Annotated in this window: 63 protein-coding genes; 4 read left to right on the top strand and 59 right to left on the bottom strand. The window is 39.8% G+C overall.

From position 1 onward, the window contains the following. Positions 1-306 precede the first annotated feature (306 nt). Positions 307-4,023, top strand: coding sequence for a DEAD/DEAH box helicase (locus tag E7303_RS09285; protein ID WP_292144967.1), 3,717 nt, complete (start codon positions 307-309; stop codon positions 4,021-4,023). Between the two features lie 218 nt (positions 4,024-4,241). Beyond that, entirely contained in the window at positions 4,242-5,180 is a 939-nt protein-coding gene (locus E7303_RS09280) for a hypothetical protein (protein ID WP_292144966.1), read from the top strand. 142 nt (positions 5,181-5,322) lie between these two features. Here E7303_RS09280 and E7303_RS09275 read toward each other — a convergent pair whose 3' ends face one another. The 18 genes from E7303_RS09275 to E7303_RS09195 form a co-directional block, all read right to left on the bottom strand. Next, positions 5,323-6,048 (bottom strand): hypothetical protein, encoded by a 726-nt coding sequence (locus tag E7303_RS09275; RefSeq protein WP_292144965.1) that lies wholly within the window; start codon positions 6,046-6,048, stop codon positions 5,323-5,325. Next, entirely contained in the window at positions 6,041-6,175 is a 135-nt protein-coding gene (locus E7303_RS18165) for a zinc-ribbon domain-containing protein (RefSeq protein ID WP_442861649.1), read from the bottom strand. Before E7303_RS18165 ends, E7303_RS09275 begins: the two co-directional genes overlap by 8 nt. 20 nt (positions 6,176-6,195) lie before the next feature. Next, positions 6,196-6,513: a hypothetical protein gene (locus tag E7303_RS09270; protein WP_292144964.1), complete on the bottom strand. Its 318-nt coding sequence runs from the start codon at positions 6,511-6,513 to the stop codon at positions 6,196-6,198. A gap of 18 nt (positions 6,514-6,531) precedes the next feature. Then, positions 6,532-8,259, bottom strand: coding sequence for a hypothetical protein (locus E7303_RS09265; RefSeq protein WP_292144963.1), 1,728 nt, complete (start codon positions 8,257-8,259; stop codon positions 6,532-6,534). Between the two features lie 135 nt (positions 8,260-8,394). Next, entirely contained in the window at positions 8,395-8,688 is a 294-nt protein-coding gene (locus E7303_RS09260; RefSeq protein WP_292144962.1) for a hypothetical protein, read from the bottom strand. A gap of 5 nt (positions 8,689-8,693) precedes the next feature. Then, complete coding sequence (locus tag E7303_RS09255) at positions 8,694-8,969, bottom strand: helix-turn-helix domain-containing protein (RefSeq protein ID WP_330601650.1); 276 nt, start codon at positions 8,967-8,969, stop codon at positions 8,694-8,696. A gap of 80 nt (positions 8,970-9,049) precedes the next feature. Then, positions 9,050-10,117, bottom strand: a complete 1,068-nt coding sequence (locus E7303_RS09250) for a DUF6017 domain-containing protein (RefSeq protein WP_292144961.1) — start codon at positions 10,115-10,117, stop codon at positions 9,050-9,052. Positions 10,118-10,139: 22 nt separating this feature from the next. After that, the gene (locus E7303_RS09245; protein ID WP_292144960.1) at positions 10,140-11,063 is read right to left on the bottom strand and encodes a ParB/RepB/Spo0J family partition protein; all 924 of its coding nucleotides are present in this window, start codon (positions 11,061-11,063) and stop codon (positions 10,140-10,142) included. 13 nt (positions 11,064-11,076) lie between these two features. Further along, positions 11,077-11,859, bottom strand: coding sequence for a ParA family protein (locus E7303_RS09240; RefSeq protein ID WP_292144959.1), 783 nt, complete (start codon positions 11,857-11,859; stop codon positions 11,077-11,079). After that, the gene (locus tag E7303_RS09235; RefSeq protein WP_292144958.1) at positions 11,852-12,160 is read right to left on the bottom strand and encodes an excisionase; all 309 of its coding nucleotides are present in this window, start codon (positions 12,158-12,160) and stop codon (positions 11,852-11,854) included. Before E7303_RS09235 ends, E7303_RS09240 begins: the two co-directional genes overlap by 8 nt. Then, positions 12,157-12,429 (bottom strand): DUF6462 family protein, encoded by a 273-nt coding sequence (locus tag E7303_RS09230; RefSeq protein WP_292144957.1) that lies wholly within the window; start codon positions 12,427-12,429, stop codon positions 12,157-12,159. Before E7303_RS09230 ends, E7303_RS09235 begins: the two co-directional genes overlap by 4 nt. A gap of 573 nt (positions 12,430-13,002) precedes the next feature. Continuing rightward, positions 13,003-14,244: a site-specific integrase gene (locus E7303_RS09225; protein ID WP_292144956.1), complete on the bottom strand. Its 1,242-nt coding sequence runs from the start codon at positions 14,242-14,244 to the stop codon at positions 13,003-13,005. Positions 14,245-14,257: 13 nt separating this feature from the next. Continuing rightward, positions 14,258-14,470 carry a DUF6462 family protein gene (locus E7303_RS09220; RefSeq protein ID WP_026495897.1) on the bottom strand — a complete coding sequence of 71 codons (213 nt, stop codon included), beginning with the start codon at positions 14,468-14,470 and terminating at the stop codon, positions 14,258-14,260. Between the two features lie 146 nt (positions 14,471-14,616). Then, a complete protein-coding gene (locus E7303_RS09215; RefSeq protein ID WP_022763306.1) occupies positions 14,617-14,829 on the bottom strand; it encodes a hypothetical protein in 213 nt (70 codons plus the stop codon). A gap of 4 nt (positions 14,830-14,833) precedes the next feature. Next, positions 14,834-15,421, bottom strand: a complete 588-nt coding sequence (locus tag E7303_RS09210) for a hypothetical protein (protein ID WP_026495896.1) — start codon at positions 15,419-15,421, stop codon at positions 14,834-14,836. A gap of 127 nt (positions 15,422-15,548) precedes the next feature. Continuing rightward, the gene (locus tag E7303_RS09205) at positions 15,549-15,773 is read right to left on the bottom strand and encodes a helix-turn-helix domain-containing protein (RefSeq protein WP_292144951.1); all 225 of its coding nucleotides are present in this window, start codon (positions 15,771-15,773) and stop codon (positions 15,549-15,551) included. 310 nt (positions 15,774-16,083) lie between these two features. Then, positions 16,084-16,722 (bottom strand): hypothetical protein, encoded by a 639-nt coding sequence (locus E7303_RS09200; RefSeq protein WP_292144950.1) that lies wholly within the window; start codon positions 16,720-16,722, stop codon positions 16,084-16,086. Between the two features lie 186 nt (positions 16,723-16,908). Then, positions 16,909-17,391, bottom strand: coding sequence for a hypothetical protein (locus tag E7303_RS09195; RefSeq protein WP_292144949.1), 483 nt, complete (start codon positions 17,389-17,391; stop codon positions 16,909-16,911). Between the two features lie 568 nt (positions 17,392-17,959). On the opposite strand from E7303_RS09195, the gene E7303_RS09190 reads away from it, so the two are divergent. Beyond that, complete coding sequence (locus E7303_RS09190; protein WP_292144948.1) at positions 17,960-18,436, top strand: hypothetical protein; 477 nt, start codon at positions 17,960-17,962, stop codon at positions 18,434-18,436. Between the two features lie 42 nt (positions 18,437-18,478). Here E7303_RS09190 and E7303_RS09185 read toward each other — a convergent pair whose 3' ends face one another. The 18 genes from E7303_RS09185 to E7303_RS09100 all read right to left on the bottom strand — a co-directional run bounded on the left by E7303_RS09185 (position 18,479) and on the right by E7303_RS09100 (position 36,115). Continuing rightward, positions 18,479-18,637 carry a hypothetical protein gene (locus tag E7303_RS09185; RefSeq protein ID WP_292144945.1) on the bottom strand — a complete coding sequence of 53 codons (159 nt, stop codon included), beginning with the start codon at positions 18,635-18,637 and terminating at the stop codon, positions 18,479-18,481. A 79-nt stretch (positions 18,638-18,716) separates the two neighbouring features. Further along, a complete protein-coding gene (locus E7303_RS09180) occupies positions 18,717-18,926 on the bottom strand; it encodes a hypothetical protein (RefSeq protein ID WP_292144944.1) in 210 nt (69 codons plus the stop codon). Next, positions 18,911-19,321 carry a hypothetical protein gene (locus E7303_RS09175; protein ID WP_292144943.1) on the bottom strand — a complete coding sequence of 137 codons (411 nt, stop codon included), beginning with the start codon at positions 19,319-19,321 and terminating at the stop codon, positions 18,911-18,913. Before E7303_RS09175 ends, E7303_RS09180 begins: the two co-directional genes overlap by 16 nt. Before the next feature lie 28 nt (positions 19,322-19,349). Then, positions 19,350-19,793, bottom strand: a complete 444-nt coding sequence (locus E7303_RS09170) for a flavodoxin domain-containing protein (protein ID WP_292144942.1) — start codon at positions 19,791-19,793, stop codon at positions 19,350-19,352. 11 nt (positions 19,794-19,804) lie between these two features. Beyond that, complete coding sequence (locus E7303_RS09165) at positions 19,805-19,996, bottom strand: hypothetical protein (RefSeq protein WP_292144941.1); 192 nt, start codon at positions 19,994-19,996, stop codon at positions 19,805-19,807. Positions 19,997-20,011: 15 nt separating this feature from the next. Beyond that, entirely contained in the window at positions 20,012-21,010 is a 999-nt protein-coding gene (locus E7303_RS09160; RefSeq protein WP_292144939.1) for an HNH endonuclease, read from the bottom strand. Between the two features lie 11 nt (positions 21,011-21,021). Further along, positions 21,022-22,173 (bottom strand): cysteine desulfurase family protein, encoded by a 1,152-nt coding sequence (locus E7303_RS09155; RefSeq protein ID WP_292144938.1) that lies wholly within the window; start codon positions 22,171-22,173, stop codon positions 21,022-21,024. A gap of 2 nt (positions 22,174-22,175) precedes the next feature. Next, positions 22,176-22,556: a DNA sulfur modification protein DndE gene (gene dndE, locus E7303_RS09150; RefSeq protein ID WP_292144936.1), complete on the bottom strand. Its 381-nt coding sequence runs from the start codon at positions 22,554-22,556 to the stop codon at positions 22,176-22,178. Positions 22,557-22,560: 4 nt separating this feature from the next. Beyond that, on the bottom strand, positions 22,561-24,495 hold the full coding sequence (dndD, locus tag E7303_RS09145) for a DNA sulfur modification protein DndD (RefSeq protein WP_292144935.1): 1,935 nt from the start codon (positions 24,493-24,495) through the stop codon (positions 22,561-22,563). After that, on the bottom strand, positions 24,495-26,027 hold the full coding sequence (dndC, locus tag E7303_RS09140; RefSeq protein WP_292144934.1) for a DNA phosphorothioation system sulfurtransferase DndC: 1,533 nt from the start codon (positions 26,025-26,027) through the stop codon (positions 24,495-24,497). Before dndC ends, dndD begins: the two co-directional genes overlap by 1 nt. 14 nt (positions 26,028-26,041) lie before the next feature. Beyond that, positions 26,042-27,100, bottom strand: a complete 1,059-nt coding sequence (gene dndB / locus E7303_RS09135; RefSeq protein WP_292144933.1) for a DNA sulfur modification protein DndB — start codon at positions 27,098-27,100, stop codon at positions 26,042-26,044. Between the two features lie 81 nt (positions 27,101-27,181). Next, positions 27,182-27,703, bottom strand: a complete 522-nt coding sequence (locus tag E7303_RS09130; protein ID WP_292144931.1) for a hypothetical protein — start codon at positions 27,701-27,703, stop codon at positions 27,182-27,184. Further along, positions 27,694-29,658: an AAA family ATPase gene (locus E7303_RS09125; protein ID WP_292144930.1), complete on the bottom strand. Its 1,965-nt coding sequence runs from the start codon at positions 29,656-29,658 to the stop codon at positions 27,694-27,696. The genes E7303_RS09130 and E7303_RS09125 overlap by 10 nt, the downstream gene beginning before the upstream one ends. Then, a complete protein-coding gene (locus E7303_RS09120; protein WP_292144929.1) occupies positions 29,648-29,809 on the bottom strand; it encodes a hypothetical protein in 162 nt (53 codons plus the stop codon). Before E7303_RS09120 ends, E7303_RS09125 begins: the two co-directional genes overlap by 11 nt. Beyond that, the gene (locus E7303_RS09115; protein WP_292144928.1) at positions 29,802-31,832 is read right to left on the bottom strand and encodes a DEAD/DEAH box helicase family protein; all 2,031 of its coding nucleotides are present in this window, start codon (positions 31,830-31,832) and stop codon (positions 29,802-29,804) included. The genes E7303_RS09120 and E7303_RS09115 overlap by 8 nt, the downstream gene beginning before the upstream one ends. Further along, positions 31,822-35,076 carry a DNA-directed RNA polymerase subunit alpha C-terminal domain-containing protein gene (locus E7303_RS09110; RefSeq protein ID WP_292144927.1) on the bottom strand — a complete coding sequence of 1,085 codons (3,255 nt, stop codon included), beginning with the start codon at positions 35,074-35,076 and terminating at the stop codon, positions 31,822-31,824. The genes E7303_RS09115 and E7303_RS09110 overlap by 11 nt, the downstream gene beginning before the upstream one ends. A gap of 111 nt (positions 35,077-35,187) precedes the next feature. Further along, the gene (locus tag E7303_RS09105) at positions 35,188-35,373 is read right to left on the bottom strand and encodes a hypothetical protein (protein WP_292144926.1); all 186 of its coding nucleotides are present in this window, start codon (positions 35,371-35,373) and stop codon (positions 35,188-35,190) included. 91 nt (positions 35,374-35,464) lie between these two features. After that, on the bottom strand, positions 35,465-36,115 hold the full coding sequence (locus E7303_RS09100; RefSeq protein ID WP_292144924.1) for a hypothetical protein: 651 nt from the start codon (positions 36,113-36,115) through the stop codon (positions 35,465-35,467). A gap of 494 nt (positions 36,116-36,609) precedes the next feature. Between E7303_RS09100 and E7303_RS09095 the strand changes: the two genes are divergently transcribed. Beyond that, on the top strand, positions 36,610-37,140 hold the full coding sequence (locus E7303_RS09095; protein WP_292144923.1) for a helix-turn-helix domain-containing protein: 531 nt from the start codon (positions 36,610-36,612) through the stop codon (positions 37,138-37,140). A gap of 21 nt (positions 37,141-37,161) precedes the next feature. Here the strand turns inward: E7303_RS09095 and E7303_RS09090 are convergent, their stop codons facing one another. The 23 genes from E7303_RS09090 to E7303_RS08980 all read right to left on the bottom strand — a co-directional run bounded on the left by E7303_RS09090 (position 37,162) and on the right by E7303_RS08980 (position 57,475). After that, positions 37,162-37,779, bottom strand: a complete 618-nt coding sequence (locus tag E7303_RS09090) for an MT-A70 family methyltransferase (RefSeq protein WP_292144922.1) — start codon at positions 37,777-37,779, stop codon at positions 37,162-37,164. A gap of 254 nt (positions 37,780-38,033) precedes the next feature. Further along, entirely contained in the window at positions 38,034-39,446 is a 1,413-nt protein-coding gene (locus E7303_RS09085) for a relaxase/mobilization nuclease domain-containing protein (RefSeq protein WP_292144920.1), read from the bottom strand. A gap of 75 nt (positions 39,447-39,521) precedes the next feature. Beyond that, positions 39,522-40,004 (bottom strand): NUDIX hydrolase, encoded by a 483-nt coding sequence (locus E7303_RS09080; RefSeq protein WP_292144919.1) that lies wholly within the window; start codon positions 40,002-40,004, stop codon positions 39,522-39,524. 2 nt (positions 40,005-40,006) lie between these two features. Beyond that, complete coding sequence (locus tag E7303_RS09075; RefSeq protein ID WP_292144918.1) at positions 40,007-40,660, bottom strand: hypothetical protein; 654 nt, start codon at positions 40,658-40,660, stop codon at positions 40,007-40,009. Between the two features lie 161 nt (positions 40,661-40,821). Further along, positions 40,822-41,157 (bottom strand): plasmid mobilization protein, encoded by a 336-nt coding sequence (locus tag E7303_RS09070; RefSeq protein ID WP_292144917.1) that lies wholly within the window; start codon positions 41,155-41,157, stop codon positions 40,822-40,824. 1 nt (position 41,158) lies between these two features. Next, positions 41,159-41,920, bottom strand: coding sequence for a helix-turn-helix domain-containing protein (locus E7303_RS18025; protein WP_330601648.1), 762 nt, complete (start codon positions 41,918-41,920; stop codon positions 41,159-41,161). 7 nt (positions 41,921-41,927) lie between these two features. Beyond that, on the bottom strand, positions 41,928-42,341 hold the full coding sequence (locus tag E7303_RS09060; protein WP_292144916.1) for a hypothetical protein: 414 nt from the start codon (positions 42,339-42,341) through the stop codon (positions 41,928-41,930). Then, positions 42,341-43,942, bottom strand: coding sequence for an ArdC family protein (locus tag E7303_RS09055; RefSeq protein ID WP_292144915.1), 1,602 nt, complete (start codon positions 43,940-43,942; stop codon positions 42,341-42,343). The genes E7303_RS09060 and E7303_RS09055 overlap by 1 nt, the downstream gene beginning before the upstream one ends. Before the next feature lie 128 nt (positions 43,943-44,070). Beyond that, positions 44,071-44,871, bottom strand: coding sequence for a DUF4366 domain-containing protein (locus E7303_RS09050; protein ID WP_292144914.1), 801 nt, complete (start codon positions 44,869-44,871; stop codon positions 44,071-44,073). Then, positions 44,858-45,199, bottom strand: coding sequence for a DUF4315 family protein (locus E7303_RS09045; RefSeq protein WP_292144912.1), 342 nt, complete (start codon positions 45,197-45,199; stop codon positions 44,858-44,860). The genes E7303_RS09050 and E7303_RS09045 overlap by 14 nt, the downstream gene beginning before the upstream one ends. 12 nt (positions 45,200-45,211) lie before the next feature. Beyond that, positions 45,212-46,966, bottom strand: a complete 1,755-nt coding sequence (locus tag E7303_RS09040; protein WP_292144911.1) for a C40 family peptidase — start codon at positions 46,964-46,966, stop codon at positions 45,212-45,214. Positions 46,967-46,984: 18 nt separating this feature from the next. Further along, a complete protein-coding gene (locus E7303_RS09035) occupies positions 46,985-49,372 on the bottom strand; it encodes a VirB4-like conjugal transfer ATPase, CD1110 family (protein ID WP_292144910.1) in 2,388 nt (795 codons plus the stop codon). 16 nt (positions 49,373-49,388) lie between these two features. Next, a complete protein-coding gene (locus tag E7303_RS09030; protein ID WP_022762209.1) occupies positions 49,389-49,778 on the bottom strand; it encodes a PrgI family protein in 390 nt (129 codons plus the stop codon). A gap of 18 nt (positions 49,779-49,796) precedes the next feature. Next, positions 49,797-50,663: a VirB6/TrbL-like conjugal transfer protein, CD1112 family gene (locus E7303_RS09025; protein ID WP_022766324.1), complete on the bottom strand. Its 867-nt coding sequence runs from the start codon at positions 50,661-50,663 to the stop codon at positions 49,797-49,799. 154 nt (positions 50,664-50,817) lie between these two features. Next, complete coding sequence (locus E7303_RS09020) at positions 50,818-51,027, bottom strand: type II toxin-antitoxin system Phd/YefM family antitoxin (protein ID WP_292144908.1); 210 nt, start codon at positions 51,025-51,027, stop codon at positions 50,818-50,820. A gap of 53 nt (positions 51,028-51,080) precedes the next feature. Further along, entirely contained in the window at positions 51,081-51,293 is a 213-nt protein-coding gene (locus E7303_RS09015) for a Maff2 family mobile element protein (RefSeq protein ID WP_026494173.1), read from the bottom strand. Between the two features lie 247 nt (positions 51,294-51,540). Next, positions 51,541-53,304 carry a VirD4-like conjugal transfer protein, CD1115 family gene (locus E7303_RS09010; protein WP_292144905.1) on the bottom strand — a complete coding sequence of 588 codons (1,764 nt, stop codon included), beginning with the start codon at positions 53,302-53,304 and terminating at the stop codon, positions 51,541-51,543. Further along, a complete protein-coding gene (locus E7303_RS09005; protein WP_292144904.1) occupies positions 53,301-53,780 on the bottom strand; it encodes a PcfB family protein in 480 nt (159 codons plus the stop codon). Before E7303_RS09005 ends, E7303_RS09010 begins: the two co-directional genes overlap by 4 nt. An 11-nt stretch (positions 53,781-53,791) precedes the next feature. Continuing rightward, complete coding sequence (locus E7303_RS09000) at positions 53,792-54,238, bottom strand: hypothetical protein (protein ID WP_292144902.1); 447 nt, start codon at positions 54,236-54,238, stop codon at positions 53,792-53,794. A gap of 2 nt (positions 54,239-54,240) precedes the next feature. Continuing rightward, the gene (locus E7303_RS08995) at positions 54,241-54,468 is read right to left on the bottom strand and encodes a hypothetical protein (RefSeq protein ID WP_292144900.1); all 228 of its coding nucleotides are present in this window, start codon (positions 54,466-54,468) and stop codon (positions 54,241-54,243) included. A 108-nt stretch (positions 54,469-54,576) separates the two neighbouring features. Beyond that, the gene (locus E7303_RS08990) at positions 54,577-55,659 is read right to left on the bottom strand and encodes a DUF5688 family protein (RefSeq protein ID WP_292144899.1); all 1,083 of its coding nucleotides are present in this window, start codon (positions 55,657-55,659) and stop codon (positions 54,577-54,579) included. Between the two features lie 590 nt (positions 55,660-56,249). Continuing rightward, on the bottom strand, positions 56,250-56,555 hold the full coding sequence (locus tag E7303_RS08985; RefSeq protein ID WP_292144897.1) for a hypothetical protein: 306 nt from the start codon (positions 56,553-56,555) through the stop codon (positions 56,250-56,252). A gap of 98 nt (positions 56,556-56,653) precedes the next feature. Then, positions 56,654-57,475: a hypothetical protein gene (locus E7303_RS08980; protein ID WP_292144896.1), complete on the bottom strand. Its 822-nt coding sequence runs from the start codon at positions 57,473-57,475 to the stop codon at positions 56,654-56,656. Between the last annotated feature and the right edge of the window lie 196 nt (positions 57,476-57,671).

Raw genomic sequence — 57,671 nt, 5'->3', positions numbered from 1 at the left:
CCGTATAGATCACAAACCAGCGCCTCGTATTTGCCGGGCTCTTTTGCGCAAAAGAAAAGCACCAGGGAATGTGTGATTTCGTATCTCACATTTCTTGGTGCATTATAACAATATCATACTGAAAAAAGTTCGTAAATAACCAGAAAGACTCAATGTGGCATCACAGAGACTCAAATGGACTCAATGTGACTCAAGTCGATATTTGAACCTCAACTTATTCATAAATGCTCTACATGAGGCTTGATATTTTGTATAATTGTAAATGTCGTTTGACTCTGAATCTTATTGCCTGGAGGGCATAGCAATATGGAAAAGCAAAATACACTTGCAGAAAAAGTCTTAAACTACTGGTTTGCGGTTGAGTTTTTATCTCAGGATAAATATCCGGACAATTATGACATTATGAACAAAGTCAGAAGGCATAAGGAAAAAGTCGCGCGCCGCCAGCCATTTAGCAACAGTCTTGAGACATTCATAAGGCTCACTGAAAATGATATAGAAAAAGACTTGCATCAAATTATTAGCGATGAAGCTATAAAGTGCGGGATGAAAGTATGGGGCGATATCTCTTTTTATATAGGTAAAGTAAAAAGAGATTGCTGTATTGAACAAATATCCAAGTTGATTAAAGCTGATGTTAACAGCTTACCCAAACGGCCTGAGAAAAACAACGAAAAGATAGCCATGGTAAGCATTCAGATTACTTCTGATGGAAAATTCAAAGAAAAATCACTCTCCTTATCTCCTGTACTCTGGGCCATGAACAAGCTGGAAGACACAAATGGCGATTTGACTGAAAATCTAAAAGCAAAGGATTATAGCTTAGACTGTAAAGATATCGAAGAAAAGTTCTTTGATAAAAATATTGAAAGACATGTTAGTTCGGATGTAAACACCAGTGATGTTAACGATCAGAACAAGGAAAATCTTTCGATAAAAGGGCAGGCTGTTGAGTCAGTGAAATTGGCGTCCATAAAACAACTTTATTCATACGTTGTAGATAAATACGTAAAAGATGCAGTCAATATCACGGACGATAACACAGATGCATATGAAGAGGTATATGGTCTGTATTTTCAGCTCTTTCTAGATGAGGCAACTAAGGATAAAAAGGAAGATGATAATTATCTAGGGCTTAGTCACGATTATTTCTCTGCTGATATAAATATGGTTCTTGAAAAATGCAAGAAGAATGAGCTTGCAAAACCTGGCAATATGACTAATGACCTCCTTCGTTATATTGAAATTGCTTCAAATAGTGAACATGAGCAGATAGATCTTATTAAACCAAATAACGACAACCGCTATTTTCACAAATTGGTGCTTAATATGCTACTTAGGCCTGATGTTGCCCCACTAGGCAAATGGCCTTCAAGGTTTATGCCTGCCATGATGCAGGAGGTAGCAATCAATGCGGCTTTACACAGCGTCAAAGATGTAACTGACGGCAACGGAAATATCTTCTCCGTAAATGGACCTCCAGGAACAGGTAAAACAACCCTTCTTAAAGAGGTTATTGTAGGAAATATAGTAAATAGAGCAATCCTTCTGGCAAAGCATGACAATCCCGACGATGCATTTGAGGCACATAACTTTTTGCATGGTGACAAGCAAAACAATGCCTATTCGCAATACGTTCAAAAGTGGTATTCCTTTAAAGATGATGCAATCAATGATTACAGCATGCTTGTTACTTCCTGTAATAATGCAGCTGTTGAAAACATCTCAAAGGAATTACCCAAAAACATAATTCCCGATTTAAGCCCCTTGCCAGATGATTCAGATGAATTAAAGGATAAGCTCACAGAGATCGCATGTTTATTTGATCCTCAAAAATCCGATAATCTTGAAACAACTAGAACTGGAGAAGAATACCGAGATGTTTATTTTACTAAATATGCCCGGGATCTTCTGGACGATGAAAATGCATGGGGACTGATTGCTGCCCCTCTTGGTAAAAGATCAAATATTTCACGTTTTTATAATAGTGCTCTCATTAAAATTGATATGGATTTCTACCAGATAAAGGAATCCGCAGTCGAAAGACGCAAGAAATACCTTGAAGCTAAACAAGCATTTAATGAACAGTTAAGTGTAGTCGAGGCTCTTCAAAAGGATTTAGGCAAGTTGCAGGAAGCAATGATACGATGCGCAACAAGTAAGCAGCGTCTTAATGAAGCTAATGCAGAATATGATGCCAAAACAAAAGATATTCTCTCACAAATAAAGTTACAGCAGTCAGAACTCGATGAAATTGAAAAGAATAGAGACCAAATCCTAATCGAGTTGGATAAACGGTCTAATTTTTTGGATAAACTAGAGTCCGAAGACAAGGAATTGAATCTCCAAAAGGAGAATCTTTATAAGCAGATAAAAGAAAATAACGAACAATCCTTTAATACCAGAAGTTCTGTTTCCTTTCTTACAAAGCTTTTTAACAGAAAAAAATATGAAGCTGCAAATCGTCTGGCAGATAATTATGAATCTGAGGCAGAAAGAAAACAGGAAGACTTAAACTCTGTTACAGAATCAATCGAAAAAGTAAGTAGTGAAAAGGCAGAAATACAAAGTCAGCGTTATGTATACAGTGTTAAATATGATGAAATCACCGGTGCCATAGCGCAAAAGCAGACATGCATAGATAATCTATCCCAAAACATTGAAAACGAGAAGCAAAGTGTAACATCACGCGAAAAAACATACCACGAAGCCGTAGATACATATAAGGAGCTCCTTAATGAGTATGATGAAAATGACTGCATGAGAAAGCTCACAATAGCAGATGATAATTATATCAATAAGTTGCTCTCTGATGATGAGTCATCAACTGATGCACAGGTAGCAAACCCCTGGTTAACGGAACAATATAACAGAGAACGTGAAAAACTATTTGCTCTTGCTATGAGGCTTAATAAAGAATTTGTGCTATCATCCAATCACTGCAGAGACAACTTCAAAACATTAGGCCACTATTGGGGCGTCCGGATGGGTGATGATGGTAAAAAAATAGACTTTGCCCCGCAAGATAAGGATAACTTTGTTCCAGCGGTATTGCAGACACTATTCCTGTTCGTACCGGTAATATCTACAACCTTTGCTTCTGTTGGGAATTTTCTTCGGGATGTTAAGAAACCTGGTATGCTTGGGACTCTTGTTGTAGATGAAGCCGGGCAGGCCCAGCCGCAGATGGCTGTAGGTGCATTGTACAGAAGCAGAAAAGCAATTATTGTAGGAGATCCACGGCAAATAGAGCCAGTAGTTACTGATGATTTAGCATTGCTAAAACTGGCCTTTAATGATACTGATCTCAATTTTTATAAGAGCAAAACGATTTCTGTACAGAGCTTCGCTGACACTCTTAATTGCCTTGGGACAAATCTGGATAATGGAGAAGGCGGCTCAGAATGGGTTGGTTCTCCTTTGGTTGTTCATAGAAGATGTATATCGCCAATGTATGATATTTCAAATGTAATTTCTTACAATGGCATTATGAAAAAGAAAACCGGCAATCCAAAGGATTCCGTAAAAAGTACATTTATAAAGGAGAAGTCAGAATGGATAGATGTTACCGGCAAGGAAAAAGGAAATGGTAGTCATTTCGTAGATGCCCAGGGAGAAAAGGTATGCGAACTATTGGAGGTTGCATTCAGTAAAACTCCCGAACCAAACATCTATATCATTAGCCCATTTGTAACGGTAGTTTCAGGAATCAAAGACTACATAAAGCAGTACTGCAAAGATCATCCTAATACCAAGATAAACATGGGCTACATGCTTGATTATGAATACAAGAAGATTGGTACAGTACATACTTTCCAGGGAAAAGAAGCTAATGAAGTAATTTTCCTTTTAGGATGCGATGACAGTGATAAGAATACCGGAATATCTTTTGTTAACAAAAATATTGTTAATGTAGCCGTTACCAGAGCTAAATATAGATTGTACATAATAGGTGATTCAAACGCCTGGAAAAGGTCTATGTGCGTAAATATGGCACGGGAGCTGCTTGAGAAATATCGATAACAGCGAGCGATGAAAGAGTCATGTGGCTGTGTAAGTCTTTTTAATGCATGTAAACGGTGGTCTTTGGATCACCGTTTTTTGATACGCGTATATAGTATCAACTTCAATACTCTCACTTTTCAAAGTCCCTCATTTTTTATATATAATCAACAAATAATTTATAATTGACTGCTATAATGATAAATGCACCTGTATTGATATTACATGGAGGTATCGATATGAAGAGATTATTTGCTACTCTTATTTCTTTGGTCATATTTCTAACCTGTTTTTCTGTACCAGTTCAGGCTGCAAATGATAAGCTTGATGTTTCTATTGATGTTACCGGAAAATATGATAAAAACGCTGTTGTATTTGAAATAGAAACCAATTTGCCTGATGAAACAGTGTTAATGCTTTCTTTAAGTGCTGGTGATTATAACAAGACAGGCAAATATACTGGGCAGACAAAAGTTACCATTAAAAATGGCAAAGGTAAATCTGAAGGCTTCTCAAATAAGGGTAATAAATTGTCTGGCGATTTCGATTTGTCTGTTTCTATGAGTCTTCCAAAACTTCAAAGTGAAGCGGTTCAAAAAGTTATTGGTAAAAATGGTGAAAACATGACTGGTAACGCAGTTGAAGATGCTTCCGTTGGTAGTTCAAAAGTTGTTAGGGCATTGTTTGCTGTTACGCTCGATAAAAGTATTACTATAACACCAGAAGACGATTATTCATCAACCACCTTTGCAAAAGATACTGATAAAGCCTCAGATGAAGATATCAAGAAGATAGCTGATCAGTATTCTGATGCTGATAAGGAAAAAGAAAAAGTCGAGAAGCAGATTCAGGCATACATTGATGAATATTACACTTATACAAAGATTGACAGTATAACAATAAATCCCAATCTTGGTACAGACGACGAGAAAGACTATATTGCACTTGTAAATCTTACTTGGGAACAGAAAAACACGGGAAAAACATCTAAAAAGATGCTTGATATGTATAGCAGCGATATGGCAGCCCGTGTCTATGAAGATCTTCCAGAAATATCGGAACTTGCAGTATTTTGGAATGTGCCATACTTGAAAGCAAATGCTAAGATTTCATTTGAACGAAAGAAAAATGGAATGGCTTATTCAGATACAATGTTTGATAAAGCATTCGACAAATAATACTACCAAGGAGCTGTGATCAAACTCACAGCTCCTTCTTTTTTCGCTAGGCTATGCTCTTATATCTCACCTTCACTGGCGCATGTTGGAAATATCATACTGAAGCATTAGCAAATTGGCTGCTCCACTCATGAAATAAATGTCAGCGCTGCTTATAGTCCATCATATTGTTTAATTCACACTCTCTTGATTCAATCACAGAACGACGTCTAACAAGATAATCATAATAAGCTTGTTTGTTATCCATAACGAGCTCCTCGAACTGCTTCTTTGTTTCAAAAATCCTGTCATAATACTTGATGTTATAGCCATTTTCTCGCTTCCTTTGCACCATAAAATCAGAACGAGTCACCGCTCCAAGGCAAGCATTGGGATATAGCTCAATAAGGCGTTGTGTCCACTCTGAATATATGCGAAAGAAAATCTCTGGAATATCATACAGCCCCATTACCCCTCTCGCAGTATTTCCACCAGGCCAAATAGGAATCACATTTCCAATAGAGAAGTACACTTTCAGAAAAGCATTCAACTCTTCGGATTCATTGAACTTTCTAAACTCTGGAGCAATACTACAAGTATGTAGAAATGCCGGACTATTTTGGCTTAAGCGTTTTCTAGGCATCTTGGCTTTTTCCTGCTTGTAAATCTCAGTAAAAACGTCATTATCCGTCACTTTCAATCCCAACTGATATATAAGCAAGAAAGAGTATAATACATCAGTTCTTTTAAAGTTCTCTTTGTCTGTCCATCCAAGTTTGTCGGTCTTTTCTTTATTGTATTCTTCTACTGTTTGCTTGATCTTAGCATCAGAGTTATTCAATCTCCAATTAAAGAAGTCTTCTACACTCTCAAAAATCGCTTCACTCATAGTTTTTACTCTTATCGTTCTTGCATTTAGGGCATCCTGGATTCCTAGTCCTATTTCTTATTAGGTTATCCCATTCATAACCGCATTCAGAACATTTCCATGACACTTGCCACGTAACACTAAACATCTTTCAGGTATGTAAACTTATTAAGTAACACTAACCAGTCGTCCATTCTTCCACTCACAGACTGAAGGAGTTTTTATAGTTCCTCTAGTAAAGTTCATCCCTAAAACATATGAATCAGATAATTCATTTACGCCTATCCATTCCGGAAAATCATGTTCCACATTAGTCATGTACGTAATCACTTCATCCATGCTATCAAAATCACAAGCTATTTCGACTGTGGCCTGCTCAAGATTATTGAAAACAGATAAAGTATAACCCTCATGATAATTGTTTTTTAAAAAATCCTTTATTTCTTTAAGCCCTTCATTACCATATGTCAGTTTAACTGGTATCATAAAAGCACCTTCCTTTCTTTAAATGCCTGCTTTCTCCAATATTACTTTTACTTCTTCATAAGATTCAACAGTATAAGGGATTTCAATCAGTGGAACTTTCAGCTTTTCAGCATATTCTTTTTTTATTCCATCATGTAGTTGTTGTTTTGCATACTGTTCTTCGCCGCCAAACATTCCAACAGGCATATAATGTTGTTGTCCTTGGCATTCAATAAGCGCATATAACTTATCATTTTTAATCACAGAAAAATCATAAGAAAGCTTGCCATCGGCGTAACCTCTCAAATCGTCAAATCTCTTTTGATACTCATAATTAATAGGACTTTCATAGCCTTTTTCATTAAAATATTGTAAAACATACAATTCGTATTTTGATTGTTTTAGGCAACCACATGAAGAAATCATGCCTTTTTTCAAATAATAGCCATCCGCCAACTTTTCATTTCCACAATCACAAATACATTTCCACTTTTCAAACCTACCGTCATTGGACACACTAACTCTTTCAATAACAGTCAGCATTCCAAACCGTTTTCCAATCAAATCTATTGTACGATCTTTAGCTCGGTTGGCAGAGGCTTCGCTCTGAAGGCATCCGCATGACTTCGTAGACCCTCCTCTTAGGCTAGATGTCTGAACAACAATAGTATTACCACAATCACACAAACACTTCCAATAATATTCAGAATTGCCATTATTATCTGTTTCCTTATGATCGACTTCCAATGCAACAAGTCGCCCAAAGCGTTTATTGGATAAATCCATGAAATTTCTTTCAGAAGATAATCTCCTGCTCTCACATCCGCAGGATATTACATCACCCTTTTCGAGAGCACCTGTCCTATGCGATACTATTTCACCGCATTCGCACTGGCATTTCCAATAGATGCCACTTCCATATTTTTCTCTGTCAATACCAATAACTGTCAACTTTCCAAATTTACGTCCTGTTAAATCCTTTTTAGGTACAGACCTTCCACAACCGCATGATTTACTAAAACCTTGTATTAATGAATGTCTTGGAATAATTCTTATAGTTCCACACTCACACTTACACAAATATGCGGTCCCATGTCCTTTTTGCGAATTATCCTTGTTTAATACTGTCCATCTTCCAAACACATGTCCAGTCAAATCATCATTTCTGTATTTATTATTATCTTGTCTTAAGCATCCACAAGATTTTGTTTGTCCACTCTTTAACCTGCCGGCTAAAACAGAAATCTCATTCCCACAATCGCACTTACAAATCCATCTTGCACCTCTATGATCATTTCTTTCAATATCATCTTTTCGTAGTACGACAAGCTTCCCAAATCTTTTACCTGTCAAGTCTATGATCTTTGAAGGCCCGTTTTTACAGCCACAAGATGTAGAACGCCCAAAACGAAGTGCATATCCTAAGACACTTTTAATTTTCCCACAATCACATCGGCAAATCCACCTAGCGCCGCGCTTAGAAGTTAAACTATCCGATAAATCCTGCTCAAGAACAGTCCAATAACCAAATTTTTTTCCAGTTAAATCATCTACCTGCTTCCTTGTTCTGATGGAAGTTCTCTTATCTTTATCGCATCCGCAGGAAACAGAGATACCGCCTCTTAAGCTTGTACCTGAAACGCTCCTAATTGTCCCACAGTCACATTGGCACTTCCAATATATATTCTTTTTTTCGATATCATTATCTCTTTCGATTACTGTCCAATGACCAAATCTTTTACCTGATAAATCAATAAACTTACCCATGATTACTGCCCACTTTCATTTATGACCACAATCATAATTATACTCTAAGATTCTCTTTACTATATACTTTCTGCAGAAATAAAAAAAGACTGCACAGTAGCTGTTACACTACCATGCAGTCATTCCGTGGGCTTATTAAGAAAAAATCACTGCTCCCATCTTATCAGAGAGCGATTGCAGAAGGCCGTTCACTGCCAGAGCAGCTACGCTTCCAAGATATGCTATGAAGCTGAATCCAAGTCCGATTCCAACTCCGAGCCAGTCATGATGAACTCCCATCCATAGGAGCAGGAGAATCATGAGGAAGAAATACAGTCCCACGATTACGGATCCCATCACTGATGCGAAGTTCACCATAAATGTGATAAACGTTATAAACAGATATACCGGAAGCAATAATACTTTCATCAACAGTTTCAGTACGAACATTCAGATCACCTCTTTTCAACGTACTCCATCTTAACCTTGTAGGCTATGAGTCTCAAAACATAATCAGGCATCTTTCTCTCTCCATGCTCCCAGTCAGAGATTGTTCTGTAAGGAATGCCCAGCCAGTTGGCAAAATCCTTGCGATTCATGCCTGTCTTTTCCCGGACAGCCTTGATCTCGTATGCCTGGATCCGATCAACCTGGTCCTTCTTAACATCCTTTTTGTCATATTCAATGAGCAAGTCCAGCCCTTCAATGTTGAGCTTATAATCGTTTTTCATAATGCGCCTCCAATCCAAGTACGCAATGCTTTTTGTTGCTAATTTAATTATATATACGCATTGCGTACTTTGTCAACATTTCAATTGTCACAAGCCCACTCAAGATCTGCATCGTCGAACATTACCCTGTCATGATTTATTTCCACCTGCATATTTGCTCCCATGGTGCTAGGTGCATTGAACAGAGCTGCCAACAGATACTTTCTGATATTCCTTGGCTTATCAGTTTTTGACTTCCAAGAGTTAAGCACATACTTGATGTGATAGTAGTTGAGCTTAAGGAGCTTGCCTCTGACAAAATTAGCAGAGTACTCATTGCTGGCAACAACGATGGTATCGTTCTTGGTAAGGACTGTCTCAAGAATCAGATCATATAATCCCTGGATAAAGTCTGCATCACTGGGAAAGCGCTCTTTGAGAGAATCAAGATCAATATTCTCACGAATGACTTCTGCATATCCCGTCTCATCCCCTTCCAATCCCTTCTTGGTTCTGTTGTCAATGATTGATATGGTCTGATTAGATTTGGTATTACTAAGAATGTTATTATTTATATTGTTCTTATTTGTGTTTGAAAAATAAACGACCCCGGATTTATTCTGCGGAAGGGTGTCAGTTACTTCGCAAACAGGGCTGTTTACTTCATGGGCAGGGTCATTTAGAATATAAACACCCCCATTTGAATTTGGGACAGCCTCTTCGTAATTATCGTAGTTTTCAGCAGCCTCTTCCATTCCAGATAATACTTCCTCTGTTTTACACAAAGTTTGATTTGCAAATTTTGGTGCATCCTTAGGGATGAAGTTTTTGACATAGATCTTGAGACCTCTGCCAGGAATAAGGACTTTTTCAATGAGACCAATTTCATCAAGGTGCTTTAAGATATCCCCGGCTTTGTTTCTACCTCGATTTGAAAACTCCATTATAGTTTCTATTGAGCAGTATACATATGCCCTGCCAAGTTCATCAAACCAGTTGTTCTTGATAGACAGGCTCATTCTGTCGAGAAGCATGGAATAAGTGACAGCCTCCTCCAGAGTTACCTCTTTATACATGGGATCATATAAAAGAGGCTTTGGAATCCTTATGAAGTTGAACTGGTCAGACTCCTGACCATAGAAGTAGTTTAAATCAAGTTTTTTACCCACGGAATGTTCCTCCCAACATGTTTTATTTTTGTTCTTCGTGCCACTTTTCAAGCAGGCCAACGATTACCATTTCTCTCTGTTTGCTGCTGAAATGTGGTGGAAAGTATTTGTTTAGTTTCTTTTCTGAAAGAGTGACCTTGCCATCAGTTTTGCCCTTGTTCTCAGGGAGAGCATCATTCATTATCTGAATCATGGTTCTCTGGGCGATATTCTCGATATTCGGTGTATCTTTCAGTGCCTGTATCTGAACAGGCTTTAAAAAGTTGTTATCTCTGTAATACTCGTAAATCCAGCCCTGTAGTTCTTTATCAAATCCGGCGATATCAACTCCAACAGTCACGCCGATTTTCTTCTGATCTACGAGGTTAAGTACATCTGGAACAAGCTCTGTCAGTTTTATGTAATTCTGAACTGATCTCTCGCTCATTCCTGCGTCCTTGCCAACTATAGCTCTGGACTTGTTTCTTGCATCATCCAACTTGTGGCAATTATTGCCACAAGTTAAATCAGTACGCTCACCCTGCCTGCTGATAGCTGCCAGCTTCATCTTTAAGGAGAAGGCTCTTTCACTTGGAAGAATCTCTTCCCTCTGGACGTTAGCGTCCACCATGGCTATAACGGCTTCATCGTCAGTGTATTTCTTGATCACTGCAGGTATCGTAATAAGTCCTGCAAGCTTGGCAGCATGCATCCTTCTGTGACCGGAGATCATCTCGTATTTGCCGGGATCTGTGCTTTCTCTTACAATCACAGGAGTAAGGACGCCATTTACAGCAATGCTCTTTACCAGCTCTTCCATGCGGCTGTCATCTATAACCTTGAAGGGATGACCTTTGAACGGAGTGATGTGGTTGATTTCAATCTCAACAGTATTTTCGCTTGTTATTGGAGCTCCGAGAAGCTGCTCCACTGACTCGAATTTGATCTGTTCTCTTTTAACTGCCATCTGCTCATCCTCCTTATGCATTCTTCAGCACGATATCTGTAAGTGCTGAGTAAGCTGCTGCAACCTTGCCTTTGGGATCATGTTCAAAAATGCTCTTGCTGACCGCGCTTGTTTCTGCTGCTCTGATTGAAAGAGGTATCTCTACAGGAAATACCGGAAGGCTCTTTCCATATACCTCATTTACCTCAGCCACAATATCTTTTGCATAATTTGTGCGGCTATCTACCATCGTCAGCAGAATGCCTTCTATTTCAAGTTTTGAATTAAGCCTACGCTTTACTGTATAGATGGTCTTGATGAGCGCCTGAAGACCTTTAACCGGAAGAAAAGCACTCTGTACCGGAATAAGCACTGTATCTGCACAGGCAAGAGCATTTACTGTCATAATTCCGAGTGATGGCATACAGTCGATAATCACGAAATCATATTGCTCCTTGATCTGATCCACATAATCCTTCAGGACAAGCTCTCTGCTCATGACATTTACAAGTGAGACCTCCGCTGCAGAAAGACCAATGTTTGATGGGATCAGGTCGATATTCTCGGAATGCTTCAATATTGCATATCCCTCAGGAATATCCTCCTCATTAACAAGCTTCTCAATTACTGTTGCTATTGTTACATCCAGCTTGTCCGGTTCATGATGCCCCATGCAGATGGAAAGACTACCCTGTGGATCCGTATCCAGTAAAAGAACTTTCTTTCCCTTTGCAGCAAGACCTGCTCCTAAATTCACTGCCGATGTCGTCTTTGCGACTCCTCCCTTTTGGTTTGCGATTGTAATAACCTTACTCATTTTCATGTTCCTCCTTTGCCTTTGCTTCAAAGCTTTTTAATAGTTTCTCCTCATCGCCTTCGATGAGCTTGTTTACCTGTCTTTGGTGCTCCCGGAGATATTCTTCAAAAATATCTCTTCTTATCAGGACTCTTTTCCCGATCTTGTACACAGCACCGGAAGCCCAAGCCATTCGTATCATTGCCTTTTCGCCTATTTCGTAGTACTCACCTGCAATCTTGTAAGTAACAAAGAACCTTTGGGCGAACATTATGTCTTCATCATCAAGGTACTGTGAGAATTTCCAGATGCATCCGCTCATTTCTTCCTGCCTCCCGTCTTTGTCATCTTGGGTGGCTGATGGAATCTCTCAAGGTAAGCCTCGAATATCTCTACGTTTATGAGCACATATCCATCTATCCTGTAGAGTGCTCCGGCTCTGTCAGCCAGCTCCAAGAGCTTCTTGTGCTGAATGCCGTAGATATACTCAGCCTCCTTGTATCTGATATATTTTCTGCGGTACATTCTGGCCTTATTACGTATTTCCTGCTTTCGTTCAAGCTCCAGGTACTCTTCATTTTCGTTCTCCATATGAGACCCCTTTCATGTTTTATTTTTGGGATGAATTCCTGTTACCGGAGTCAGGCATGCATGTTACAAAAACAAAAAGAGCCATTCTCGAAATTTCTTTCAAGAATGACTCTAAAAATGAGTTCAGTAATTGAATTATCTAAGATTGATGCAACGAATTTTTGCCCGCTTATTCCCTTGCGTGCCTATTCAAATTGTTGCAGTAGGGTTGCAGTAAAATGATGTGATAGTCTGTAATCCGCGTGGTTATGCGGTTTACTGCTTGGTGCTCTTAAGTGTCGGGAAAAATCCGACCGCATAAGCATTTGTGATCATTTGAGTACCTTTACGAGCATTGATATACATAAGAGTACCAATCAAGCCTTGCGTCTGAACACCTCTGAACTCAGCTGAAATCTGCTACAGTTTGTCAGCCGTTTGTCATAGGCTATATCAGTCGCGATATATCGTCCTTAATTCTGCGTATACTATCTGTACCTTTTTCGCGCTTTTCCTCTGGCTAAAATGCTCGTTTGTCAAAATGTTGTTTTGTCAATTTAGGTTTGTCAGAAAAATTCTTTTCGGAGTACCATTTTAGAAAACGCCATTAAGCTTTGCTGCAAGCTTATTGATTGATTCTTTGTTTCTCCGATCTGACGAATCAGCATAGATTTCATATGTAGTAGAAATCTGTTTGTGTCCCATCACTGCCTGGATCACTTTAGGATTATCTTCCACCTCACAGAGCCTGGTTGCAAAGGTACGCCTCAGATAGTGGCATGTGAAATGCGGAAGTATTATCGGATCCCTATCTTCCCTAATGGCATCAAGCTCTTCCTCGTGATTGTAGTCATTGTAAATTCTCTTTATTGCTTTGTTCACTGAGGCAGCGCTCATTACTGAGCCATATCTGTTTTGGAAAATGAATCCTGAATAACCATCTACTACTGTCTGATTGTAGCCTGTGCCTGCAAGCTGGTTTTCCTTTTCAAACTTGAATGCATCTTTTACTACATCCATCATAGGAATTACTCTGCAGCCTGCTTTGGTCTTAGGTGTTGAGATCCTTAACTGTGATGTGCGTGAACCCTTCTGAGGGTAGTACGACAGTGTATGATTAACATCTATCCATCCCTCTTTCAGATCGATGTCCTGCCAACGAAGGCCAGTGCATTCTCCAATTCGCATCCCTGTTCCAAGAAGTACAGTAAAAAGTGGCCACCAATGATAATACACCGGGCTCATAGCAACATATTCCATAAAGGCTTTTTGTTGCTCCGGAGTAAGTGCCTGCCTTTCCGTTTCCGTCTTGGGAAGTCTCTTTGCAAGTTCTCTCTTTGCTCCTTCGGTCGGGTTCTTTCTTATTATATCATCTCTTACAGCCAACTCGAATGTTGGATGCAACAATCCATCTACAGATTCAATAGTAGAAAATGAAAGATGCCTTTCCGAATGTAAAAAGGTGTAGAACTGCAACACATCGGAATACTTTACATCAACAAGTTTCTTTTTTCCGAAGTCATCTCTGACATATCGCTCGTAAGTATATTCGTAGTTGCTCTGTGTCGAATCCTTCAGGTCTATCCTTGTTGAAATGTATCTGTCATATGTAGAATTGATGGTTGCAAGGCCTGCAGCATAGATATCAAGTCCATCCAGCTGATCCTTTTTTAATTTGTCCTCTTTCCGTCTAAGTTCTAACAGATTATCTGCATATATGTATTTCTTCCTGCCAATAGGATCGGTGTAGATATACATATAACGCTTGTCTGATTTTCTCTGATGTTCTCCGCGGAAGAGGGTGTTACCTTTCAAGTCTTTTCTTGAATTTGCCATTCTTCCTCCATAACTACCGTTTTTTCGCGGTTCGTAAATACTCCTCTACAAGTTCCGGATCCACAAAAACAAGCGTCTTACTATGTGGATAATAAGCTCCGCAGGCTTCTGCCAACTTTTTCATAGTTGCTCTGCCGACCTTAAAATACTCCGAAGCTTCTTTGAGTCGCATCAGTCTTGTCGCCTTTGCTTTAGTCTCTTTTACTGTAGCAATGTCATTGCCCATTTGATTCCTTTCTGCAAAGTTAAAGACGTTTTATGAAATTAGACTTGGCTGTAATTCATGAAAAGTACTTCAGCACAATATTATTATGACTCTATTCGAGCGCTGTAGCAAGAACTAATCTGAATCTGCCAAGTCTTATTCATACGTTACCGATTCTTATGTGACAATATAAATTCTTCCAATATTGGATAATCAATATACACTGTAGCCCTGTTTATATAGTGGTATGCACCACACGCTTCAGCCATCTTTCTTATTGTTCTCTTATCCCCTGCAATAAGATGTGATATCTCTTCATATGTATATAGACGTTTCGTATTCCCACGCGTCTTCTTTACCATCTCCAACTGGTTACTCATTTCCTTATGCTCCTTTTTGTTCCAAATATGAGTAAGGTCTCTGCTCCTTAAGCCACTTAAGAGAGTTATCTACCACGTCTTTCCTTAAGGTTCCAAATCTCTTCTTCATTGCCTCAGAAGTGACCCCCTCAGTACCAGCAATGGCAGCAAGTTTGAACTCACGTTTGAGGTATCTTTTGAATACATCTTTTTCATCACCCAGAGAACCAATTTGCTCTTCTACAAGCCCGTAAATCTCTCTCATGTCCTTCAGCAAAAGAATCTCCCACTTATGTGTTTCAAACTTATCAGCACCACGAAGTGCAGTGATATAGTCTCCAGCTCTGACTGCCTGGCGAACTATCATGTCCTCATCGCCTTCGCTGGATGTAGGATTTCCAATGTTAGAAGTCTGGACTCTCACACCAGGATCCCCAAGGGCAACTCGTCTGTTATATTCCCGTTCTGCTTTTATAGTTCTGATAAGCCCCGCTTCATAAGCATTTACATATGGCATGAAACTAGAATAATGATCAAGGACTATTTTTATCCTTTTTTCATCATTAGCTTTCCTATAGTTATCGAGAATACTTGCGTTCATTCTTGCTCCCATTACTGTTTCCCCCTTTTGAAACCGCAGAACTTTTTTCTACATTATTAATTGTAAGTCCTGCAGTATCAAAGGTCATTTTACAATCTGTATAAAACTTATAAGATTTGTATAGTGTGAAAACATGCTGCTAACATGCATCACCCTTCAGGATCCAGTCTGTAGATACTGCAAACTTATCTGAGTATGCAACAACTATATCTGTTGGAAGCGGTCTTCTATCATTCTCATAAAATGAAACCACTCCAGCGTTAGCAAGTTTAAAGTCTCTGGCCAGATCCTCCTGACGGATTCCGGCGCTTTCCCTTAGCAGCCGTATCCTTTCTCCGATTGTTCTTCCATAAAGATTTTCCATGATAAATTCCTTCCCAAAAGTAAAGTGTCATTAATAATAGAAAGAACACATATTATGGAAGAGCAAAATCAAGATCATAAATCATTTCCAACAATTCTTTTTCCTCCTTGTTCAATTTTCAACAGTGAGCATATTAGCACATAAACACGCAGTTTTAGTCGCAGTGCAGTCTAAATTGAATCTAATTGTTGTCGCAATAAAGTCGCAAACCAATCTCACTCAAATCTCATAACAGTCGCAACTTTGTCGCAACTTTGTCGCACAAAAAAACAGCTATGGAATTTGCTCCATAACTGCTTCCTTAACCACTTTATTCTGTTACCGGCTGCATTTTTCTAATGCATACAGCATCATTTTCACTGGAATCTTCAGATGTAACAATACCTGCAGCAATGTCCTCAAGTTCCCTTTTCATTGCATATCTCCACATAAGCGCTCCAAAAAGAACAATTGCAGCTGGCTCCTTCCGAAACACAGTAGCCCGACACACCCCGATCATCATGCCAATAGACGTTTCTGTCTTAATCTTGTTCTTACCACGAAGAAACCTTTCCTTTATTATAATCCGAAGACGCTTCCCTTCATGGTCCTTGTCCTTCTCGTAATCATATTCACCCTTTGAAATCTCCCCATCGAGCATCCTTTCTATCTCATCAAGTATCATCTCTGATTTTGCCTCAAACCATGGCGCCCTGACCACATCCCAGATAAAGTCCTCATAATCTTCCTCTGTAAAACGCCCCTTCTTTTTGATGATGTTTATGTACTTCCTTCGAATTTCCTGTTTGTGCTGTTTGATTTCCTCCGGGCTCATGTTATCAGGTTTCCCACACGCAAAACAGTATCTTTCAAGTAGCTTTTTGGCCTGCCTTAACACCGTGCAATAATCCAGTTTCTCCTTCCTGCAGATTTCGATGGCAAGCTGACGCGCCGTTAATCTGTGCATCATTGTTTTTATCCTCCCTCTGTAAAACCAGACGACCGTTACAATTCCCCCTAAACATCCGTGTTATCATAAAGAAAAAACCAGAGAGTCCAAGAGTATTACTTCTTGTTCTCTCCGGTTCAATTTTGACTTAATGCTCTAGCTAAATACTTTCGATACTACAAAAGACTCTTAATTACGTCAGTCCTCTTAACCTCCCTGTTCCTCGGATCTGTCATCTATTCTTTTCCTAAAATGTTCCCTAAGGTATTTCCCAAAACGATCATATGTGCCAATTATCTTGTCGGCATGCTCATCCTCATTTTCTATTTTTCTAAGCGCCGAGATCAACCCTTCCAACATTTCAAAATATGGTTTATCTTCATCACTCTCTTCAAGAAAAAGCGGTGCATCCGGGTCATCCATCAAAAGCTTTAACGGATTGACTCTGAGCTGTTCATAAAGCGCATATAATCTGTCATAATCAAGTGGTCCACCATTTCTCTTAATGGTCTCATAATATTTGACCTCTACATCCAGGATTTCTGCCATTTCAGTATTTGATTTTTGCTTATCCGTTTGGATCACATTTAGGTAGTTGTGAACATTACCATTTACAAAAGCCAGGTTCTTTGAAGGTATATCCTGCTTTTTGTACTTGGATCTGCTATTTCTGACATTTCCATTGCTCATATTAAAATCTCCTCGTACTATAATGTAATACCCCTACGCACTCTTAACCACCCTATGATTTGTGGGGTGCTGAAAGAAATTCTAGGGTGGTAAACAATTCAGGCCGTATCGTCTTAAAGCCCATTCACTCAAGCATTCATATCTCTAACCACCTCCTCAGAGGGCAAAAAAATACCTGGTTCCGTAGAACCAGGTATAATCGCTGCTATATATGTTGTTAGTACATGATGATAAGCCCTCTATATAAATATGGTAGAAATGGTCGGTGATAATAAAAAGGCTTTTTGTCCGACAATATGTAGGCAAAGACTATGCTAAGGGTTCTACGTAAATCAATCTTGATTTCATACCAGATTCAAGGAATCCCTCCTGCTGGTCAGCTCACCTCCAGTTCAGTCTTTATGCCAGGCATATTTTCCCCTTATAACACTGTTATAACATTTGGCAAGTCCTATAAAAGCGACACCTCAGAAACACAGGTAATACCAAGGATAAAAAGGCATTGCCGTTATCCCCTATGCTTAGATACAATAGATATGAACGTTTATTATAAATACAGGAGAACACGATGAATAGTAGATTTGATGAACTAAATCCGATGGATTATGAAAGTAATATAGAGGCTTTTCCGGATACCTACGTTGACTATTTTGACAGGAGAAAAAGAAAAGTCCGCTGCATCTCCGAAGGAACCGATGAAGTAGTCTACCTTCTCAGACGTAGCCAGTACTTCACTACCGAGACCCACATCTTCATGGGCGACGATGATGATTTTACTTACTATCTGAAGCCTATTGTTGCAGGGCAGCTTCTTGAACATGGAAAAGAATACACTATTGTGAACACTTATCTTGAAACAGATATTGATATTGGGATGCTTGCCATTGAAGGTCAGCCAGAGATTGGTAAAGAATATGAGGATTTTCACGGATTCCCTGCTTTCCTGTTTGAAGAGCTGGAGCCGGTACCTAATGAAGATCGCAAGAAGCACCGTGACGAATGGTACGACCGCCTGGCAGAAGAATACCCATTAGATGATATATAATTAATTATTGAAAGCGGCCTGTGAACTGACCGCTTTTCATGTTTACTGTATTTGCTGACGCTTTATTTCGATGAACACTCCTAAACTGGCAAGTATCGCTGCAACTATGGCGCAGCTCACTATTCCTGCCGGAGTTATTATGCCTATAAGCAGCACCAATACCGCAATTGCAAAAAACATAGCCCCCACATACTTCTTCATCTCATGTCCCTCCGACTAATTTGAATCATACTTTTGGTCATTTGTCAATGAGCGCAAATTGAGCTCCAATTGAGAAATCTCAATAACGTTTGAAATAAGGTTGTTTACGCATTAAGTGTAATTTTAGTAATCCTCTTACCTTCTCTTTAATCGCATCATCAGCCATGCTGTATGCATTTAGCACTTTATACTCATCATCAGTAACTCTTATGCTTTTTCTTTTACCGTTTTCACGGACTTTAGCATCAATTTCATAAACTGTCATTGATGGATTTATATCCGCATCCAATAGTTCCTGCTTACTCCACTGCGACATTTTATCCAACTGTGCCGGGCTAAATCCCTCAAAGTCTTTATCCAGCTCAAATTCCTTTGTATTAGGATTGAACACAAAAAATGTCTAGCTATTTTCCTCATTAGCTGAACGCTACTATGTTTATAATTAAGAATTCCATCTGCCAATTCATCCATATTGCTGTATGTCTGCCCTAGTAATTCACATTTGAATTCTTTTAAAAGATCTATCATTATAAAATCTGGTATAAAATCCAGCATCTCTCCAAATCCATCATGTAGACTTATCAGCCGCTGTGTCCTGGCTTCAAAATCTTTATATGATGCAACAATTCCGTTACGCTTCAGCTCATCCAGCATATCCTTTGTCAAATCTCGTTCACTGCTCATAGTTTTCCTCATAAACTTTCTGCTATCACTATAGATTCCTATAGAACTCAACTGCTGCCTGACACTCTTCCTCAGTAGGATGGCCTTTCTGAATGCCACCAATCACTTTCAGAGGTCCAAACGTGTCAAATCCTTTTGTAGTAAATCTGCCAAGTTCATTGCAATGTTTACCCTTTGTTATTTCTGAGATTGCGTTGAAAATACCACCAGTAGGATTTCCGGCTGTGGCAATGAAAAAGACATCCTTATTGGGCGGTAAGTTCACTCTGGCAAAATTCAGCACTTGCTCCGCAAACTTAAGATAGTAAATGCCGGAAGCCCAACCAATCCTGCCATAACCTGTAAGGTCAACCTCATGCTTTTCTGTAACATCGATAAGCACAAGCTCCGGATCATATTTTTTTAGTGCATCAAGTACCTTTTTAGTATTTCCATGATGCTTGCTGTAGTACACAATAGCTGTCTTTCCCATCAAAACTCTTCTTACTCCATTTCACCTGTTTCTTTGCTGATTCTGATAGTGCTATCTCCCATGAGTGACATAATTTTACCATCATCATTAATAAGTCCAAGCCCGAAGCACCAGGCATCCGGGCTCTCATAAGAGTCTACTATAACGAGATTCTCAGCCATTTTTTCTTGTAAAATAGCCCTCGCACGCTCTTTATCTATCATGACGATCCTTCCTGCTTAAAATACGTATTCTTTCATTCCACTAAGTCTCGCATAGTTCCACATCCGCTCTATTACATCGTTGGAATATGTTTTCATTTCAGTTTCAATCAGTTCTTCATTCGATGCTTTTATGATATCATTCCTGTTTTCTATTTTTACAATGTAATCTCTTGTAGGTATCCTATTATTCTTTTTACTATTACATGATGGACACGCCAAAACAAAATTCCATATTTTATCATCTTTTACGAACGACCACGGAATAAAATGATCAACATGAATCTTCTGTTTAAGCTTTCTTCCACAATAAAAGCAAGTGTCTTCTTCAAATTCCTTTCGCAGGATGTCTCTATATACCGATAAATCCTCCCGTCTAGGCGTAGCAAGTTCCAGTTTCTCAATTACTCTCACCAAAGCATTCTCATTATTCACCTGCTCTAGAAACTTTGCCCATGAATAATAGTTTAGTTTTTCCAGTTCTGATTTATACTTAAGCATAAACTCAGAAAAAACAGGACTCATAGTCAAGCCATCACTAGTAAGCGCAAACTCATATATCAGCCCATCAAAATCCTCATACAAAGCACCTATTACATATCGTTTGCATTCCCTTGTGACCTGCTTTACAAGTGCTTCTTTCTGCTTATCATCTAACGATTGGAATTCCAGTACAGAAACAATAGTATTGTCAGCAACTACATTTTTAAAGATAGTCTCTATTCTCGAATAAATGGACTTCCCATCCGGTCGCATCTGCCGAAGATCATACTTAACTACCAAATTCCAATAGTTTTCAGCAAACTTAGAAAAAATTTCTTCATAAGTATAATAGACTCCTCTACTGGTTTGCCTACCATTAAACGCATTATCAAGAAGTGACTTAATCAGACCAAACTTATAGGTATTTCTTTTCCTGCAAGAATCAGAAAAAACATAGTTAAATAAAGACCATATTTTATCCTCGTTGACAGCATATTCTTTTATTGTCCCCGATGTTTTATCATATCCTGCCATAAAGAGTTCCTTTAAAAGGTTAGCCCCTTGGCTACCGTTATCAGTTCCATAACATTTTCTTTGATTGCATCAATATCTGAATCTGATCCCCAGCTTATTCTTATTGCAGATGAAATAGTATCCTTATCTATTCCCATTGCTGTAAGAACATAACTTGGGCTATAGTCACTAGATGTACATGCTGAACCATTAGATATTCCGCAATACTGCTTAGATGAAATCATTAGCGCTTCAGATTCTACGCCTTTAAAGCTTACATTTATAGTATTGGGCATACAGTATTCCTGATTACCATTATACGTATATTCTAATCCAGATTCTTCTATCAAGCTCTTAACTGCGTTTTTTATCTCAATACAATGCGAATAATTAGTCTTATGTTCCAAGGCTGCTATTTCACAAGCTTTTCCAAGCCCCGCAACCAATGCCACCGGAATAGTTCCTGGTCTTATACCATGTTCCTGCTGTCCACCGTATGTTATCGCCTTTACAGGGGGAAGTTTGTATTTCTTTTTCCGCAGAACTAATGCACCAATTCCTTGAGGACCGTTAAACTTATGTGCACTAATGGATAGCATGTTATATTTAGTAGCCCTGAGTTCTTCTACAAGCTTTCCACAGCTCTGTGTAGCATCTATATGGAAAAAGATGCCATTCTCTGCCAGACCATCACCAATTTCTCTGATTGGTTGTATTACCCCAGTTTCATTGTTAGCATGCATGACACTAACGAGTAACGTATCCTCTCTGACCAAGCCCAATATTTTTTGAGCATCAACGCGTCCATCTGCTTCTGGATCTACTATATCTACTGTAAATCCATCTTTCTTGAGACTCTTCACAGTTTCAAGAACAGCTTTATGTTCAATACTTGTAGTAATAACATGTTTCTTTCCAGTAGCATTAGCGTAATCAATTAGACCTCTTATCGCAATATTACTGCTTTCAGTTGACCCACTCGTAAAAAACACCTCAGTACTGTCCACGCCCAATAAGGAGGCTACATCTTTTCTCGCTTTTTCTACTATTTTTCTTGCACCATCACCATAATCATGAGTTCTACTATCAGCATTACCATAGTTATTTGTGTATACATCAACCATATAGTCAAGCACTCTTTTATCTATAGGTGTCGTAGCATTGTAGTCAAGATATATTCCCATAATCAATCCTCTATTGATAACTTAAGCAAATCGTCAAGGTTCTTGATGAAATTGGTTCCACAAAGATAAGCTATTCCTCGTTCAAGATGTAGTTTAAAGTACTTAGCAAGAGTCTCTTCATCCGTTGGCAAATCCATTTTTTTGCACCAAGCAATCATAAGGGCATCGTATATATCACTGTACTCACCACCGAATGTGTACCAAGACATTTCAACATTGCTATCTGCCACAATCGGCACATCTGTTGGAATTGTGTCTTCTGATAGTGAAAAACAAAGCGCCCATCTGCATAGAATGTTCCAGTTTTTTATTCCTGTCTTTCCTTTTAATCGTCCTAGTTTTTCCTTGGCTCCGCTCGAAAGTTTTATCTGTTTTATAATCATAACATTATTCCCATCCAAAATATGTTTTTGTTAATGATGTTGTTTTCTCATTATCGTCATACTCTAAGGTGAATCTGTCCCCAACACTTCCTTGCATCAGTTCATAATACTTCTCGTCAATCTCGGAATCAGTTGACAATATAATTGTCTGCTCACTAGCATTCGGAAAATACGTAGTAATCAGCGATTCCCTATGTGCAGAGTCCAACCTAGACAGTGGAGTGTCAATAATAACCGGAAGTTTTTTCTTTGAGCAAATAGCTAATGCCCATAGCAAAGAAATAACCATTAATTGCTTTTCTCCCGCAGAAAGTCGCTCCTTTGTGACCACTTCCCCTTCTTTATTTATGTAGGTCAAATCCAAGGTTTCCGGATCCATTTCAATTTTAGATACAAGGTTTTTCTTATTTGCAAGCTTCTTGTAACAGTCTGTCATCGTTTCAGCCAATATGCTTGTTTTCCTTGCTTGAAGCCTAATTCGGAACTGTTCAATAATATCTTTGGCCATATGAGCATATTTAACTACACGTTCATCTGCATCTACAGCTTCGAGTGTTGACAGCACACTCTCTGCCATCCTGCTAAACTCTGTGGTTAACACCATAAGATTATTGTGAAGGCTTGCACGTTTTTGATGATAATCATCAATCTCCACTTCGCAATTAGTGAGTTCTTTCTCAGTTGTCTTAATCTTCTTAAAAAGATCGCTGAGTTCTTTTTCGTTAATATCAACTGATAGGTAACCGTCTATCTCATCTATTTTTTTCTGGAATTTCTTTTCATCTTTTAAGAGCTTCTTCACATCATCTTTAGCTGCTTCCAAATCTTGATCACATAGCATTCCAACCTTATATAAAGTAGCATCAGACATGTTATATACATTTTCGCCCTGGCTTTCTTCTGCTATTTTTTGCATAAAAGATATAAATCTGTCCGTGTTTTCATCTTTTCCTTCATACCTTGAATAAGCATCTCGAACCTTGTCTATAGCCAAAGCAGATAGCATTCTGTCATGCTCAATATTTCCTTCTTCTCTTACAGTCTTCAAAAGAGGCATTACTAATGCCAGTGGTAGTTCACTGGACGCAATTTCATATCGTTCTTCTTGATTGTTAGTCAACGCTGTCAGTTTATTTGCTCTATCTTGCATCAAATCATGCTTCTGCTCAACAATATCTCCACCTTTTACCTGATATTCTGAATTTAGATTTTCAAGGACAGTAACAAGAATATTCTTTTTCTTCTCAACATCTGCCAGTTCTTCATCGAGCATCCTTAGTTCTTCGGCTGCAGCCTCTTTTTCGCCACGCAGCTCTTCAAGCTTCTCAAGATCCTGATTTGTTGATATCTTCTTTCCAATCCTAGTTATAATCTTACTTATATCTGAATCAAGAATATCCAATACTGATATTCCCAGCATTGCCTTGATTGATTCTTTCATTTGTAAGCTCGTATCTTCTACAGCAAGCTCAGCAATTTTCTCTCCGTCAAAGAAGAAAAAGTTAGACAATGCACTAGGCAAAATACTCTCTACAAACATGGGCCAATTCTCTGTTAAAAATGCGCTGTCTTCACCATTTTTCTTGACCTTGATATGTTCATGGACTCTCTGTCCCTTTGCGTCCCACTCTCTTCTAACCTGATAAACTTCTTCATCTCTATTATCCATGGAAAAGACCAATTCCACGAAAGATTCCAAAGTTCCATCTTTTTTATTGACATAGGATTTAAGATATTGTCCATAACTAAGATATTTACTCTCTGTATATGCAAACGAATTTGATCCATAGAGGCTCAGTAATACTGCTTCAAGGATTGTCGTCTTTCCTCTACCATTCATTCCACCTATCAGAACTACTGGCTTATTCCCAGTAAACTCCATTACATTCGTATTGGCATAAACACCAAAGTTATGCATAGTAAGCTTTTTAATGATCATTATTCTTCCTCGTCCTCTTCAGTCTCATAAGGCTCATCATATGAATCATCTAATGCTATGGCATTATACTTACCTCCGAGATCTCTCTTTCTTTCCGTCTGCCCTAAATAAAATTGCCTTGCATCCTCTTCATTTTTATAAAAAGTCTTCTTAATTACGCCTTCAAGGGAATCCGCAATTCCTTTTCGTTGATTCAATCCGCTAGATTTATTCTCAATATCCACAAGGCTATATGCCATTTCAAAAGCCAGTTCCTCATCAGGATAGAGATCATTAACCACGTCTTTTAGAATATCCCATTCCTCACTCTTAAACGCTGGTGTACCAATCCATTCAGGGTCATCGAATTCCTCTCCTGTAACTTCCTGGAATATCCTTGGAAGAGAATCGTCAAATTCATGTTTCTCGTTAACCCATATGCGCCTAATATTTCTCAGTTCTGGCATTGTTATAAGCTTCAAATCTGAAAACTCATCTGGACCATTTTCATTAATATCCTTCTGTACTTCCAAGAGTTCTCTAAGCCATTTTTCTCTGTATTCTTTTGTGTAAGGGCCATGATATAACTGCTTATAACTACCCTGCAGATATCCAGCCATCTTTCTGAAGCTTCTTCTTTCCCTATCATGCTCCTCATCACCAAATCTATTTCTAAATTCCAATAGAGCAGACATCCACTCTTTCTCTGAATCATTTGCGATCATGGCTTCCATGGACTTGTCCTTTTCAACCATAGTGCATACCCAGCAACCAAACCTGCTTCTTCCGCAGCTTGGAAGCCCTTTGCCTATCATAAGCGGACATTCACCATCAGCAGTTGCTCCTCTATACAGAGTAAGAAGCTCTTTGTTTGAATATCCCCATGGATTCTGATACTGCATTAAAAAAACCCAGACATCGTTATCATTCCAGTCTTCAAGCGGGGAAAAAACAAGTTCATTCGCCATAGACTGGTTAGGGCTAAGTAGTTCCCTCACACGTTTTTTCTCATAATATGCCATGGTTTTCGCACGTCTGGCACTTTCAGCCTTTCTTGTACCAATAACCATTATTATCTCGCCATGTTCTGCAATTTTCTCCTTAACGAAAGTATTTACAGGCTGTATTTTTAATCGATCTGTACACCAACGGAGTTTTTTTCTAGGAAAAGGATATCCCCTTCCAATAAAATTTACCCAAAAAGTATTATCCATTGCCGGAGTAAGCTGATGAGTTTCGAATGGCAAATGCTGTTCATCTGCAGCTTCATCCATACACTCCAGTGATTTTTTTACCCATTTTGAGACTACAGGTGATTCTACAAGAGTATCAGTATTTATAATGTGTACTGTCTTCTTAAGTTTGTGGGGCGGTAAGTCTTTCAAGGCCAACCATACAAGCTGGACCGTTGCGGTACTATCCTTACCTCCTGAATACCCTATTACCCACGGAATATCATCACATAAATAAAGGTTTCTGACAGTTTCCATCAAACCATCAATAGTTTCTTTTGTTATCGTTACTTCTTTCTTTTCTTGATTGTTATCTGACATAGATTCTATCCCTTTTATACTTTTGATTTCTTTTCAATTGCCTTCTCATCATCTGATAATGGAATCGACATTTGTTGCTTTATAACATTAGCAGCCAATATAATCGCTGTTTCGTTATTTATCATTCTTCCATTCTGTTTAATTACTCTCTGTTTCCAATATTTCGCAGAGCGCTTCCAATCTATTTCTTCTAGTTTAACCAAGTAGCTATCCAATAAATCGGATTCGATATTTTCATAAAAATATGCCCCCACTCGCCCAAGAGCCTGTAATACAACAGCCTGAGCTGCGATATACTTCTCTCTTAGTTCTGTCTTGCTTATCTGGTGGCTTATTAAATCATTCCAAGGGATCATGTGTTCCGAAACTTTTTTCCAATACTGGATACAGTATTCAACAAAAGCCTCATTGCACTCCTGCCTTCTAAGCATTCTTTTGTTTGCAGTATAAACATTGTTAAGGGTAAATAAAGCGGAAGAAAATTTCCCTAACATGTCCTTTTCTTTATCTACGTAAGCATCAAAGAATGGTACTTCGGATATTATTTTCCTTGTCGCAACAGCCATAGGATCACGAGAATCATACAATTCAGCCATGGAATTCGTTGTTTTCACTGCATGCTTATTAAGATCAGTAAACATTTGTTGGCTTCTTGCTAGACCTTGATCCGCGTAAAACACAACCGATATGGTTTCATCTCCCAGATTTGGAAATTCTTCCAACGCAGCCAGTATCGCAGCTTTTCGATGTTGTCCATCATTAATTAAAATCCGGGCATCCATCGAAACTTCTAATACTCCAAGATCATCACTGAACGATTCAAACTTATAATCGCCATCAATAGATGCTGCTAATGCTGAAAAGACATAATTATCCCGGTTGTTAAGTATATATTTTTTGATTTCAGGTATTCTGTTTTCGTTTAACCGCCTTTGAGCTCGATACTCCGGTGGAACATACTCTTCCTCTATCGGAAATAACCTACTCAACATCTTAAGTGGAACCATCCCAATATAGTACTCTCTTCCAGCCTGAACGCCTTTTACTACAGGAAATCTATAACTATATTTCATGTTGCCTCCAATAAAATATACCCTACTTAAGTAGTATACTTAAGTAGGGTATCCATGTCAATTAATGTTTCCACGCAACATTTAAAGATCTTCGATATCATCAAGTTCTTCAATTGGAAGTGAATCAATTTCTAAATTTCTTCCATCTGCACTTGCCAATAGAAAATTCTTAATGTTTTCCATAGATTCAATATCCGTATGCCCAATAAGCTCAACCAATTTATGAACTCCGTAGTTTGCAAAACTCACAAGAAAAGCAATTTTGTTGAAATCAGTATTCTTTTTTTCTCCTCTAGCTTCACCAAATGCCAACTCTAAGCGCTCATCCTCAGAAAAGCTCTCTGTCTCCGTAGAAAGAATTGCTGCCTGAAAGAAAGTATCAAGCTGCCCTGCATCATTGTTTTGTAGTACATTACGCGGCACAGACTTGTTTTCTTCTCCGTTCTCTTCTGGCGTATCAATGCGCTTATCATACATAATCCCAATTGATAGACACAGCATAAACAAGCTATAATGCGTCCTTGTAGCAAAAATAGCGGAAAGCTTTGTTATCGCAGTATTCCAATCAGTACCTTTTAAGGTTATATCTGAACTTATTTCCAAAGTTTACCCTCCTCTATTGTTGCAACATTTTTCTCATCATTACTCATTATAGTCCACACTTTACCAATATTCTCAGTTTTTATGACATCATGCAGGTCATCTTTTGAAAACACAATAACTTGAGGCGCAAATTCAGGAAGTTTATCTACTACATTCTGCTTCTGATCAGAATCCAGCTTTGAAAAAGGTCCATCCAGTACCAAAGGATATTCTTTAGCATTTAGATCGCCTTCTCGCTTAAGCATCTGTAGTATTCCACCAATATACGCAAATGAAACTACAGCAAACTGCCCCTCTGATTTTGATTCATCATTAAAGCTGTCAGTAACCCTAACAGAAAACTCATCTGTTACATGAACAGTACGCTTTGATGTAAGCATATCATTCAGCAATAACTGAATGTTCCCCTCCAATTCCTTGCTATATTCCTTCGCAGCCTGATCAAGCTTATTTCTAAAGAAATCTGCTACAGCCTCCATAATCTCAATTTTCTGATTTGCAAGGATTCCTTCCTCATTTCCTTTGGTGAGCTCATCAAATTTCTTCATCTGTTGCTTCAGATATATATTATGTTTCTCAATTTCAGTGGATTGCTTTGAAATCAGCCCCTCTAGTTCTTTAACGCTTTCCTCAGCCTTTTGCCTTGCGACGATAAGATCTTCTATATCTTTACTCTTTTTCTCTGCATCATCCAAAACCATGATTTTTTTGTCACACGCCTCAGCGTTTTCCTGATTCTTTAAAACTCTAAGGATTCTTTCTTCTAGACTTTCCTTGTCATAGTTTTTTCTCATGCTTTCAGCCTTCTGCGTAAAATTCTGGTACATGCTAGTATAAGACATAGGCGGCATCATCCCAAGGAATGCATTAATATGTTGTTTTTGCTCTTCGCAAAGCTCTCGCCCACAAATACAGGTGTCAGTATTCATTCTTGTAAGATAGGCAATAAGTCTCTTAGACAGTCCATCCGGTAATGCCGAAGACTTTTGTTTAACCTTGAGGTTCAACTTCTTCTCCGCGTCAATAATGGCCTTAGATACAAGTATCGCCGGAAATGAAGCCATAACATCATCACCAAAGTTCTTTGTTTCACTCTTTACATTGTCAAGAAACGCATCCCTTTGTGACTGATATTCCTTACGAATCTTTTCATAATCTGCTTTAGATTTCGCTCCGCCTATTTCTTCTGAAATATTTTGTATAAGCTCCTTCAATTCTGCTTTTTTATTTTCATTTTTCTCTTTTTCTTCTTCAAAAAAAGCTATTTTGCCTTGCGCATTTTCAATATTTGTCTTTACAGCGGAAATTTCACTTCCACTAGCAATTGACCCTTTATTCATATATAGCTTGCCAAGCACTGTGGTTTTTGAATCAGTTCGTCCAACATGCGTAAGCGCTGATTCAATAACATCAAGATCAAACATTGAGTATAAAGCCTTTCTAAGCTTTGCGGCAGAATCCTTACCTTTCACTCGCAAATCAGCAATCATACTCTCACCGTCAAAAAAGAAATACTCTGAAAGCCCAGATGGGAGAAGTTTTTCAACTGTTTCTTGAGGTCGTTCAACTCGCCTCCAATTATAATCATCGTCCATTTTTTGGAGTGAATAGTCTTCTCCTATTTTTTCAGAATCATCTATTCCTTTCCTATATGTATATTTGCGAGTCAATGAGTACTGTTCGCCTCTGTCCTCAAAGTCAATCCTTCCCATAACCTCAAATACAGAGCCATATTCCTGCTCTGATTCAAAAGCCAAATTGTATAAATGATCTGTTGTTGTCTTATTAAAATGCACTTTACCATATATAATCCATTGAAACAGTTGGTGCAAAGTTGTCTTACCATCACCATTTTTTCCATAGATTACGGTTATTTTCCCATCTGTCGAACAAGTAATAAGTCCATGCTCTCTGAAATTTCTAAAATTTTCAAATTCTATAGATTTAATTCTCATTCTGCAATTCCTCTTCCAGGTGCTCTAAAATAGCATTTACAATATCACTTTTAGCCGCTTTCGTATCAGTTGACATCTTCGACACTTGAAGATTTCGCTCTTCTTTTTGAATAAAATCAACCATATTCTCAACTATACGGTCCTTATTCATCTATTGTTTCCTCCATATCCTCATAATCATATACATCAATATCTTCAACAGATAACCCATAATGGCTAAGCTGATCTTCCAATTCAAGTTCAAGTTCGTTCCAATTGAGAGCCAAGCGAGCATATTCCAAAAAGCGCCTAAACTCTATCTTAGCCCACTGATCACAATTATCGCTTGGAAGGACTATCACATCATAGATAGTTGCATATTTTTTCCCATTATATGTTCTTAGAATTCTTCCTCGTCTTTGCACAAATTCACGATAATCATCGTTACTCGATAAAATCAATGCGCTCTTTATTGATGGAATATTGATTCCTTCATCCAAGCATCGAATTGCAGCAAGCGCCGTTATTTCGCCCTTATTGAAAGAATCTACTAATTCCATGCGATCCTTAATATTTTCTTGTGCAGTGAATTGACTCGCTTTGTATCCGTGTCTACTTAGCATTTTTTTAATAGACTGAATATGGCGTATTTCTCCTTGCTCAGAATCCATAAGCCTTCCGTCACCACAGTATACAACTACGTTATTTCTTTCCTTAACATTATTTATTATATCATCAATATGTGTCTGTTTTTCCTCAGCCATCGAAATCACTCGCAAGCGATTCCTAAGCGTTTTAACTAAAAGATCCGGGTTGATGCACACTCCGTTTCTAAAACAAGATAGAATTATCCTGCTAAACCCATTGAACTTATCCTCTTCTTCTCTAGTAGCATAAACATATATAGGACGGTAATAATAAGGTACAAGATACCCCCTATCTAATGCATCCTCAATTGTAAGGCTAAACACTTGTCCTCCGAAGTATTCCATCAGTTCATTACCTCTTTCAGCAGATGACCCGCTAAAAGGTGTAGCACTTAACCCAAGGAGATAGTCATAATCAGATGGTCTTACAGTAAAACGATGTGCTTCATCTACAATAAGCAGCTTCTTGCCTGAAAATGTAGCGATTATATCCTGATATCTTTGCATTTTAAAAGATGCTATCGTCGTTATTATGATTAATTGCTGGTTCGGATCATATTTGCTTCTTACTATTTCGTTAGTTATCTGCTTATCCCATTCCGGATTCTCAGACGAAACCAGCACTATTTTAGCTTCCGGAAACGCCTTTGTAACATCTTCGGCCCACTGCTTAACCAAATGTTTATACGGAGCGCATATTGTAACCATGCACTGCTCTGTCTCTATTAATTTTTTTGCCGAAAAAATAGCAGTCCAGGTTTTACCTGTTCCAGTTGCCATAACGTAAAAGCCATGATAATTGTTTCTTACCCACGCGGCTATTGCATCTTGCTGATAATCACGTAGTTTTATGACATTATTGCTCTTTGCACCGCTTGATCTTCTCTCAATAACTTCCAATAGCTTTTTCTCAGCAGTCTCTTTAAACTCAAACACCTGGACATATTCATTTGAATTATTCCACAGCTGATCAAACTCTTGCTCTTCTTCACTAACTATATCAGCGAAGCCTGGAACCCAACTCTTAGAAACTCTTATCTTTTCGTAATTTCCTCTGTACCCACTGTAACTTGAATTAGATGACCCATAAAAAACAATTTTGTTTCCATCAAAATCTTGCAATATTCCAAGCTTATCATGATATATACCATTTCTGTCGGTAACTGCAATTTTTATATCAAGTATGTTTTTCCTTATCAGCTCACACAAAAACTGCAGCTTAGTATCATCAAGCTTTTCAACTTCCTGTACGAATTCATCCGAAAACCTATCTTCTATATATTTCTGTCTCTGTTCATACCCCAGATTAATTGCCTCTATATCAGCCTCTGACAGCTCTGGACTTGCTATCAACTGAATTGTTCCATGATTACGGACAAGCGCCATTATTCCTTCAGATATCTCATTGATTACCCCAGAAGAGAAAAAGCCAACACTACGTTTATACTTCACCGTATGTTTAAGAACAGGCACTAAAAAAGAATCTGCAATATTATTATTGCCTTTACTTATGTAACTGTTGCCTATTTCCAGTTCTTTATAACTCATTATCTTCCTCTTCCAATATGTAATCGCTTATCAATTCATCAATATTATCTAAGTCATCAGCCATAGCTAAAACTCCGACATCTTCTTTGGATAGGGAACCCACCTTTTCTAAAGAGAGTTCTCCCCTACGAGCAACTATGGGAAATGAATACCTAAACTGCTCTGCTGATGCTGACACTTCAAGAGCATCCGACCATTTGTTAAGAACACTGTAAATCAACCATTCAGTCCACGGGATATTTATCGGTGGCAATTCATTGATACAATGCAAATGCGCTATTGGAACAGTTCCAGTAATTTCTTTTATTATCTTATTCTCTACTTCCTTGGCAATTGACTCATTTATCCCAGTACTACCAATATTCATCAGCTCTGCATCATTTATCAACAAAGCTGTATCATTGCATGAATCAATGAAGTCCAAAATGTTTGTTATAGTATAGTGAATTTCTTTTGCAAATCCCTGGATTTCTTCTATAGTAATCCGATCTGCATTAGACACCATACTTATAACTGCGTCAGTTGCGCTATCAAATCCTATATCCGTTTTAGATATAAACGGTCTCGAAAAAACATACTGATTGCCAAATAGATATTCAAGCATGCTAAACAATCCAAATGGGAACGATATATAATTTGATGTTAAGGCAGTTGGGCACTCCTCGACTGCATATGCATATACATCTTTGCAATGGATAAACTTTTTCCCCTGTAGTGCCTTTTCAATACACCCCTGTAATATGTCTTTGTCTTGATCAGTAATTTTCACATGACTACCATGAAAGTATTCTCCAAACAAATTCAATATGTTTGAATCTGACACCGATAGCTGCAATACAATGTCTGTTAAGCCACTAAACTGTTCCATAATAGTTTCTTTCTTGACAGGATATGGAGACTGCTTAATGAAATTAACTATGCTTGAGTATAATGAAGTGATACTTGCATCCTTAGTGATATAATCACGTTTAAAAATCCATCTATCATTGTAATGTTCACGCAAGATACCCTGCAAAAAATATCTATTATCTATACCTTCCGACAATAGACGGTCTTCAAACTCATCAAATATTGAACCAATTATCATTATTGGCGAGTCATTACTGTCAATATAATCAGCTATTTCCTTTAAAAGCTTCTCAGAAATAAATGGACCTTTATTTAATCTATAACGCCCTCTACCACACAGTATACCGACTCCTGCCAATCTGGAAATAATCGCCCTATCATTCTTATCATCAAGAGAGATTTCATACTCTTGCTTAACATGCTCTCGAAATCTTTGGATCTCACATTCATCATAAATATGCATCCCATTTGGATAGTACTTACTTAGAACGTCAGAATATATATTTCTTAATGATAGCTTGCTTCTATGATAAACCTTACCAGTAAGGGTGTATGACTCATTAAACATCAAACGCAATACCTCTTCTGAGATACCATGTTCACTTACACCCTTTTCGATAATTCCATCCAATTCATCAATTCCCACACTAGCCGGAATACTATCTATATAATTCTGAGCTTTTTCAGATGAAGCTTCGTCATCAAGTATAATCGCATCAAGCTGCCTGTCATAGTAATCAGCAGAAAATGCTGCATTTTTCAAAAGATATATGAAGAGGTAACTATTTTCGCCAAAATAGTCTTCCAATTCATCTGCCGTCAACACACTATCGCCGCTTCTTTCAGCATATATCTGCCAAATAAAACGAGTCTGTGACTGCCATCTGTCAAACTGCATTATCATTTTTCTTTCTAACTGACGAACGCGTTCTCTAGTAACACCTACAATCTCACCAATACGTGCCAAAGTTTCACCTTTAGCTCTCATATCGATAATTTCAAAGCCTCGTTCATTTGATTTTAATGCCGACAGTATCTCTTGTAGTTCTTTACCAATGTCAAATCTGCACCATTGATTAAATGAAATGAATAACCCCTTGTCCTCCTGTTCCAAGGGTTTCAATACATCCAAAAAATGTCCCAACAGCATAGTTCTGTCAGTACAGTACTGCAATAGTTTTTTTTGTATACGACTATCATCCGTATAGCCAAAAATAAAAGCAGCAGCACTACATTCCTTAAGTTTTTCAGATAATTCCTTGTTATCTTTTGAAGAATCTAGTCTTTCGATATAATCAACCAGTTCCTTCCTGGATCCAGAGCCCATTCCTTTCATAGAGCATATATCGTGATACGAAAGGCATAATAGTTCTTTCGTTGTAAATATATTGTTTCTTGATAAAGTATTGCGTAACCTTGGACTAAAAAAATGATTTTGTATATATTCAAATTCATAATCATCCGGTGCAATTCCATAGACCTTATAAAACGGTTGTAACTCATCAGATTTCTTTTTATTTGAGGGACTACGATCACCTTGACTAGAACTCCCATTACCTATCTCAGTGATGAGCTGTCTTACCTTTTCGACAGCCAATGTACCGCATCCTTTTATCTCCAATATGTCTTTAGGGCATAAATACATAAGCTTAGCTACTGTATCCACACCCATTTGGAGCAGTTTATTTTTCATGCTACCCGAAAGGTCAGTGTTTACAATCAGATATTCACAGTAATCATTAGGTTCAATGTTCGCGGCTGCATAAAATGACTCTGATAAAGTGGTTTCTATATCATTAGCAGATTCATCATCTTCTAAAAAGCCAATTCCTTCGTCATTCATTTTTTTGCAAATTGCTTCTATTTCTTCGACAATATTTCTACCCAACCCTTTTATACTACGCAAATCTTTAGGAGTTTTAATAAGAAGCTCACCAATGGTATTGATACCATTCCGCAACAGCATATTTTTCACTCTGCCTGTAATATTGGCAGTAATGATATCAATATCAACGTAATCATCCGGCACTAAATTGAAAGATTCTCCCAATGAAATATCCTGATTCAAAGGTTTCTCTTTGTTATCATCTTCATTACCAGTATTGCTTTCAGTCTCATCAATAATATCTTTAACTGGAGTATACTGATTGATTGCAATAATCACGGTCTCAATTTCTTCAAGACTAAAACCAAAAATATTCTGCAATTCAGAGCAATTAAATAAAAGCAGTTTTTTTATTGTGTCTAATCCATTTACGTCAAGCTTTGAAATCAATTCTCTTGACAATTCTAACTTGTTTATGGAAGCTGATTGCAATTCCGCACTAATGTCAACAACTTCTTTTAGAGGGCTTAATAGCATTTCATCATTGATGATATTGCGTTTATTTTCCATCTTCTACACCTCTATAAACCTCAAATATCTATACATTATAGTATAGCATAAATCTCCAACTACTCTTGGTCGTAACCACCTATAATCACTTATGAACAAGCGGTATATTAGTTACATATCATCCAACTCATCTTCCATAAACAGCCATCCCATAAGCCTATCGTCTTCTCTGTCACGGCGAAGCTGTTCCTGCTTTCTGTCGAACTCTCTTCTTTCCCTTTTGCTCATATTGCTTACAAGATCCTTATATTGGGAATCTGTAAGTCTGACATCTTTATCTTTCTTTCCAAAAAACATAATCTTTACTCCTTTCGCTTCTTATCCCTATTAACAACATGAGCAGGGCACAATATATGATCATGCCCCGCCCCCAACTTTATTTTTTTAATCAAATAACTTTCGCTGCTTTCTTCAGCGTAAGATCATTTACAACTCTGTCCGACAATGACTCGTAGTCCTTTGACCATGTAAGATCTATTTCTATAAGTGACCTGATTGTAGGCTCCAATCTGAATCCGATAGGTTCATCAGTGTCATTGGCAATGACAATATAATCGCCGCCCTCGTTATCAGAGATCTGCTTTGCCTTGTCCATGGCAGTATCTTTTTCATAATAGCCGCCAAGGTATCTGATCTTGGAAGAATCGTCCTTGTAAAACAGATAAGCATAGAAAACCTCTTTTCCCTCAAAAATCTTAAGAAGGTCTTTCAGATCATTGTTCAACCTGGAAGCTTTTGAGTTTACACAAGAGCCAGTCTTCACTTTGCCGGATATTCCCTGAACATTTCTGTTGCTTCTGTTTTCTTTACGCGCATGGTTTATATATTTCTTCTTGCCCCAGTATGGATGATCTTCATACTTCTCAAGATATTTGCAACCCTTCCTCAGACATTCATGCTGCTTCACCATATCTTTTGACAGACCGCCCCTGTGCTTGTAGCAATGGCAATATGCCACGCAGTTCTCTTCACAGGGCTGCCCTTTCATATGTCCTGATGGTTTTGTTGTGGGTGTAAGTATATTCCAATTCGTACTCATATCATAATTCCTTTCTCAAAGCGGCTGTAATATCAGTGTTGCTATGCTTATCAATATCCCAAACAAAACTCTTATCTTCATACTCATAATTTTCTCCTAGGTCATGTTGCCATCTCTTTTACAAAATTCATAGAACTCACATGTCACACAGAAATGTTTGCAGAACCTGTTGTTCTTGTGAACACATTTCTTTATCCAATAGATCAGTCTCTCCATATCTGCACCTCACTTGTTCCTCTTCATAAGCTCTGCCAAAACTGCAAATGGGAAAATCAATATACAAAAGATTACTAACATGTTCATCGCCCCCTTCATCTTAGGTGCTGTTGTTACCTTACACTCTATTAATGACATATTAGGAGTCCTATAAAAATGACAGTTCGCAAAGCCAACATTCATGAGTCTTTTGAGTCATTTTTTGATTCAAAACCTTAACTACATGTCCTACACAAAGCGATATTCATCTGCTATTCTTTTTTCACGAGGTGAAAAAAATGAGCATACACACTAAAGAAAAACTAAAGAAAATGATGGATGAGATTGCCGACAGGCTTCGGCTTGAAAGGATTAGCCGTGGATATACTCAGGAACAATTCGCTGAGATTTTGGATATGTCGTCAAGGCAATATGGACGTTATGAAAATAAAAAATCAGAAATCCCCATAGACAAGATGTATGGACTTTCGAGTGTCGGAGTAAGTGGATATTATTTGCTTGTCGGCAAAATTGAACAGGATGTGATTATCCAACACGCTCTTGAAACAATCCCCGCCGAAAAGCTTCTTGAAGTTCTGGATGTAATGGCAAAAGACACTGATGAAAACGTTGACAACCAATCTATTCAGAAAGATATCGATGATATGATAAAAGAATTGCTCTCATACGGAAGAGAGCACTTTAATGACAAGAAGCTCCGAAAGGTTCCTGAGTTCCGTCACTTCACAGACTGCTATGAAATGTATCGAGCCTCTTTGATAGAAAAAAACAAAACAAATCCAATTGACTTTAAAGAAAGGGACAGCTGATTGTGCTGCCCCTATTTTGATTCATGCTGCAAGCTCCAGATCATTATCAACTTCATTCCCCCAGGTATCCCACCCAGGCGTCTTTTGTCTCGCGAAAAGTTCCACCCGGGGAACGTCACCCACAAGCTTCACGATCCGATCACGAGTCTCTGCCGGCTTCTTACTATGTTCTTCAATGTGACTGATGATAACCTGATGGACTGCTGAGTCGATTCGCTTCGGATGACCTTTGGTTGCAAGTAGGCACACCTCAGCGTTGGATCTTGTCCAATAACCCATGCCCCAGAAAAGTGAATCCGATTTTTTATTTTGTTTCACCCAGACGAAAGCCACGGTCTTGTAATCGAATCCCCAGGCATCGATCACATCAAACGCCTCTTTCAGATTCGGAAACGTTGCCCACATGAAAAGAATCGAATCGTCTGCAGCAATTTCTTTTACCGGAAGCTTGCAGATGTCCTCCAGCTTCATTGTCGGATAATGATTCTCTGCGCTCCTGCCTTTCCCTTTTTCTGTTCTGACTCGGAACCGCCAAGGTGGATCCGCATAGATGACTTCATATTTTTTCTTCAGTGCCGGAGTCTTTTCTTTTTCCCCGGCATCAGTTTTGTTGTTACCCTTTACAAATTCCCTGATCATTTTTATTTTTTCCTCCCTCAAAAGCCCCGCGCGTTATCCCCATCCCCAAAGGGGTAGAGTAAAGTGGCAAGTGGGGTTTCGGTATATACCTTCCCGAAACTCACTTGTTGGGGCACATCCCCAATCCCCTCGCCTCGGATAAAAATCCGACTACGCTCCTTTCGGAGCTAAAAGAAATTCCGCCAAGAAGATGGCAAAGACGCACGGTTGATTGTTAATAGAAAGAGGCAGCCACGATGGACTGCCCCAAAAGGTTATCGTGAGCGTTCACGATTTTTATTCTGCTGCTGTTCTTTTCCAATACCAAGTATCTGGTCGATGTCATATTTTGCAGTCTGATATGTCTGCATATCTTTTCTGACTTCCTTGTACTCGGCATAGGCAGCTCTCTTTTTTGAAAGCACTTTGTCATACTCAGCACTGAGTTCCTGATAAGATGGAAACTTACCTTTGTGTTTGTCAAAAGCATCTTTCGCTGCTTTATGAGTCATGATCTCTTCTTTATGCTCTTCAAAAAATTTTCTGTTGTAGCCGGACTGCCTGTACTGCTGATATATTTCTTTTGTACTGGAATAATCTTTTATGACTTTCTTTTGTTCTGAGATTTTCTTCAGCTTGCTCTCATACCCTTTGATGTCATCGGAGAGCTGGGAGAATCTGTCAGAAGTATCTCCTGCCATTTTTTCCAGCTCTGCATAAGTCCTGAGTCCCTTCTCCTGGAAAAAGAGAATCGCCTTCATGACATTTTTCACATTGAACTTCTTCGCCCACATCTCATAGCCAGGACCTTTTCCCTGGGCGATGATGTCCTGGATGTTTATCAGAAGGTCAAACTTATCATCCCTGTAAAATGGTTTCTGTTCTTCCTTTATAGTCTCTTCCTTAGGAGCTGTTCCCTTCTCGACTCCTTCCAGCTTTTTCATCAGGTCTTTTTCCGTGTAACCATCTCCCAGGGAACGGAAACGGATAAATCTCTGCTGACCATTTCCTCTGACAGAAGTATGCTTGCCTCGTTTTATTTCATAGCCCTGCCTGGAAAGTTCGGACAAAAGATCTTCAAAAGAGCCTGGCTTTTTGGAAAGAGCAACATCGATTGACTCCCTGAGCTTGTCCCTGAAAGTAGGACCTCGCTCTTCATGGATATAGGTTGTCTTGCTGTGATATGGCTGCGGAGCAATTACAGATAATCCATTCTCCATGCAGATAAGATTGGAAAGTCTTCCAAGCGCCATGCCCGACAAAAGAAAATCCTTAAACTTCCTGTCACCACTAAGGGCTGTGGAGTTAAAGATAATGTGATTGTGAACGTGAGCCTTGTCCGTATGAGTCGATACAACAAAGGCATGATTTCCTTTTGTAAATCTCATGGCAGTCTCATATCCGATTCGGTTTGCTTCATCCGGTGTAATCTCTCCCGGCTTGAAGGACTGCCTTATCTGATATGCAATGACATCGTTCTTGGGATGCTTGCCCGTCTTCTGCTCATATTCTCTCTTGGACAAAATAAATTCTTCCACTACAGTCTTCGGATCACAGGCATAAGATGAAACATATTTCCCTTGTTCTGTTTTGTCCGGATTCATTTCATAATCCGTTCTGTCCTTCAGACACTTCGCCAGCGTCCTTCCCTTGTTCATGTGTAATGATATAAGTCTTGTTGCTGCCATAATATTTTTCTCCACAAAAATAAGTGCAGCTCCGAAGAGTTGCACTTAATCTAATAAGTACTATGTTTTTAATATTCATTTTCTTTCGTCAGTCACAAAATGTTTAACCCCATCTGCTGGATGTAATAATTCGTTTCTGAAAAACTCAGGATAGTACTTGATAGGATTGTCAACATCTATCCAACGCAGAAATTCCTCATTATCATCCTCAGTCATGCTCATGCAAACGGGCTCGAAATTCTCCGGCACCTTCATATAATAAAAATATGAAACCTCATAGATCAACTTACCAAGATTAGATGCAGCATCTCCATAGAAATAGTTCTCGTGAATAAAGCCCAAGCGGTCAACCTCAAGCTTAACACCGGTCTCCTCATACACTTCACGCACAACTGCCTCTTCAGATGTCTCTCCGAACTTGATGCGTCCACCGACCGAATAAAGATAATCTGCTCGATCATTCCCCACCATCAGTATTTTTCCGTTCTTCATAATAATCGCCCCAACGCGAAGATTGATCAATCCATCCTCGCAAGGAACTGTCATGTCTTTGTTCATCTTTATAACACACCCCTTCTTACTTTTTCATAAACCTCATTTACTGCCTCGATATAGCAATTAAATGAAGGATGCTCATCCATCTGTTGCCGGCTCAGATATAGGTTCTTCTTTCCTAAATAAGTCTCTCGAACTTCCATCCAATAATCTGGCTTTAGCGCATCTTCTTTCTCCCACAGTTCATGTGAGTTAGGAACAAGATTCCAATACCACTGATCAAAAGCAACATAACCAGTCTTGCGATGGATAAGTCTATGTAGTCCATATCGATCTTCTTTCACAATACACACATCAACTGAGAACGGTGTCTGATTCCCTTTCTTAAACACCATCTGCTTCGTGGTAAGTGCCGATGTAGAATCATCGCACGTACCCCAGCCATTTGCCGACAACACTTCATCAAATGCTTCTCGGATATCCTCTTTCAAATCTTTTCCGTTAGGATAATCATTTGGATTCTCAATAAGAAGATTAAAATCGAAGTCGATTGGCTCATTACCATTCTGCGTAATCATATTACGCTTTTTGCTACCAACAACATTCATCCTCGCTTCAATTCCATAGTTCTTAAGTTCTTGAACAAGTTGGTTTACAAGGTCTGCACAATCATGATAAGCACGTGTTAGGAAATCTTTGTCTTCAACCCAATGATACATAGTTTCTCCTTTCGATTCCCCTACCCGTCCAGATAGCATTATCCTGCTAAATCATTAGAATATACCACAATGAACATTGCACTGCAATATAATTTTAGCACCATTATTATCAATCAGAATCAGAAAAGCGGCCATGAGAATAAATCCCATGGCCGCAAAACTCAGCTTATATTCGCCAATCTTTCAAGTATACCTCTTACAGCTTCCCAGATCTCATCAAGCTGCGACTGTAGCACCTTCATGTCCTCGCGATATACCTCACCACACTCGTTTGCTTTCTTCGCATATTGATTCAGGTTATTACTGTTGATACGGAGCAGACGAAGCACTTCTTTTAAGTCAGAAAGATCAAGCATGATGATATATCCGTCCCTTGCCATCTTTCTGATATATGCACTCCTGTTTTTTATTCCAGCCTGTTCCATCTTGGCTTTTATAGCCTTGATATCCTCTGGAGTCATTTTGATAAGGATGCTCTCGCCATAACTTACTGCCATATCACAGTACCAGCTCGGGATACAATGACCTGTGAGGACGCTCTGAAGGTTCTGGTTTCAGCTCATGAAGCTGATCCAGAAGAGATTTTTTCTCGGCATTCACGCTAACAGATTCCATTTCTTGTTGTTCATGCAGTCCCTCAATCTTTGCATCGAGTGCTTCAATTTCTTGCCTCATTGCAATGATATCATCAACCATGCCATCAGAATAATCACTTTCTCCACCTCTACTGAGCATATACATATCGACACTACTTTCATATTCGTATAGCTCTTTTGTGAGGTTGTCGCGCTCAGCTTCAAGTTCTTTTATGGATTTCTCTTGTTCATCAGGAATTCCGTTGGCATTGTCATCCTTCATATTCTCCACAGGATTCTGAGGAGCAACATTGTTGATCACACCATCACCGATCATATTGTCGTTCTGCTCCAGCTGATCCTCAAGACCTCTTCTGACATTACCGATTGTGTTAGGATCAAGTTCCTGCGGAACTCTTAAGCCAAACTCAGCAGTAACCTTATACTCGATGAGAGCGAAAACATAGTTTGGCATGGTACGTGCATCACGCTCCCAGTCCTGCATTGTTCTGTAAGGAATACCGAGATAATCTGCAAACTCTGCCCTGTTCATGCCTGTACTCTCACGAAGCTGGATAAACCTCTCGCCCTGTGACAGGTCATTTACAGAAACAGCCGTTGCATCTTTAGTCTTACCATTAACATCATCCCACTTTTCAATGGGTGTTCCTGTTCTTCTTTCCATAACGATATCACTCCCTTCTGCGCCCGCCTTTGGGAAATCGGATCTCGAAATGAGCTTTTCCCTCCTCGTCAGTTGTAAGATCAACGTAGCAGCTAAATGTATTTCCTGTTCTCTGAGACTTACAGTCAACGAGCTTGACTGTTCCACCATTCACAAGATCATCCGCAACTTCTCTAGTCATCTCCTTGCCTATAGCTTGAAAAAATCTGTTATTCTTCCAGAGTGCAAAGTTGCAGTCCATATTGTTACAGAAAAATCCCTTTTCACGTTCTACAACGTGAGTCCCGCACACAGGACAGTTGCCGACAATATCATCAGCCTCATACGCCTGAGTGGAACCACTGCCATCTTCAAATTTTCCGAAAGGAAGCTCATCTGAAAAATCAGAAGCATCCTTCCATCCATCATCTACTGTCCCCATCAGATTGCCACCCCCTTTTCATCCTTACCGGTATTTCCGGTTATTCTATTTTTGATTTTTTCCTTTTCAACTTTCAGCGAGTCCAAAAGAGACTGTTTCTTTCCTCCGGCACCATCGGGAAGTATACGTACTGTTCCAATGGTCTTTTTCTTTGGGATTATTTGTCCATCTCTATCCACCGCAATAAAGCTTTCATTCTTATATTTTTCCTCAAGATACTTTATGCACTCACTTCCACTTTTAAAGCTTCCTTCATTTCTAACGCTGATCTTATATGCTCCTGTGCATACGCCATCAAGGTCGAACAGCACTTTGCCATTTTCCATTATCGTTGTCGTGGCACTGAAATCTTCATATCCACATTCATAGGTGTGTCCAATGAGATCAATCTGTCCCTTTTCAGACAGAAAGTGGAACTCTTTAGGGCCACCATACCAGGCATTTGTCTGAGCAATACCATAACATTTCGTAACTTCTTCAATGGGCTTTATGTCCACGCCCGGTTCTTTAATTAGTTCCGTAACAAGTATGGCTGCTCTTTCTGCAATATCCTTTTCTTTCGGTAGTGTTGCAACATTTGATATAGGACTTTTATTGCTGGTGCTGATTTCTTTTTCATCAACCCCCCTCATCTTCCCGGAAGAATCTTTCCCCGGCTCGTTATCCGGCACAATCTCAGGATTTCTCTCCTTGTAGATTTCTCCCAGCGTATCCTCAATCTTCTTGATGATCCTGGATGAAGTCTGTCTGATTGTTCCAAGCGAAGCCTTGAGTTCTTTCATATCCGCATCAGATGTATATCCACAAAGATATGGATAACTGTAGTCATCCGTGTTATAGCCCATGAAAGATAACACAATACTTGCTGTACCTTCAGCTTCAAGTTCCTTGCGATTCTTGCTGATATTCTCAGTTGTATCTCCGTGAAGCATCGCATGAGTAATCTCATGAATACAGGTCTTAAGAGTCTGCAGCTCACTCATTCCCTGCTGAACCGCGATTCTCTTATCTTCTGTGTGATAATATCCCTTAGCTCCACTCTTGATGTCCTCAAAGCCTATCGGAACAGGACTTATATCCTTAAGAACTCCCATGAGGACCTCATACTTATCAATGCTGCCCTTAAGCTCATCAACTCCGACTCTCGGAAGCTCTTTTCCTTCCGTCTGTGAAATATCAAAAGTTGTCTCTGCCTTGAATCCCATAAGATTGAGTTCCTTTGTCTGCTTCACAGGCTCCCCGTCCTGATCAAGAACCGGGCGACCTTTTGAATCCAGCACATCCACTTCCTTTTGGATTGTATAAGGACTTGGTGCTATGACCTTTATGCCCTTCTCGCCTTTTCTTACAAAGCGCCCCATCTTTTTCCAAGCATTATAGCCCTGACATAAAGTTGCATCGGGCTTCTGCATTGCTATAAGCATGCAGTTGTTCAGGGAATAATGTGGAAACTTTGCCATTGTAGCAAGCAGCTTTTTGTATTCTGCACTGTCACGGACTGCCTTTACACCATCCTGCAGCTTGTCCGTCAGCTCTTTCAGCTTTTCTTCATTGGATGGGCGCTGGTATTCATTGCCGTTTTTTGCACTTTTTTCATCCATAAGATTCTCCTCTTACTTTCTTTCGCCCTTAACGCCAGCAGGAGCCTTTACCGGCTCCTGCTTCTTTACACCTTTCACGCTGCTTTTTGCTTTCTTTGCGTATGCAACATATCTTGATTTTCTTGCCATCACTCATCACCTCCATCACCTGAAGACTCATCAGCCTGCTCACTATCAAGCTGGATCTCATCATCGTCATCATCAGAACTCATGCTCTTAAGATAGTCTTCGTCTTCATAGTCCTGATCAGGATCCTCACCGCTGGACTTCTTCTTTGAATTCTTTGTTGATGTGTAATACATGAATCCGCCTACACCGCCAAGTGCAATAATAAGAATGATTGCCATGATTCCTGTCACATTCACAGGCTCCTTCTCAGGCTTTTCTTCCACCGGTTCGGGTTCAGGCTCCGGTTCAGGTTGTGGCTCTGGCTTTACAACCTCAGGCTCTTTTTCCTCTTCCTTACCTATTCCTGTAACTTTGATATATTCACTTACCTGGTCATCATCCATCAGAGATAAAAGATCTGACTCATCAACCATGTTGAGGAAGTGAACCTTCTCATTACCGTCATCATCACGGTCAATAATGATGTAAAAGTAGTTGCCGTTCTTGGTCATAACAGTAATGAACTGCTTGCCACCGGCTTCAAGACTTCCGTAATCATCAACAAGTTCCATATTTCCATCCGGAGTAAGTGGTCCCCACTTTTCCTCGATCTCAGGCTCCTTGCCCTCGCAGTTACGATAGTCCTTCTTGCAGAGTTTGCAGTTTTCATCAACATGATCCTCAGTACACTTAGTCTCACAGGTGCAGTCATATCCACCTGCAAATGCAGTTACCGGTGTAAAACAAAAAAGTGACCCCATAAGAGCCACTGAGCAGCCAAGTACCTTTGCCTTGGCAGTTATTAACTTAAAAGCTTTCATTTAAGATATCCTCCATAATTCCATCATTTTCAGTATCACGAGCATCTGTATCATCTGTAAAAGGCAGTGGCTCGGCATCTTCTTCCTTCGTAGGCTTTGCTTCTTTTTTCTTACTCTTGGATGAAGCAGTCTTTTCCTTATCAGCTACGCCAAGGTGCTCTGCAAGCTGTTCCGGTGTGAAGTCTTTTCGTGCAACCACATCAAGTATGCTTGTAGCCAGCTCTGCATTTAGCTTTTCTTCTGCTTCCTCATACTTTGCCTTGGCTTCTTCTAACCTCGCCTTGGCCTTTTCATGCTCAGTTCTTAGTTTATTCAGTTTCTCAAACATATCTGTCCTCCCTTAACTGCCAATCCTGCCAAATTCAAGGAAATGGCTCTGCCAGTATGGCGTGTTGATTGATGAGTATTTCACAGGATTACCTGCATGGATCATCATTCCGTTGCCGACATATATTCCGACATGACTGGCCCCGGCTGTATCATATGTGCCCTGGAAAAAGATAAGATCTCCTGGCTTTGCATCTGAAGCTGGAACATAGTCTGTTCTTGCCCTGAGTCCGTTTGCAGTAAGTCTTCCAAAGTTCCATCCGTTACCGCAGTGATTTATTACCCAGCTCACAAATCCTGAGCAGTCAAATCCCGAAGGACTGTAACCGCCCCAGACATAAGGTGTTCCAAGATGGCTCTCAGCTTCATGGAGCATCCTTGCAAACTGCTCATCTGTAAGGTATTCCCCCGGCACATGATAGTCGTCTCTGTCTCCGGGATGATCATCGGGGATGTTGTAGTAATCTTCCTCGCCAAAGAGATATTTCTTGTTACCATAGGTCTCGAGCAGCACTTCGTAACGTGCCATCTCATCGTCAGTGAAGCCAAGCTCTTCAACCACTTCATCAAGGGTGTGATTTACAAGATATACATTAAGGATGTAGTACTCATATTCTTCGGTGTAGGTATACTCTTCCCAATAGCCGCCATCTTCGTAGGAATCATCCTCAACCCACCTTACGTCTTCGACCTCTCTTTCCCTGGTCTCTACAACCTCTTCCGTAGTGATCTCATACTGTAGTTCAAAGATTTCCTGTAGTTTAGCCTGGACCTCATCCCTTGTATAAGCCTCAAAAATCACAGTAAGTATCGCTGCAAGCTGATATGGATTGTGCCCTACTTCATCAAGATAGTAATTAACTTCGTCATATCCATCCGTATCAATCTCATCTATCTCGTCCTGAAGCCCTGCTTCCAGCTCCTTGTAATCATCCTCTACAGCTAAGATATCCTCATCCTTTGCAGTATAAGAGGTTACTATGGTCACATCGCCCACTCCGGATCCGATTGCTGCACAGGAATTAAGAAATCCAGCGCATACAAGCACTACAAGAAGTATCAGAACCACGATTATGCTGATCACGGGATGCTCTTCGGCAAAGTTCTTCATCCACTCACCGATTGCACTTACTACATCTCTGGCTTTTTCTCCTACCTTTTCACCAAACTTGGCACCGCCTTCTGCAGCCTTGGCCTGCTTCTGTATCATTTTCCTCTGAAGTTCTTTCCTTGCTCTTTCCTTTGCAGCATCTGTACTTCCGCCTGAAAGTTCTCTTTTCCCATGTACTTTCTTGCTGTACTTACCGCTTTTTACCTTCGAAGTAACGTGACTGACTGCACCGCTGGCAACATATCCGCCAATATCAAAAACTTCCTCGGCAACAGCACTCTCTCCTTTGCCATCATCCGTAGAGTTCACAACATCTGACATGACTCCGACTCCAGCTGCGGTTTTCGATGCTGCATCCGAAAGATTTCCCGAGCTTTTACTCACATTTCGGTCCTTCTTTTTTGCTTCCTCTGCTTTCCTTGTCTTCTCGACCTCTGCAGCCTTCTTCTGTGCCTGTTTCTTTATTTTGTCCCTGTGCTGTTTCTCCTCAGGTGTCATGCTGTTATCAGCTTTACCGGTACGGAGCTTCTGTTCGTAATATCTTCTGGCAGAATCCTTATTCTTTAATTTGTTTCCATGCACTCTCGGAGCCTTATCCTCCGGAGATGCAGAATCCTCCTCATTGGGAGGATTCCTTGTGTATAATCCTTCTTCCATAACTCATCTCCTGTCTGTTTAAGCAGCTTTATCCTCAGATGATTCTGAGAACTTGGTGGAAATTGCCTTATAGATCTTTGTATCCTTAGGGAACCTGTCTATAAATGGCAGAATGACATTTCCATAAAAAATAAGTCCTTCACCTTCTCCCGAATGTGTTACATACGAAAGCTGGTGTGGACTTATGTTGAGCTGCTTGGCAAGAAGTTGTCTGTCACCAATGGCCTGATTAAGCATGATTATGAAGTCTGAGTTCTCGAAAATGTTGGAAACTTCAGCACTCGCGAGGAAGTCCTTGACGTTCTGCGTAACGCCAGTCGGTATGCCGCCCCACTTACGGAATCTCTTCCAAATCTCTACAGTATAGGCTGCAGTCTGTTCCTCGCGAAGTAACAGGTGCATCTCATCCATGATGTACCTTGTAGACTTTCCCATCTCTCTGTTGGCTGAAACTCTGCCCCAGACCTGATCCTGAATTATCAGCATACCTATCTTCTTAAGTTGCTTACCAAGATCCTTAATATCATAACAAACAAGCCTTGAATTGATATCTACGTTTGTCCTGTGGTTGAATACGCTGAGCGAACCACTTACATATATTTCAAGAGCAGTTGCAACATACTTTGCCTCAGGCTCATCCTGTTTAAGTAGCTCATTGTAAAGATCTTCCAGTATCGGGATATTCTCAGGCACAGGATTTTCAAGATACTTCCTGTAAACCGCCCTTGTACATCTGTCGATGACTGTTCTTTCTGTAGGCTGCAGACCATCCCTTGAACCCATGATAAGCTCCATAAGTGAAAGGATGAAATCAACCTTCAGCATGACCGGGTTATCATCATCAGAATAGTTCATGTTGATATCCATAGGATTTACATACTGCGTGGATGTAGGACTGATTCTTATTACCTGACCACCAAGGTAATCCACAAGAGCTTTATACTCCTGCTCAGGATCCGAAATGATGATGTCATCGTCTGTTACAAGGAAGGAATTTACAATCTCCCTCTTTGCAGCAAAAGACTTTCCGGAACCAGGTGTACCAAGGATAAGTCCGTTAGGATTCTTAAGCATCTTTCTGTCAACCATGATAAGGTTGTTTGAAAGTGCATTAAGTCCATAATACAGAGCGCCCCTGTGATCCTGGAAAAGCTCCTGTGTCGTGAAAGGCACGAAAATAGCTGTGCTTGAAGTTGTCATACCACGCTGGATATCAACTTCGTTATATGCAAGAGGCAGTGTGCTTACAAAGCCCTGCTCCTGCTGAAAATCAAGTCTTATCAAATTGCATGAATGCTTCTGTGCTATGGATGAAGCCTGGAATATGTTGTTATCCAGCTCTTCCTTTGTCTTTCCTGTGTTCATGATAATGAAAGTCAGAAGGAACATTCTCTCATTCTGAGACTGCAGTTCCTTAAGAAGTGCCTTTGCATCCTTTCCGTATGTTGCAAGGTCTGATGGAATTATTTCCATATCATACCCGGCTCTTACTGCCTTTTTCTGTTCCTCAATCTTGCTTCTGTCAAGCTCGGTGATCGTGTGTTTTACAGTCTTAATAGCCTCGTTCTGGTCTACTGACTTAAGATGCATTGTGACAATCTGACTGGATTCCATTCCAAGGAAATCCGCAAGCATCCTGTCACTCACATCGGAAGCATCGATTGAAAGAAAACTCATGGCACACCAGGTATCTCCCATCTTGAAATATCTTCCATTAGGAAACTCAAATGAGCTTGGAGCCACAAAGTCTTTTACTGAAAGACCGCTGCCAGCAAGATACTTCCAGTCGAAATGGAACTTTGCATTATCTCCCATATGAGTCTGTCTGTGCATGAGTTCAAGCCTCTGTGCTCCGTTAAGAGTCTCAGCTATTACTCCCAGACGTTTGAAATTGTTAAGGATATCCATTTCAATATGGATCAGCCTTGGTTTCGCGGACTTCATTGAATCCGCATGGATACCGAAAGTAATATACTTTACTTTGGTAAGTCCGTTATTACCTGCCTGCATGTTCTTTAAGAGTATTCCTGAATACTCATCCCTTACATCATTGAATCCGTCTTCCTGATGGGGAATTGCTATCTTTTTCTCAAAATCCCCTATCTCTGTTGCGAAGTTCATGAATGAAAGCTGGAACTGCACCGAACTGTCAAAGAAGTTCAGGAATCCACACCATTCCTCAAATATCTCCGTTTTATCCTCCTGCTGTGCAAGCTGGTAGTTGATGTCCTGGAACTGTATCGTCTTTGTGTAGAAATCCCCTCCTACTCTGCAGATACCATCCGGGAACATTCTCTCAAAAGGAAGTGTCTGCTGGGCCGATCTTGGAGTCCCATCGTCCTTCCTTGCATTTTTTATAATTACTTTTACTTCTTCCTGTTGTTTTCGTGATAATCCTTCGGGCATTTTAAATTCCCTGGAATTATCTTTTTTCTTCCATGGAAGCACGAACAATTTTCTCCACCTCCTTCTGCGTAGCAGCACATCTCTCCAGTGCTGCATAATAGTTATCCGTTTTGTACGGACGTTTTTTGGGCCTTATAAAAACGGCCTGTATAAAATGGCCAAGATAAACTTCCAAAGGCCTTCCGTTCTTTTCATACATGGCAAAAAAGAATATGGGCATCATAAGCACCATCATTCCCATCACTGCCACATTGACCGCAGCCACGCTCTTTATAAGAAAAAATGACGGTACTCCTATGAGTGCCGCCACTGTAAAACATATGAGCTGTCTTTTGGTCAGATTCAAGAACACCTTGCTTTTGACCTTCGTTAAGTCTCTTGGCACGCTTATGTACGAAGCTGCCATATCTGTTACTCCTTTCCCTTAAATACACTGTAATACCGACTTTGCAACTGTGCTTGTCTTAAATAGGGACAATGCAAGCAGAAGCGTATAGCCCACAACTCCCCAGAGGGATCCGACTATATCTCCTGTAAATGCTATGGACTGTATGAGCACCGCATAGATGCCTACACAAATCATGATGAGAAATCCCTGGAAACCAAGGGCAAATAGACTCTTCACGTAGTTCATTCCCATAGCACTCTGCTCCCTGTTACCGAATGTTGCAAATGGGATTGGAGCCATGGAAACGTACATATAGATTTCTATCATCCTCACATAAATGATCACAAATATTATCTTGGATAATATAAGGGTTGTTATGAAGATGATGGACACCTGAAAATACAGTCCGAAAAGTTCAAAAATATTCATGGCTTCAAGCGTGGACTGCAGTGATGAAAGTGCCGAGGAATCTATTGCTGTGGAAGCAGCTATGACTCCACCCGCGCTTGATATCACATGATTAGCCACATCAAATACAGCCATTGCAAAATCAAAGGTATGTGTGATGATTTCTACCGCAATTGCTGTCTTGAATATCCACTTGAAGATAAACCATGTCTCGAAGTTCGCCAGATTGTTGTAACTGATGATAAGCTGTATCAACTCATAACACGCAACAAACGTCAGTATTATGCCCGCAATCGGCATTATCACATTTTCCGAAACATTCCTTACCATGCCAAATACCGATGGTGAAAAAGCCGATGGAGTCATTGCAACGTCAGAAGCAATTCCACTGACTTCATCATTCACATATCCAAACATGGTTTGGAACAGCGTCATAAGGGAAGGGATTATGTACTCTTTGAGATGTTCTTCCAGTTCCTGCCATACTCTTTCCAAAATATCCCTCCTGTTTCTATAGCCAGCAAAGTGCTGGTTTTTTCATTTTCTGTTGAATCAAAAAAGGACTGGCTATGGGATTTCCCACATGACCAGTCCATGAAAGTATTTCCTATATTCAGTTGTCATTATTCAGGATGTAGCCTCTTCCAGGTTACTTGGATGACTTTTTACCCGCGCTCGTTTTCTTCATTATGCTTTCGACCGACTTCTCATCTACTGTGGTCAGATCAAGCATCAAATATTTAGGGGCATTATTTTTAAGGATAAGAGCAGATCCATGCTCTTCCACTATCTTCGTAACTCTGGAAAAGTTGTGATTTGCATCAGTGATTGAAACAAGCGTCTTCGTGTCTATATTCATGATAGTACCTGCCTTTCATGAATATAGTAGCACGAATTATACGCATGGACAAATCAAAGAAGTCCTGCAAGAAGAGGTACTACAGTTGTACCGATGAGAGCAACACCGCCGCCAGCCATCAGCTGTTTCATTCCCTGTGACTTCGCACCGGGATTGTCGTTGCCGTAACCCTCAAGAAGGTTGATACCGCCCCATACTCCGAGACCTGCTCCGAGGGCAATTACGATTGTCTGCAATGTTGTGATTGAACTCTGAAAAAATGCCATAGTAGCTATTATTCTACCGTACTATATTAGCCCCATGAATATCTATGGGTATTATAGCACAGTATCTCCTTTCTGCAAATAGTTTTTGTTTGTCAGCGACACCACTCGTTTTGCTGTGATGCCGGTTAATAGTTGCTGCCGGAAACCCGTCGACTGATTCCCGGCGTGTGGCCACACCTGCCCTTTTACGGGCTTTTATAGGAAAAGATCTTTAGAACCACGCCCTTTATCGACATGACAATAGATCTTAGTCCTCATCTGTTACCTCAATGACTTCATATTCATCATCGGGTTTAAGAACTACTCTGTGGCTAAGGAACTTCTCCACATCAAACCAGTTCTTTTTGTCTGCATCCGCTGTGTACTTATAGTTCGGATGCTGCGTAAGATCATATTTATCTGACAGGAAAGGTCTTACGCCCCTCACCTGCACAATGCACTTTGAGCCATCCATTACAGAAAGCTCATCAATGCTCATAAGGTCATGACCAAGCTTCTGATAGTTCATGTTGTAGCTTGGCTGACTTCCCCTAGACTCACCAGTGTTGTACATATCAATGGTCTCTTTTCCGAGAGTAGCATTTATATCTTTCAGCGTTGACTGCTCGGATCCGCCAAGGAATATCTGGGAATCGCAGTTTGCACAGATGGTCTCTGCATTATCCTTGTATATCGCCTTCAGCTGTGACTTTGCCTGAAGAACCAGCGCTGCTGATATCTCACGGCTTCGGATAGTAGCCATAAGTTTCTCCAGATTAGGTATCTGGCCGATATTCGCCGCCTCATCAATGAGGCAGCGAACGTGTACCGGAAGTTTTCCCCCATACACATCATCAGCCTTTTCACAAAGGAGGTTGAACAATTGGCTGTAGATGATACTGATAAGAAAATTAAAAGTGCTGTCCGTATCTGACATGATAAGGAACAGGATTGTCTTCTTATCCCCCAGCGTATCAAGCTCCAGCTCGTCATAACTCATAACTTCACGAACCTGCTCAATGTCAAAGCAGGCAAGCCTTGCGCCGCATGAAACCAAAATAGATTTGGCTGTCTTGCCGGCGGCTAGTTTATATTTGTTGTACTGCCTTACTGCAAAGTGGTCAGGATTCTTCTTTTCAAGTCTTGAAAACAGGATATCCACTGCATTCTGAAAGGATTCGTCATCTTCCCTTACCTCCATGGAATTAATCATTTCAACAAGTGTATTGAAATTTCTCTCTTCCTCAGGAGCCTCATAATAGATCAAGCCGATAAGTGCTGTATAAAGCAGTTTCTCGGCTTTCTCCCAGAACGGATCTCCGGGAGTACCCTCACCCTTGGTATTTGCCATGAGCGTTGTTACAAGCTTCAATATGTCAGACTCCGAATGGATATACTGAAACGGATTGAAATGCATGCTCTTCTTGAAATTCACAGTGTTGAATATCTTTATCCTGTATCCAGCCTGCACAAAAGCATTTCCCACTTCATTGATGACGGTTCCCTTGGGATCAGTCAAAACGTAGGAACTGTGGAACTGTAAGAGATTCGGCTTTATAAAAAACCTTGTCTTACCAGAACCGGAACCACCTACCACAAGGACATTTTTGTTTCTTGCTAGCTTGGGATCCTTTGGCCTGTTGTTTATGGTGATGCGTTCTGTCTGTGACAGGATCACATTATTTGCAAACACCGGGTCCTCAAATGGTTCTATGTCCTCCTGTTTTCCCCACCTCGCTGATCCATACTCCTGTCCGTGACGAAAATTTTTCGCATTCTTGCTTTTGATATAGACTGCAAGCCTAAGACCTGCTCCAAAAGCAATGCCGATACACAAATCAAACGGATGAAAACTGGGCAGCATATTTGCAAATGCCTTACTAAGTCCGCCATAAAGGACAAGCCCCTGGACCTTTTCAGACATATTGCTCCCCCAGGCTATTCTCCATGCTTCGCCAAGATTGGTACAGAAAAGCCCCACAGCAACATACGGGATATTAAGGATGATTTTCTTTTTTATCTTTCTGTTCATCTGACTTTCTCCTTAAATCTCGTCTTTACCTTGCGAGGCTTCTTTGAGATTTCTTCCTTAAGCTTACGGATCTGCTGCACAAGACTGGGCTTTTCCTTCTTCTGCTCTCTTTTCACGATTTCTGCAGAATACTCCTTTACAACAGCCGTGATGGCATCCATATCCTTAGCCTTAAAAAAACACATATAACGAGGCGGATCTGCTGTCTTGTCTTTTACAATCGCAAAATCCACTCCGTATTTGTTAGCAATTTTCTTGAAGGTTCCGATACTCTCACCGCTTACTTCCATGCTTGAAGCCCCCTGCCCCTGCTTAATAAGTTCCTTTACCGTCTGCTTACCTTCTTTTGGAGCATTATGTCTCTTTTCATGGTTTCTCATATAGATCTTTATTCCCTTTATAAGGCCGCTCCCGGAAACTCTGGCAACATTTATCACAAACCTTATGGCTTCTTTTGAAGTCTCACCATTATTCATAGGCATCTACCTCATGCAGCTTCGCCATAGTCATGTTCAAGAGGAAATGCTTTAAAGCTGACTGATGCGCAGCTTAGCTTTACAAGGCTCCTCTCAAACAGAGTTCTTATCGCCTTTATGTCTATATCAGAAAGTTCCTTTATCCTGGAATCTCTGCCCGTCTTCATAAACACGGCACTTCCCACAAGGTAGTTTCCAAACTCCGTATATACTATGGCTTTGCTTGAAAATACCATTGCATAGTCATCACAAAGCGAATATGCCAATCCATCATCACCCAGAGCCTCCAGCATCCTGTCCAACTCTCTGGTACTCACTGTACGAAAATTACTGTCCGTTCCTACCACAAGAGCCATTGGATTACTGATATCGCTCTTTATTTTTCTTGCGTCCCCCGGAAACTGGATTATCTTGTCATTGACCGGATCCAGCTCTATCTGTATTTTTAGCTCTTCCATCTTTAAGCCGCCTTTCTTGAGTTTCTGTGTTCGTCCATGATTTTAGCCATGCATGGATAGCAGAATGGTTTTCCTGTTCCATATGAACAAGGCGTTTTACAATTCTGCGGCTTGATCCCTCCCTGCGGAATTGGATTCAAATCCCTGCAGCTAAACCTTGAACAGTTCAGCGCTTTTCGCCCCTGAGCCTTCCTTTTGTTGGCTCTCTGACGTTCTCTGCCTTTACTCATCCTCTTCTCTCCCCGTTCTTAGAAAATGTCTTTAAAAAACAGCGCCAGGCTTAGTGTGCACATCAGTCCGGCGCAGTTATCTTATTCCCATATTAGTGAATGGTTTTATCAGAGTGCCGCTTCACCCTTTGTCTTAGTGCCGATCTCAGCAGCATCCTTGTGAGGTGTCTTTGCCGCCTCATCCTTGGCTGCCTTAAGGTCTCCAAGAAGTGACTTCTTCTCAGAAGCTTCGTGAATCTTTGTCTCCTTTTCAGCCTGACGCTCTACAAACTTCTCACCAAGCTCAAATACCTTGTCCTGAGCATCGTAGTGATATACGTTGTCTGTGAGCTGGTCTGCAGGATCCACAGTTGTGGCATTTACCTCTTTTACCATGTTCTCAAGGCTCTTGAGGTCAAAGTTGCCATTGTCAGGGATAATCAGAAGCTCATGAATAGAGCTGGGCAAAATGAAGAAGCTCTGACCTCCAACTCTTTCAGAAGCCTTGTCCATGAAATCCTCATATGCCAGAACTCCGGCTCCGTGAACGTTTCCTTCTACAGATGCAACAAACATCTGCTCCTGTTCAGGTGGAATGTTAAGACCAAGCATCTCAAGGTCCTCAACTCCCATCTGCTTGGCAAGTACTTCTGCCATTCCCTCGATGACAAGAGGTCTGATCTCAGGAGCATTCTTCACGGCATCTTCATGGAGCTGATCTGCGGTGATTCCGTAATTGTCGATCATCTGATTTGTCACAAGGATTGTTCCTGTGCCCTGGGCTGTATCTCCGATCACGAAGCGATAGACCACTGACATATCCTCAATATCCTTATGAGGAACCGTCTCAAGAAGATCTGCATTTCTATCCTTGGAAACAACTTCCATAGCAAGTGAATCTTTCATCTTGTCGTAGTCGCTGAATGCATCCACATCAAACTCAGGTCTGGACTTAAGTGCGTTGTCCGCCATATCAGCAGCTCCCTCAACAATGGAATCATATGATCTTCCGTCCTCGTACTCCTTGTAAAGAGCTGTTGCATTAATATTTACTCCGATGATGCTGTCCTCCGGCTTTACTGTGATTGCCTCATATGTTTCATTCATCTTATCTACTGTTCTGGTCTCCACCAGTGTGTCGCCACCGGTTCTTGTATCAAGTGCTTCCCTAACGTCCTTAGCAAGGTTTTCCTTAAATGTTTCAAAATCCATGTTGTTTTCCTCTTCTCTTTCAAATTTGTTTTTGGCCCAAAAAAATCACTGGGTTATGACGTTAGTGTCACAACACAGTGATTTGTCTAATAAAGCTGTTCTTTTGCAAAAGAAAAAACGCCTTGTGGTACGGACTTCATTTTTGTAATCCGTATCATTTGGCGCATTATAATAATATCATGCCTAAAATCGAATGAAAAGTTACCAACGGGGGAAACTTTGGGTACTTTAGGTGGAAAATTGAGGGAAAGTTAGGGGAAAGTTTTTAAGATAGATCGCATCACTTCCGTCTTTCCCTGATGAAAAGCAATACTCGCTTCCCTTCGCGTCAATAAAAACCCAGACCAAGGATTCATCATGTAAGAAAGAAGGTAGAATAGCATCAAAGAATCTGCCATCGTTCATATTTTCCAGCACTCTTCATTTTTTAGCTTTTTTATAAGCTTTAACATTCGTATGTTGCCTAAATGCCACAAACACATCCGGCATAAACAGGCCAAACTCCCTGCATAGGGTCTTAAACACCAGTACATTTGGCGTATAAAATGGATTCAGCCATATATCTGCATCGCTTCTGCCTGACATAAGCATCAACGCAGCTGCGCACCCTGGGCTACGTGAGCCCCCTTTGAGCAAGATACATATGCATCAGTAACATGCTTGGGAAGCATCTTTAAAAAGCTTATTATCAGTCTTGCATGGTATCTCTTAAATGCACCATATTCTTTTTCTTCTTCAATATCCACGACCAATTTAGGAATATCTATGTCATCAAGAAATGGTGTTGTTCTAGTGGTTAACAGTATAATGGCACAGTTTTTATGTAGAATATCAAATACATTTTCCGAAAACGCAGGAACAGCTAAAATATGTATTATGAATTTCCTTATTCGCATTTGATTCCTATTGTTTCTTTAACAAATCTTAAATAGTAACGAAGTCCATAAAGATTTCTTTTTTAATAGATACTTGAGCTTGATAACTTTTTTGACTATTACTTACTCAAATACGGAAGTACAGCCTGAATTGCTTTGATTGTGTTGTCGCCAAGTTCAGCTTTCATATAATCTGAGTTGAACGAACTACCTTCTTTATCCATTTCATTAAATACATTTGCATAAAGCTCTCTAAGCTCAGGATATGTTTCAATAACACTACTTTCAAACATAATGTCTAGAGTGCCGGCATTGATCTGCGGATTTGCCTTACCGGGTACTATGGTTAAGCTATTATTTGTTCCTTTACCAGAAAATGTAATCATCCACATTCCTTCAGAAATATCTTTAGGGAAGTCACCATTCTCGCTTGAGTTTCCTAACAAATTGAGAGTTATTTCGATATTTTCATCTGAGATTGTGTCTGCCAGCTTCTGAGGCAAAACATATTTCATTGAATTAATTGGGGATTTACTCATTATTTGCGCAATAATATAAGCATTCTTTAGAGCAACTGCAGGAAATTGGCTTCCGTCTTGAAACGTTTTATATGTATTATCTTTATAATTGGGGTTGTATGCCGTTATCATACTCCAATTATCGTTTTTTAAATCTCTGCAATACATCATTTCATAATTATCCGTGAAACCAATTACTGACATATTTTCATTCATTATAATAGTTGAAAAGTGTATATTTGCGCCTGGGAACAGTTTAACTCCCAATGATTCATTGCTTGCATCATAGATTTTAAAGCCAAGTTCCTCAAAGCTTTTTATAGAAGTAGGCATGGTATTGTCGATTGTTTCGACATTTTTGTTGCCGCACCCTATACAAATGATGGAAATGATTATTAGAAAAGCTAAAAGTTTTGTTTTCATTTTTAACCTCCTGTTATTTCAATTATACTATATTGCGTTATAAACAGCACGTTAAACCATAAGCAAGATGATATGCTGTAACTTGAATACTATCATTGAGTGCCCTTGTCTTGAACATAAATTGTTAACTTCCTATCTTTTTAACTCTCGTCGTCACTTCCGGTAAATCCCCTCAAAAAATCTCTTAATGCAGGGT

Source organism: Butyrivibrio sp. (assembly GCF_015056685.1).
Taxonomy (GTDB): Bacteria; Bacillota; Clostridia; order Lachnospirales; family Lachnospiraceae; genus Butyrivibrio.
This window is presented reverse-complemented; position numbering and strand designations above follow the sequence as displayed.

What these genes read in the sequence shown, in the direction of transcription:
- E7303_RS09285 (WP_292144967.1), top strand. Translation starts at nt 307, where the DNA reads ATGGAAAAGCAAAATACACTTGCAGAAAAAGTCTTAAACTACTGGTTT.
- E7303_RS09280 (WP_292144966.1), top strand. Translation starts at nt 4,242, where the DNA reads ATGAAGAGATTATTTGCTACTCTTATTTCTTTGGTCATATTTCTAACC.
- E7303_RS09275 (WP_292144965.1), bottom strand. Translation starts at nt 6,048, where the DNA reads ATGAGTGAAGCGATTTTTGAGAGTGTAGAAGACTTCTTTAATTGGAGA.
- E7303_RS18165 (WP_442861649.1), bottom strand. Translation starts at nt 6,175, where the DNA reads ATGTTTAGTGTTACGTGGCAAGTGTCATGGAAATGTTCTGAATGCGGT.
- E7303_RS09270 (WP_292144964.1), bottom strand. Translation starts at nt 6,513, where the DNA reads ATGATACCAGTTAAACTGACATATGGTAATGAAGGGCTTAAAGAAATA.
- E7303_RS09265 (WP_292144963.1), bottom strand. Translation starts at nt 8,259, where the DNA reads ATGGGTAAGTTTATTGATTTATCAGGTAAAAGATTTGGTCATTGGACA.
- E7303_RS09260 (WP_292144962.1), bottom strand. Translation starts at nt 8,688, where the DNA reads ATGTTCGTACTGAAACTGTTGATGAAAGTATTATTGCTTCCGGTATAT.
- E7303_RS09255 (WP_330601650.1), bottom strand. Translation starts at nt 8,969, where the DNA reads ATGAAAAACGATTATAAGCTCAACATTGAAGGGCTGGACTTGCTCATT.
- E7303_RS09245 (WP_292144960.1), bottom strand. Translation starts at nt 11,063, where the DNA reads ATGGCAGTTAAAAGAGAACAGATCAAATTCGAGTCAGTGGAGCAGCTT.
- E7303_RS09240 (WP_292144959.1), bottom strand. Translation starts at nt 11,859, where the DNA reads ATGAGTAAGGTTATTACAATCGCAAACCAAAAGGGAGGAGTCGCAAAG.
- E7303_RS09235 (WP_292144958.1), bottom strand. Translation starts at nt 12,160, where the DNA reads ATGAGCGGATGCATCTGGAAATTCTCACAGTACCTTGATGATGAAGAC.
- E7303_RS09230 (WP_292144957.1), bottom strand. Translation starts at nt 12,429, where the DNA reads ATGGAGAACGAAAATGAAGAGTACCTGGAGCTTGAACGAAAGCAGGAA.
- E7303_RS09225 (WP_292144956.1), bottom strand. Translation starts at nt 14,244, where the DNA reads ATGGCAAATTCAAGAAAAGACTTGAAAGGTAACACCCTCTTCCGCGGA.
- E7303_RS09220 (WP_026495897.1), bottom strand. Translation starts at nt 14,470, where the DNA reads ATGGGCAATGACATTGCTACAGTAAAAGAGACTAAAGCAAAGGCGACA.
- E7303_RS09215 (WP_022763306.1), bottom strand. Translation starts at nt 14,829, where the DNA reads ATGAGTAACCAGTTGGAGATGGTAAAGAAGACGCGTGGGAATACGAAA.
- E7303_RS09210 (WP_026495896.1), bottom strand. Translation starts at nt 15,421, where the DNA reads ATGGGAGCAAGAATGAACGCAAGTATTCTCGATAACTATAGGAAAGCT.
- E7303_RS09205 (WP_292144951.1), bottom strand. Translation starts at nt 15,773, where the DNA reads ATGGAAAATCTTTATGGAAGAACAATCGGAGAAAGGATACGGCTGCTA.
- E7303_RS09200 (WP_292144950.1), bottom strand. Translation starts at nt 16,722, where the DNA reads ATGATGCACAGATTAACGGCGCGTCAGCTTGCCATCGAAATCTGCAGG.
- E7303_RS09195 (WP_292144949.1), bottom strand. Translation starts at nt 17,391, where the DNA reads ATGAGCAATGGAAATGTCAGAAATAGCAGATCCAAGTACAAAAAGCAG.
- E7303_RS09190 (WP_292144948.1), top strand. Translation starts at nt 17,960, where the DNA reads ATGAATAGTAGATTTGATGAACTAAATCCGATGGATTATGAAAGTAAT.
- E7303_RS09185 (WP_292144945.1), bottom strand. Translation starts at nt 18,637, where the DNA reads ATGAAGAAGTATGTGGGGGCTATGTTTTTTGCAATTGCGGTATTGGTG.
- E7303_RS09175 (WP_292144943.1), bottom strand. Translation starts at nt 19,321, where the DNA reads ATGAGCAGTGAACGAGATTTGACAAAGGATATGCTGGATGAGCTGAAG.
- E7303_RS09170 (WP_292144942.1), bottom strand. Translation starts at nt 19,793, where the DNA reads ATGGGAAAGACAGCTATTGTGTACTACAGCAAGCATCATGGAAATACT.
- E7303_RS09165 (WP_292144941.1), bottom strand. Translation starts at nt 19,996, where the DNA reads ATGATAGATAAAGAGCGTGCGAGGGCTATTTTACAAGAAAAAATGGCT.
- E7303_RS09160 (WP_292144939.1), bottom strand. Translation starts at nt 21,010, where the DNA reads ATGGCAGGATATGATAAAACATCGGGGACAATAAAAGAATATGCTGTC.
- E7303_RS09155 (WP_292144938.1), bottom strand. Translation starts at nt 22,173, where the DNA reads ATGGGAATATATCTTGACTACAATGCTACGACACCTATAGATAAAAGA.
- dndE (WP_292144936.1), bottom strand. Translation starts at nt 22,556, where the DNA reads ATGATTATAAAACAGATAAAACTTTCGAGCGGAGCCAAGGAAAAACTA.
- dndD (WP_292144935.1), bottom strand. Translation starts at nt 24,495, where the DNA reads ATGATCATTAAAAAGCTTACTATGCATAACTTTGGTGTTTATGCCAAT.
- dndC (WP_292144934.1), bottom strand. Translation starts at nt 26,027, where the DNA reads ATGTCAGATAACAATCAAGAAAAGAAAGAAGTAACGATAACAAAAGAA.
- dndB (WP_292144933.1), bottom strand. Translation starts at nt 27,100, where the DNA reads ATGAAATATAGTTATAGATTTCCTGTAGTAAAAGGCGTTCAGGCTGGA.
- E7303_RS09125 (WP_292144930.1), bottom strand. Translation starts at nt 29,658, where the DNA reads ATGAGAATTAAATCTATAGAATTTGAAAATTTTAGAAATTTCAGAGAG.
- E7303_RS09120 (WP_292144929.1), bottom strand. Translation starts at nt 29,809, where the DNA reads ATGAATAAGGACCGTATAGTTGAGAATATGGTTGATTTTATTCAAAAA.
- E7303_RS09115 (WP_292144928.1), bottom strand. Translation starts at nt 31,832, where the DNA reads ATGAGTTATAAAGAACTGGAAATAGGCAACAGTTACATAAGTAAAGGC.
- E7303_RS09110 (WP_292144927.1), bottom strand. Translation starts at nt 35,076, where the DNA reads ATGGAAAATAAACGCAATATCATCAATGATGAAATGCTATTAAGCCCT.
- E7303_RS09105 (WP_292144926.1), bottom strand. Translation starts at nt 35,373, where the DNA reads ATGTTTTTTGGAAAGAAAGATAAAGATGTCAGACTTACAGATTCCCAA.
- E7303_RS09100 (WP_292144924.1), bottom strand. Translation starts at nt 36,115, where the DNA reads ATGAGTACGAATTGGAATATACTTACACCCACAACAAAACCATCAGGA.
- E7303_RS09095 (WP_292144923.1), top strand. Translation starts at nt 36,610, where the DNA reads ATGAGCATACACACTAAAGAAAAACTAAAGAAAATGATGGATGAGATT.
- E7303_RS09090 (WP_292144922.1), bottom strand. Translation starts at nt 37,779, where the DNA reads ATGATCAGGGAATTTGTAAAGGGTAACAACAAAACTGATGCCGGGGAA.
- E7303_RS09085 (WP_292144920.1), bottom strand. Translation starts at nt 39,446, where the DNA reads ATGGCAGCAACAAGACTTATATCATTACACATGAACAAGGGAAGGACG.
- E7303_RS09080 (WP_292144919.1), bottom strand. Translation starts at nt 40,004, where the DNA reads ATGAACAAAGACATGACAGTTCCTTGCGAGGATGGATTGATCAATCTT.
- E7303_RS09075 (WP_292144918.1), bottom strand. Translation starts at nt 40,660, where the DNA reads ATGTATCATTGGGTTGAAGACAAAGATTTCCTAACACGTGCTTATCAT.
- E7303_RS09070 (WP_292144917.1), bottom strand. Translation starts at nt 41,157, where the DNA reads ATGGCAGTAAGTTATGGCGAGAGCATCCTTATCAAAATGACTCCAGAG.
- E7303_RS18025 (WP_330601648.1), bottom strand. Translation starts at nt 41,920, where the DNA reads ATGGAAAGAAGAACAGGAACACCCATTGAAAAGTGGGATGATGTTAAT.
- E7303_RS09060 (WP_292144916.1), bottom strand. Translation starts at nt 42,341, where the DNA reads ATGGGGACAGTAGATGATGGATGGAAGGATGCTTCTGATTTTTCAGAT.
- E7303_RS09055 (WP_292144915.1), bottom strand. Translation starts at nt 43,942, where the DNA reads ATGGATGAAAAAAGTGCAAAAAACGGCAATGAATACCAGCGCCCATCC.
- E7303_RS09050 (WP_292144914.1), bottom strand. Translation starts at nt 44,871, where the DNA reads ATGAAAGCTTTTAAGTTAATAACTGCCAAGGCAAAGGTACTTGGCTGC.
- E7303_RS09045 (WP_292144912.1), bottom strand. Translation starts at nt 45,199, where the DNA reads ATGTTTGAGAAACTGAATAAACTAAGAACTGAGCATGAAAAGGCCAAG.
- E7303_RS09040 (WP_292144911.1), bottom strand. Translation starts at nt 46,966, where the DNA reads ATGGAAGAAGGATTATACACAAGGAATCCTCCCAATGAGGAGGATTCT.
- E7303_RS09035 (WP_292144910.1), bottom strand. Translation starts at nt 49,372, where the DNA reads ATGCCCGAAGGATTATCACGAAAACAACAGGAAGAAGTAAAAGTAATT.
- E7303_RS09030 (WP_022762209.1), bottom strand. Translation starts at nt 49,778, where the DNA reads ATGGCAGCTTCGTACATAAGCGTGCCAAGAGACTTAACGAAGGTCAAA.
- E7303_RS09020 (WP_292144908.1), bottom strand. Translation starts at nt 51,027, where the DNA reads ATGAATATAGACACGAAGACGCTTGTTTCAATCACTGATGCAAATCAC.
- E7303_RS09015 (WP_026494173.1), bottom strand. Translation starts at nt 51,293, where the DNA reads ATGGCATTTTTTCAGAGTTCAATCACAACATTGCAGACAATCGTAATT.
- E7303_RS09010 (WP_292144905.1), bottom strand. Translation starts at nt 53,304, where the DNA reads ATGAACAGAAAGATAAAAAAGAAAATCATCCTTAATATCCCGTATGTT.
- E7303_RS09005 (WP_292144904.1), bottom strand. Translation starts at nt 53,780, where the DNA reads ATGAATAATGGTGAGACTTCAAAAGAAGCCATAAGGTTTGTGATAAAT.
- E7303_RS09000 (WP_292144902.1), bottom strand. Translation starts at nt 54,238, where the DNA reads ATGGAAGAGCTAAAAATACAGATAGAGCTGGATCCGGTCAATGACAAG.
- E7303_RS08995 (WP_292144900.1), bottom strand. Translation starts at nt 54,468, where the DNA reads ATGAGTAAAGGCAGAGAACGTCAGAGAGCCAACAAAAGGAAGGCTCAG.
- E7303_RS08990 (WP_292144899.1), bottom strand. Translation starts at nt 55,659, where the DNA reads ATGGATTTTGAAACATTTAAGGAAAACCTTGCTAAGGACGTTAGGGAA.
- E7303_RS08985 (WP_292144897.1), bottom strand. Translation starts at nt 56,555, where the DNA reads ATGCGAATAAGGAAATTCATAATACATATTTTAGCTGTTCCTGCGTTT.
- E7303_RS08980 (WP_292144896.1), bottom strand. Translation starts at nt 57,475, where the DNA reads ATGAAAACAAAACTTTTAGCTTTTCTAATAATCATTTCCATCATTTGT.